This is a genomic window from Candidatus Palauibacter polyketidifaciens, from assembly GCF_947581785.1.
In the GTDB taxonomy this organism is placed as follows: Bacteria; Gemmatimonadota; Gemmatimonadetes; order Palauibacterales; family Palauibacteraceae; genus Palauibacter; species Palauibacter polyketidifaciens.
The window spans coordinates 57672-105264 of the sequence record NZ_CANPVO010000018.1; the positions used below are offsets into that span (position 1 = coordinate 57672).

At 69.1% G+C, this 47593-nt stretch carries 41 protein-coding genes and 1 tRNA gene (1 of these 42 running past the window's edge); 20 read left to right on the top strand and 22 right to left on the bottom strand.

Translation table 11 applies throughout. From position 1 onward, the window contains the following. Positions 1 to 80 carry the 3' portion of a phosphate signaling complex protein PhoU gene (gene phoU / locus RN729_RS05705; RefSeq protein ID WP_310782713.1) on the top strand. Its footprint begins 589 nt before the window's first position, so only the last 80 of its 669 coding nucleotides appear in the window; its start codon lies beyond the left edge, outside the window; the stop codon is at positions 78 to 80. Positions 81 to 118: 38 nt separating this feature from the next. On the opposite strand, the gene ppk1 is transcribed toward phoU, so the two are convergent. Together ppk1 and RN729_RS05715 are read right to left on the bottom strand one after the other, a co-directional pair. Next, on the bottom strand, positions 119 to 2518 hold the full coding sequence (gene ppk1 / locus RN729_RS05710) for a polyphosphate kinase 1 (protein ID WP_310782714.1): 2400 nt from the start codon (positions 2516 to 2518) through the stop codon (positions 119 to 121). A 118-nt stretch (positions 2519 to 2636) separates the two neighbouring features. Further along, positions 2637 to 4220, bottom strand: coding sequence for a Ppx/GppA phosphatase family protein (locus tag RN729_RS05715; RefSeq protein WP_310782715.1), 1584 nt, complete (start codon positions 4218 to 4220; stop codon positions 2637 to 2639). Positions 4221 to 4331: 111 nt separating this feature from the next. On the opposite strand from RN729_RS05715, the gene RN729_RS05720 reads away from it, so the two are divergent. Both RN729_RS05720 and RN729_RS05725 read left to right on the top strand, forming a co-directional pair. Continuing rightward, on the top strand, positions 4332 to 5642 hold the full coding sequence (locus RN729_RS05720) for an amidohydrolase family protein (protein WP_310782716.1): 1311 nt from the start codon (positions 4332 to 4334) through the stop codon (positions 5640 to 5642). Then, entirely contained in the window at positions 5639 to 7069 is a 1431-nt protein-coding gene (locus tag RN729_RS05725; protein WP_310782717.1) for a glycosyltransferase, read from the top strand. Before RN729_RS05720 ends, RN729_RS05725 begins: the two co-directional genes overlap by 4 nt. Here the strand turns inward: RN729_RS05725 and RN729_RS05730 are convergent. The 4 genes from RN729_RS05730 to RN729_RS05745 form a co-directional block, all read right to left on the bottom strand. Next, positions 6971 to 8341, bottom strand: a complete 1371-nt coding sequence (locus RN729_RS05730) for a glycosyltransferase 87 family protein (RefSeq protein WP_310782718.1) — start codon at positions 8339 to 8341, stop codon at positions 6971 to 6973. The two genes, RN729_RS05725 and RN729_RS05730, sit on opposite strands and share 99 nt — an antisense overlap. Beyond that, complete coding sequence (locus RN729_RS05735; protein WP_310782719.1) at positions 8338 to 8619, bottom strand: hypothetical protein; 282 nt, start codon at positions 8617 to 8619, stop codon at positions 8338 to 8340. Before RN729_RS05735 ends, RN729_RS05730 begins: the two co-directional genes overlap by 4 nt. Then, entirely contained in the window at positions 8620 to 8994 is a 375-nt protein-coding gene (locus RN729_RS05740) for a hypothetical protein (protein WP_310782720.1), read from the bottom strand. Between the two features lie 187 nt (positions 8995 to 9181). Continuing rightward, on the bottom strand, positions 9182 to 9370 hold the full coding sequence (locus RN729_RS05745) for a hypothetical protein (protein ID WP_310782721.1): 189 nt from the start codon (positions 9368 to 9370) through the stop codon (positions 9182 to 9184). A gap of 561 nt (positions 9371 to 9931) precedes the next feature. Between RN729_RS05745 and RN729_RS05750 the strand changes: the two genes are divergently transcribed. Beyond that, on the top strand, positions 9932 to 10735 hold the full coding sequence (locus RN729_RS05750) for an SDR family oxidoreductase (RefSeq protein ID WP_310782722.1): 804 nt from the start codon (positions 9932 to 9934) through the stop codon (positions 10733 to 10735). 53 nt (positions 10736 to 10788) lie between these two features. Further along, positions 10789 to 10959 carry a hypothetical protein gene (locus RN729_RS05755; RefSeq protein ID WP_310782723.1) on the top strand — a complete coding sequence of 57 codons (171 nt, stop codon included), beginning with the start codon at positions 10789 to 10791 and terminating at the stop codon, positions 10957 to 10959. A gap of 43 nt (positions 10960 to 11002) precedes the next feature. On the opposite strand, the gene RN729_RS05760 is transcribed toward RN729_RS05755, so the two are convergent. Beyond that, positions 11003 to 12484 (bottom strand): OmpA family protein, encoded by a 1482-nt coding sequence (locus tag RN729_RS05760; protein ID WP_310782724.1) that lies wholly within the window; start codon positions 12482 to 12484, stop codon positions 11003 to 11005. A 104-nt stretch (positions 12485 to 12588) separates the two neighbouring features. Here RN729_RS05760 and pruA point away from each other — a divergent pair, with 104 nt between their 5' ends. The 10 genes from pruA (at position 12589) to RN729_RS05810 (ending at position 23110) form a co-directional block, all read left to right on the top strand. After that, the gene (pruA, locus tag RN729_RS05765) at positions 12589 to 14235 is read left to right on the top strand and encodes an L-glutamate gamma-semialdehyde dehydrogenase (protein ID WP_310782725.1); all 1647 of its coding nucleotides are present in this window, start codon (positions 12589 to 12591) and stop codon (positions 14233 to 14235) included. Then, a complete protein-coding gene (locus RN729_RS05770) occupies positions 14232 to 15215 on the top strand; it encodes an META domain-containing protein (protein WP_310782726.1) in 984 nt (327 codons plus the stop codon). Before pruA ends, RN729_RS05770 begins: the two co-directional genes overlap by 4 nt. A gap of 58 nt (positions 15216 to 15273) precedes the next feature. Continuing rightward, positions 15274 to 16212 (top strand): Phenylacetic acid catabolic protein, encoded by a 939-nt coding sequence (locus RN729_RS05775; RefSeq protein WP_310782727.1) that lies wholly within the window; start codon positions 15274 to 15276, stop codon positions 16210 to 16212. Next, a complete protein-coding gene (locus RN729_RS05780) occupies positions 16209 to 16667 on the top strand; it encodes a metal-sulfur cluster assembly factor (protein WP_310782728.1) in 459 nt (152 codons plus the stop codon). Before RN729_RS05775 ends, RN729_RS05780 begins: the two co-directional genes overlap by 4 nt. Beyond that, the gene (locus RN729_RS05785) at positions 16664 to 16915 is read left to right on the top strand and encodes a hypothetical protein (protein WP_310782729.1); all 252 of its coding nucleotides are present in this window, start codon (positions 16664 to 16666) and stop codon (positions 16913 to 16915) included. Before RN729_RS05780 ends, RN729_RS05785 begins: the two co-directional genes overlap by 4 nt. 13 nt (positions 16916 to 16928) lie before the next feature. Further along, complete coding sequence (locus RN729_RS05790; RefSeq protein WP_310782730.1) at positions 16929 to 17753, top strand: Phenylacetic acid catabolic protein; 825 nt, start codon at positions 16929 to 16931, stop codon at positions 17751 to 17753. 4 nt (positions 17754 to 17757) lie between these two features. Then, positions 17758 to 17982, top strand: coding sequence for a hypothetical protein (locus RN729_RS05795; RefSeq protein WP_310782731.1), 225 nt, complete (start codon positions 17758 to 17760; stop codon positions 17980 to 17982). Between the two features lie 219 nt (positions 17983 to 18201). Beyond that, the gene (locus tag RN729_RS05800; protein ID WP_310782732.1) at positions 18202 to 18411 is read left to right on the top strand and encodes a hypothetical protein; all 210 of its coding nucleotides are present in this window, start codon (positions 18202 to 18204) and stop codon (positions 18409 to 18411) included. Between the two features lie 108 nt (positions 18412 to 18519). Next, on the top strand, positions 18520 to 20991 hold the full coding sequence (locus RN729_RS05805) for a glutamine--tRNA ligase/YqeY domain fusion protein (RefSeq protein WP_310782733.1): 2472 nt from the start codon (positions 18520 to 18522) through the stop codon (positions 20989 to 20991). After that, complete coding sequence (locus RN729_RS05810) at positions 20978 to 23110, top strand: TonB-dependent receptor (protein ID WP_310782734.1); 2133 nt, start codon at positions 20978 to 20980, stop codon at positions 23108 to 23110. Before RN729_RS05805 ends, RN729_RS05810 begins: the two co-directional genes overlap by 14 nt. A 66-nt stretch (positions 23111 to 23176) precedes the next feature. On the opposite strand, the gene RN729_RS05815 is transcribed toward RN729_RS05810, so the two are convergent. Further along, complete coding sequence (locus tag RN729_RS05815) at positions 23177 to 24955, bottom strand: proline--tRNA ligase (RefSeq protein ID WP_310782735.1); 1779 nt, start codon at positions 24953 to 24955, stop codon at positions 23177 to 23179. Positions 24956 to 25099: 144 nt separating this feature from the next. Here RN729_RS05815 and RN729_RS05820 point away from each other — a divergent pair, with 144 nt between their 5' ends. Further along, on the top strand, positions 25100 to 26569 hold the full coding sequence (locus tag RN729_RS05820) for a M28 family metallopeptidase (RefSeq protein ID WP_310782736.1): 1470 nt from the start codon (positions 25100 to 25102) through the stop codon (positions 26567 to 26569). A 30-nt stretch (positions 26570 to 26599) separates the two neighbouring features. Here RN729_RS05820 and RN729_RS05825 read toward each other — a convergent pair whose 3' ends face one another. From RN729_RS05825 to RN729_RS05870, 10 genes are all read right to left on the bottom strand, one after another. Beyond that, positions 26600 to 27271: a M50 family metallopeptidase gene (locus RN729_RS05825; protein WP_310782737.1), complete on the bottom strand. Its 672-nt coding sequence runs from the start codon at positions 27269 to 27271 to the stop codon at positions 26600 to 26602. Positions 27272 to 27323: 52 nt separating this feature from the next. Then, positions 27324 to 28391 carry a DUF402 domain-containing protein gene (locus RN729_RS05830; RefSeq protein WP_310782738.1) on the bottom strand — a complete coding sequence of 356 codons (1068 nt, stop codon included), beginning with the start codon at positions 28389 to 28391 and terminating at the stop codon, positions 27324 to 27326. Then, positions 28392 to 30569, bottom strand: a complete 2178-nt coding sequence (locus RN729_RS05835) for a 3-hydroxyacyl-CoA dehydrogenase NAD-binding domain-containing protein (protein WP_310782739.1) — start codon at positions 30567 to 30569, stop codon at positions 28392 to 28394. 80 nt (positions 30570 to 30649) lie between these two features. After that, entirely contained in the window at positions 30650 to 31411 is a 762-nt protein-coding gene (locus tag RN729_RS05840) for a hypothetical protein (protein WP_310782740.1), read from the bottom strand. A gap of 56 nt (positions 31412 to 31467) precedes the next feature. After that, on the bottom strand, positions 31468 to 32409 hold the full coding sequence (locus RN729_RS05845) for a M23 family metallopeptidase (protein WP_310782741.1): 942 nt from the start codon (positions 32407 to 32409) through the stop codon (positions 31468 to 31470). 194 nt (positions 32410 to 32603) lie between these two features. Then, complete coding sequence (gene metG, locus RN729_RS05850) at positions 32604 to 34127, bottom strand: methionine--tRNA ligase (protein ID WP_310782742.1); 1524 nt, start codon at positions 34125 to 34127, stop codon at positions 32604 to 32606. Positions 34128 to 34161: 34 nt separating this feature from the next. Continuing rightward, positions 34162 to 35226, bottom strand: a complete 1065-nt coding sequence (gene ricT / locus RN729_RS05855) for a regulatory iron-sulfur-containing complex subunit RicT (protein WP_310782743.1) — start codon at positions 35224 to 35226, stop codon at positions 34162 to 34164. Continuing rightward, complete coding sequence (locus RN729_RS05860; protein ID WP_310782744.1) at positions 35223 to 36170, bottom strand: acetyl-CoA carboxylase carboxyltransferase subunit alpha; 948 nt, start codon at positions 36168 to 36170, stop codon at positions 35223 to 35225. The genes ricT and RN729_RS05860 overlap by 4 nt, the downstream gene beginning before the upstream one ends. 110 nt (positions 36171 to 36280) lie before the next feature. Beyond that, positions 36281 to 39757 (bottom strand): DNA polymerase III subunit alpha, encoded by a 3477-nt coding sequence (dnaE, locus tag RN729_RS05865; RefSeq protein ID WP_310782745.1) that lies wholly within the window; start codon positions 39755 to 39757, stop codon positions 36281 to 36283. Positions 39758 to 39834: 77 nt separating this feature from the next. Continuing rightward, positions 39835 to 40866 carry a DUF4837 family protein gene (locus RN729_RS05870; protein ID WP_310782746.1) on the bottom strand — a complete coding sequence of 344 codons (1032 nt, stop codon included), beginning with the start codon at positions 40864 to 40866 and terminating at the stop codon, positions 39835 to 39837. 69 nt (positions 40867 to 40935) lie between these two features. On the opposite strand from RN729_RS05870, the gene RN729_RS05875 reads away from it, so the two are divergent. After that, positions 40936 to 42516 carry an alkaline phosphatase D family protein gene (locus tag RN729_RS05875; RefSeq protein ID WP_310782747.1) on the top strand — a complete coding sequence of 527 codons (1581 nt, stop codon included), beginning with the start codon at positions 40936 to 40938 and terminating at the stop codon, positions 42514 to 42516. Between the two features lie 86 nt (positions 42517 to 42602). Beyond that, positions 42603 to 42677, top strand: a tRNA-Ile gene (locus tag RN729_RS05880). Between the two features lie 275 nt (positions 42678 to 42952). Here RN729_RS05880 and RN729_RS05885 read toward each other — a convergent pair. Beyond that, positions 42953 to 44047, bottom strand: a complete 1095-nt coding sequence (locus RN729_RS05885) for a PIN domain-containing protein (protein ID WP_310782748.1) — start codon at positions 44045 to 44047, stop codon at positions 42953 to 42955. Positions 44048 to 44346: 299 nt separating this feature from the next. Then, on the bottom strand, positions 44347 to 44631 hold the full coding sequence (locus tag RN729_RS05890) for a MarR family transcriptional regulator (RefSeq protein ID WP_310782749.1): 285 nt from the start codon (positions 44629 to 44631) through the stop codon (positions 44347 to 44349). A gap of 135 nt (positions 44632 to 44766) precedes the next feature. Between RN729_RS05890 and RN729_RS05895 the strand changes: the two genes are divergently transcribed. Then, positions 44767 to 45132 carry a VOC family protein gene (locus RN729_RS05895; protein ID WP_310782750.1) on the top strand — a complete coding sequence of 122 codons (366 nt, stop codon included), beginning with the start codon at positions 44767 to 44769 and terminating at the stop codon, positions 45130 to 45132. A 13-nt stretch (positions 45133 to 45145) separates the two neighbouring features. Further along, positions 45146 to 45919 (top strand): SDR family NAD(P)-dependent oxidoreductase, encoded by a 774-nt coding sequence (locus tag RN729_RS05900; RefSeq protein ID WP_343218903.1) that lies wholly within the window; start codon positions 45146 to 45148, stop codon positions 45917 to 45919. Here the strand turns inward: RN729_RS05900 and RN729_RS05905 are convergent. After that, complete coding sequence (locus RN729_RS05905) at positions 45900 to 46331, bottom strand: hypothetical protein (protein WP_310782752.1); 432 nt, start codon at positions 46329 to 46331, stop codon at positions 45900 to 45902. The two genes, RN729_RS05900 and RN729_RS05905, sit on opposite strands and share 20 nt — an antisense overlap. A gap of 41 nt (positions 46332 to 46372) precedes the next feature. Continuing rightward, entirely contained in the window at positions 46373 to 47029 is a 657-nt protein-coding gene (locus tag RN729_RS05910; RefSeq protein ID WP_310782753.1) for a hypothetical protein, read from the bottom strand. Positions 47030 to 47593 lie beyond the last annotated feature (564 nt).

Consider the following 47593-nt stretch of genomic DNA (forward strand, 5'->3'; position numbering starts at 1 on the left):
CGAACATCGGGGAAGACGTCGTCTACATGGTCCAGGGAATCACGATCCGGCACCAGGAGGGCTCGCCGGACCCCGCTTAGCGGGCCGCGGGCGCCTCCCCGTCGCCGCCGTCCGCCCGTCAGTGCGAGGCGCTCCAGTGGTCGTCCACCTTGCGGCGGCGTTTCCGGACCGCCTTCAACATCCGGCTCTGGTAGTCGATGGGGCGCTCGCCCGGCTCCGGCTCGCACAGCACGTACTCTCCGGTCGGCCGCAGTTCCCAGGCTCGCTGATTGTCGCGAAGGGCGAAGCGCAGCGTCTTGCGAAGGCGCTTCCGGATCCGCTTGTCGCGGACGGGCAGCAGCACTTCGACGCGGTCGTCGAGGTTTCGGCGGCGCCAGTCCGCGCTCCCGATCCACACCTCGGGATCCCCGTCGTTTCCCCACCAGAAGATCCGGTCGTGCTCCAGGAACCGTCCGACGATGCTCCGCACGCGAATGTTCTCGCTGAAGCCGGGGATCCCGGGGCGGAGCCGGCACTGGCCGCGGACGATGAGGTCGACCTTCACCCCGGCGGCGGACGCCGCGTAGAGGGCGCGGATCATCTTCGGATCGTCGAGACCGTTCAGCTTCATGATCATGCGGCCCTGCCGGCCGGCCTCGACATGCGAGATCTCGCGCTCGATCCGGGCGGTGAGGGCCCGTCGCAGGTCGCGGGGGGCGACGACGAGTTCCTCGTACTGCTGGTCGGGGGCGTATCCGGTCAGGTAGTGGAACAGGTTCACCGCATCGCGCCCGATCTCCGGACGCGCCGTGAGGATCCCGATGTCCGCGTAGATCTGTGCCGTCTCGGAGTTGTAGTTGCCGGTGCCGATGTGGCAGTAGGTGCGGATCTCGTCCCCTTCCTCGCGGACGACGAGCGCGACCTTCGCGTGCGTCTTCAGCCCGACGAGCCCGTACGTGACGTTGACACCGGCCTCCTCCAGCACGGAAGCCCACTCCATGTTGTCGGCCTCGTCGAAGCGGGCCGTGACCTCCACGAGCACGGCGACCGCCTTGCCCGCCTCGGCCGCCCGCACCAGCGCAGCGATGATCCGCGAGTGCTCCGCCGTCCGGTAGAGTGTCTGCTTGATGGCCACGACCGCGGGGTCCGCGGCGGCCTCTTCGATGAACTGCTGCACCGTCGCGGTGAAGGACTCGTACGGGTGGTGCACCATGAGGTCGCCCGCCCGGATCACCGTGAAGATGTCGGGACGGTCCTCCGTCTCGCCTTCGCGGATCAGGCGGGGCGGGATCATCGCCTCCCAGGGTTCGTGGCGGTGCTCCCAGGGGCCCTCGGCGGCGATCTGCCAGAAGCCCGACATCTCGAGCAGTCCCGGGATCTCGTACAGGTCTTCCTCATCCAGCTTGAGTTGGCGAACGAGGAACTGTCGCACGTCGTCGGGCATGCCCGGCTCCACCTCCAGACGAACGACGCGCGCAAAGCGCCGCTCGCGGATCTCCTCCGAGATCATCTGCAGGAGGTCGTCCGCCACCTCTTCGTCCCGGGCCACGTCCGCGTTGCGGGTGACGCGGAAGAGGGAAGCGCTCTCGATCTTCATCCCGCGGAAGAGTTCGCCCGCGAAGTGCCGCACGACCTGCTCGACGGGGACCACGTGCCCGCTCTCCGGGAGTTCGACCCAGCGCAGCGCGGTGGGGATCTTCACCCGGGCGAAGTGGCGGGTCCGGCGTTCCGGGTGCTCGAGCATCAGGGCGAGCGAGAGGCTCATGTTGGAGAGGAAGGGGAACGGGTGTCCAGGATCGACGGCCAGGGGCGTTAGGACCGGGTAAATTCTATCCGCGAACACGCGACGCACCTGCTCGCGTTCCTCGTCGTTCAGGTCCTCGAAGTCGCGCACGGCGATGTCGAGTTCCGCCGCGAGGCGCGGCCGGAGGTCGTCCTCCCACACCTCGGCCAGCCGGGTACGCATGGTGCGGACGCCCTCCCGCACGAGGTCGAGTTGTTCGGCGGGCCCCAGGCCGTCCAGCGATGGCTTCACGACGCCCGCGCCGAGCACGCGCTTGAGGCCGCCGACCTGCTTCATCACGAATTCGTCGAGGTTGTTCTCCGTGATGGCGAGGAAACGGAGCCGCTCCAGCAGCGGGGTCCGCTCGTCCATGGCCTGGTAGAGCACGCGCCAGTTGAAATCCAGCCAGCTGAGTTCCGCGTTGAAGTAGAGCGACGGGTCGCTCGGCTTCGCGCCGTCGGGAACGGGGTTTGGCGCTACGGCCCTCGGGAGGACCGGGACGCCATTCACGCGGTGGCCGAACTCCGGACCCGGCGGACGGGGAGCGGAGTCGGTCTCGCGCTCCGGAGCCGGCGCGGTCTCGGCGGGCGGCGGCGCGGTCTCGGCCGGAGGCGGCGCCTCGCGCGTCGGGGCGGGGTTCACGGCCGCGGAGCGGGACGCCGCCGTCGGAGAAACTCCGCCCGGACTCCCGCCCGGACGGCGGCTCCCGTGGTGGACCCACGGGCGGCGCGAAATCTCGTTCGACTCCGATGACATGCGGCTCTCCCGGCCCCTCTCTCCTGGTCGCCTCGCCAGCCATTTGCGGACGCAGGGCCCGTAATATAAGCCCGGCGCCGCCTTTCCCGCTCGTTCCGGACGTCTCGGCGTGGATGCCTCAGTCGGAGGAGAGGTCGAACGTGACGTACGGTTCGAGGCCGAAGATGCGGGCGAAGAGCTTCCCCTTCTTGCGCAGCGCCCACTGCTCGAGGAGCAGGCGTCCCCTGCGCTCGAGACGCAGTTCGAGCCGGTGTTCGTGCACCCGCGCCTCGACGCTGTGCACGCGCTGGAGGTGCTCGCGGTCGAGGGAGTCCGCGATGCGGAGGAGGGCGGCGAGCCTCTCCACCCGCCGGCGATCCGGAGAGGTCAGATCGCGGTAGAGGTAGTGGCCGCGGCGCGGTTCGGCGCGCCGGTGGTAGCGCGCGACGAGGGCGACGAGAGGGAGTTCGTTCGGCGCGATCCCCGGTATCTCGCTGTGATGGATCAGGTAGAGCGAGTGCTTGTGGTGTTTCGCGTAGGAGATGTGCTGCCCGATGTCGTGCAGCATCGCTCCGGCGAGCAGGATCCGCCGGTCGCGCGGTTCGAGGCCGTGGACGTCGGCGAGCTGATCGAACAGGGAGACGGCCAGCGACGCGACGTGTCTTCCGTGATCCTCGTCGAAGAGGTACCTGCGCCCGAGCGTGAGCGCCCCCTCGTGGACGATCCGCTCCAGCCGCCCGAAACCGGCCCCGCTCGTCAGCTCATCGACGAGGTCGAAGAGCACTCCCTCCTTCACCCCGACCCCGGGGACGAGAATCTGCTCGGCTCCCGCGAGTTCGGCGACGCGGTCGTACACGATCGCGGCGGGGAGAATCACATCGGCCCGATCCTCCCGCAGACCCAGCCGTCCGATGCGCTGGCTGTAGGAGAGGTGGGAGAACTCCTCGATCGCCATGGCGAGTTCCGCCCGCGCGATGCGGCGCGTCCCGCGGGGTGCGCGGTGGCCCGCGAGGCGGGCGAGTTCCTCGATATTGCCGCCGGTGGCGATGAGCTGGACCGGCGTCCAGTGCTTGCTCGCGTGCGGAATGCGGAGGGTGGCCGCGTACTCCGCGAGCAGATTCGCGAAGTGCGCGGGGGCGTCGTCCGCCCCCTTGAGTTCCTCGAGCAGCCGAACCGATCCCATCCGGTGCGACTCGCTCCACATGATCCCGGACCGGTCCGCCAGCGAGACTTCCACGCTCCCGCCGCCGAGATCCACGAGCATCCACTTCAAATCGCCGAAGTCGATCCGCTGCTTCGCGGACATCCACACGAACCGCGCCTCATCCGTGCCGGAGATGAGGTCGAGCCGGATCCCCGCCTCCTCCTCGACGCGGCGGACGAGATCCGCGCCGTTGCGGCTCTCCCGAACCGCGCTCGTGGCCACGGCGCGCACATGCTCGATGCCCAGGCGGTCGATCTCCTCCCGGAAGCGCCGGAACCCCTCGACGGTCCGGTCGATGGCGGAAGGCGACAGTTCGCCGGTGAGGAAGGCCGAATGTCCCAGCCGGACCGGAACCCGCTCCGACGCGAGTTCGATGTAACGGTTCGGGTCGCTGAACTCGGCCGCGATGAAGCGGAACGCGTTCGACCCCACATCGATGGCGGCGACGCGCAGCGGGAACGGGAGCGGTTCCCGACTGTCGGCGGTCTCGCGTGGCAGGGGTGGCGTCGTATGCCGCATCCTCCAACGTACCCGAATCGGTGGCGGCGCGCCCCATCCCGGTCCGCTTCTACCGCCGCCCCCCGGCCGGAGGCATCTTGGTACATCACGATCAAGATGCCGGAGGTTCGAATGTCTTCCATCACTTCAGCGCCGGCCGCGTTCCGACGCTTCCGACCCGCTCGCTGCGCGGGCGTCCTGCTCGTCGGTCTGGCCGTCCCGGCGCCGTCGGCGGGCCAGAGCGAGACGATCGCCTTTACCGGCGCCTCGGTGATCGATCCGGGGACCTCCGGCGTCCTCTTGAACGCGACGGTCGTCGTGCGGGACGGGGTCATCGTCTCGGTGGAGGAAGGGGGCGGGGCACCCGCCGCGGCGCGGGCGATCGACCTCGGCGGCCGCTTCCTCGTGCCGGGCCTGATCGACGCGCACGTCCACATCGGGACGCTCGAGGCGGCCCGCCGGGCGCTGCGCTCCGGAGTCACGACGGCGCGCAGCATGGGGGCGGGATTCTTCGCCGATGTCGGCCTGCGGGAACTCTTCCGGCGCGGGGGCCTGGAGGGGCCGGAGATCCTCGCCGCGGGCTACCATGTGCGGCCCCGCCCGGCGGAGGGACTCTTCCTCGATGAGCCGGGGCTCGGCGATCTCCTCGGACGCGATGTGCGCGGCCCCGAGGCCATGGGACGCGTGGCGCGCGCGATGCTCGATCGCGGCGTGGATTTCGTCAAGGTCAACGCGACCGAACGCGCGGGCCTGCCGGAAACCGACCCCCGCAAGCCGTTCTTCACGGAGGCCGAGCTGTCGGCGCTCGTGGCCGAAGCGGAGGGGGGCGGCGTCCCGGTGGCCGCGCACGCGCACGGAGACCGCGGCGGCCGGGCCGCAGTCGCGGCGGGCGTGCGGAGCATCGAGCACGGGACGTACCTGCGCGACGAAACGCTCCGCCTCATGCGGGAGCGGGGCACCTACCTGGTGCCGACGATCGCCGTCGTATCGGATCTCACCGTCCCCGGCGGCGACTACGACGACCCGGTGCTCCAGGTCCGCGGACGACACATGCTGCCGCGGGTCCGGGAGACGGCGGCGGCCGCCCACGCGCTCGGCGTGCCGGTCGTCGCGGCCACCGACACGGGTTACGGGTCCGAGAGCGTCCTTCGGATGAGCCACGAACTCATCGAATTCGTCGGAATCGGAATGAGCGAGATCGAGGCGATCCGGGCCGCGACCACGGTCGCCGCGGAGTTGCTCGGAATCGGAGACCGGACGGGGCGGGTGGCCCCGGGTTTCGAGGCGGACCTCCTCGTCCTCGACCGGAACCCGCTCGACGACATCGGCCAGTACCAGGACGTCCTGTTCGTCATGAGCGACGGGACCATCGCCCTCGACCGGCTCGACTTCCGCGCCGATGCGGTCGGGGGCCGGCGCGTGCCGGACGCGGATTGGCAATGAGCGAGTTCGGACAACTGGGGTACCTGGCGCTCCTCGCCTTCCTCGCCCCCTTCGGGGCGCACCGGCTGCGTCTGCTGTGGCTGCGGGTGCGCCGGCCCGCCAGGGCGGAGGCACCCGCTTGGCCCGGCCGGCTCCCGGTCGTCACGGTACAGCTGCCGGTCTTCAACGAAGCGAACGTCGTCGAACGGCTCATCGACGCGGCCTGCCGCCTGCGCTATCCCGCAGACCGCCTCGAAATCCAGCTGCTCGACGACTCGGACGACGAGACGGTGGCGATCGCGGCGCGGCGGGTGCGCGAGTGGCGGGCGCGCGGGATCGACATCCGCCACGTGCGGCGGGGATCCCGCGAGGGGTTCAAGGCCGGCGCGCTCGCTCACGGCGTATCCCTCGCCCGCGGCGACTTCCTGCTCGTCCTGGACGCGGACTTCGTTCCGCCCCCGGAGCTGATTCGGAATCTGCTCCCTCCCTTCGCGGACCCCGGCGTGGGGGCCGTGCAGGCAGCCTGGGACCACCTGTCGCCCGACGCGAGCTGGCTGACGCGAGCTCAGGCGCTCTTCCTCGACGCGCACTTCGCGATCGAGCACGAAGCGCGATACCGGGCCGGCCTCTACTTCAACTTCAACGGTTCCGGCGGAATGTGGCGCAAGGCGTGCGTACAGGCGGCCGGAGGCTGGCAGAGCGACACCCTGACCGAGGACGTCGACCTCAGCTACCGCGCCCAGCTCGCGGGCTGGCGGTTCGTGTACCGGGACGACGTCCGGGTTCCCGCCGAGCTGCCCGCGAGTCTGCGCGCGGTGGAGATCCAGCAGAGCCGGTGGACGCAGGGCGGAATCCAGAGCGCGAAGAAGCTCCTGCCGCGGATCTGGCGCGCTCCCGTTCCGGCGGCGATCAAGTTCGAGGCGACCGCCCATCTCGCGGGACACGTCGTCCATCCGCTGACGCTCACGATGGCGGCGGCGCTTGCGGGGGCCGGGTGGGCGACGGCGACCGGCTTCGGTCTCCCCACCGCCGTTCACGTCGCCGCCGTGCTCCTCGCCACGGTCCCGTTCGTGCTCTTCTACGGCTCCGCCGGGTGGATCCGCGCGCGGGGACGGCTCGGACGCCGCATCGTCGAAGCCCTGCTCCTCGGGCTGGGGCTCGGCGTGCCCCTCACCTTCGCCGTGGCACGGGCCTGCCTGGGGACCCGGACCCCCTTCGCCCGCACGCCGAAACGCGGCTTCCACCCCGTCGTGGCGTATCGCGCCCGGCTCTCGGGCGCGCCGGCGCTTCTGCGCCTCGTGCTCGCCGCCGCGCTCGCCGGCGCCGTCGTGAACACGGCGCTCGCCGGATCACCCGCCGTCCTCCCCTTCACCGCGCTCTTCGCCGCGGGTTACGCGCTCACGACGCACGAGTCCCTGCGGAGACCTTCCCTGACGCCGGCCGCGTAAGCCGTCCCGGCCGCCCAGGCCGTCCCAGGCCAGGAGGGCCAGCGGCGGCCCGTGGATCAGCCAGACCAGCCACGCGGGTTCCGGCCACGCCCCCGTGGCGATGTAGGCGTCCCTCCCGGCATAGGCGAGGAACACGGTCCCGCTGAACAGGAGCCACCCGCGATTCACCGAGAGACAGGCGAAGGGGAGCACCCAGAGCAGGTACCAGGGGTGGAGGGTCGGAGAGAGGAGGAGGGCGGCTCCGATCGTCCACAGGAGGGCGCGCTCCAGCGGCCAGCGGCGGAGCGCGGCGCGCCACGCGATGGCGCCGACGATCGACGCGCCGATCCATTTCGCGAGATCCGGATGCCCCGGCAGCCGCTCGAGCACCGTGTAGAGGCCGCCGTTGAACGTCCAGATGTCCGCGTAGGTCCGCAGGCCGTCGAAGAGGGCCGGCCCCGCGCCGATGTAGGGCAGATAGAGCAGAAGGGGCACGAGGAAACCGGCGGCGAGCGCCCCGGCGCCGCGCAGCCGGAAGAGCGCCGGGAGCGCGGCGAGGGGGGCGAACTTCACCGCCCCGCCGAGCCCCAGGAGGGCTCCGGACCGCCACGCCGGGACCGCCGCGTTGCCGGCCAGCACGACGGCGCCCAGCATGGGCGCGACGCCGAGCGGATCCAGGTGCCCGCTCCACGCCACTTCGACGATGACGAGCGGCGACCAGAGCCAGAGCACGAGCGGGACCACGCTCCGGCCCGACGAAAGCCGGTCGATGAGCCGCGCCACGAGCAGATCGGCCGCGAGCCACCCCAGCTTGAAGATCCACCACGCGGGGCCGGCCGCGGCCAGGAGCGCGAACACGATCTGAGCCCCCGGCGGATAGATCGTGGGGACGTCCGCGTGATTGATGAGCGGCCACCATGCGGTTCGCAGCTCTTCGAGCGCGGATGCCGAGGGGGGATGCGCGTAGGGATTCACTCCGTTGGACTGAACCCAGCCGTCCCAGATGTAGCGGTAGATGTCCTCGGAAAGGGTCGGTGCCGCGGGGAAGACCCCCGCCCGAAGGGCGATCCCGGCGGTCCATGCGTGCCGGCGGATCGATGCCGCCCGGTGCGGTGCGGCAGCATAACCCACCGCTCCGAGATGGGCCGCGAACGCCACGACCCACAGCGGAATCGCCGGCCACGGCGTGCCGGACCCACCCCAGGCCATCGCCCAGAGCGCCGCCGCCTGGACGGCCACGAGGAGCCAGAGCCGGCCTGCGCCGGCGTCAGCGGGCGAACCCGCCGGGGTCACCGCCGAGCCGAACCGAACAGCTGTTGCAACATGGGCTCAGGAAGTTCGACGGCCCGCTCGATGACGAGCTCCACCGTTTCTTCCATGATCACCGGAGCCGTATCGTACTTCTCGTCGTCGAGCCTGAAGGAGAGCCAGCCGCGCACGAGGTCGTCGGCGACCGGTTCGGCGATGACCACGATCTGCCACCGGCGTTCTCCGTCGTCGAGACTGCCGATGGCCGTCTCCTGGCCTGCTTCATCCCACATCCGCAATTGGGGGCGTCCTTCTTCCGCCATTCAATCGGTCTCCGGGGCCTCCCCCTCCTCGGAACGCTGCCGCCACAGGCCCATCAGGTATTCGTCGTACTCTTCAGGGGCGGCTTCGTAATCGCGGCACCAGGTCTCGAAGTCGGGAAGCGGCACGCTCTCCCGCAGCCGCTTGGTCGCGAGCCGGACCATCGTCTGGAACCCCAGGCGCTCCTGGTCGAAGGCCTGCGCCCGGGCTTCCTCCTCCACGATCTCGTAGATGCGCTCTTCGGACAGGGAGAGGAATACTTCGGTGAGTTGAGCGGAGCAGTAGTCGGCGTATTTGGCTCGCAGTACGCCTTCGTCGGACTCCGATCCTTTCTCGGCATCCCGACGGGGCGCTGGACGCTCCGTATCGGAAGACACGGCTATACTCGGCTCGCATTCGCTGGCCAACCCCTCACCTCCCCGCTCACCAACTCCCTGCGCGATTTAGCCCCGGGGGGGACGGGCGTCAACGGCTGGCAGCCCGCGGGACGGGCCGACAAGACTTTGGCGGGGACCGCACTCCGCGACCGGGCCCGCGCTCGCGCGCGCTCGCCGGCCGCCTCTCTCAGCGGTGTCTCGGAGCGGGGGTTCTGAGTTCTTCGAAGATGATGCGGCGGGCCAGAACGTACTGTATGGCTCGCTCGAGGAACTCCGGATCTCGCTGGCGCACGGCCTCCACATCCGCAGCAAGCTCCTTCGGAAGATCCACGGCGACGTTGACGAGGCGACAGTCGGATGATGCCATCATGGTCAAGGACACACTCGCAAGAAATTCGAGGGTTTCGCGCTTTGTATCGGAACGGACCCCGGAGGTCCGTGGCTATCGGGGACCGTGCTTTTCCCGTCGCGCCATGAGGATAGGATCGACGCTCCCGCTCCTGCAAGCGGACGACCCATCCGCTCCCGGATCGGAGGGTTGTGTAATGAGCTCGTAACAGGCTGTTTTATCGTGTGTTACGTGACTGTTGAATGATCGTCCAAAACTCACGATCATGTGTGGATTGTGCCGCTGCTCCACTTCGTCGCCGCGCGGCTCCCGTGCCGTGTTTTTGCCCGTTACATGCGGAGATGAACGGGCTAGGACGGCGGTTCGGATCAACCGGCGTGCGCATGTTTTTTTTCAAAAAATATGGATTGCCGCCGATGCGCGGCGCGCCTGCCGGATGCTTCGCCGTTGGGGGTTTCGCGGGCGGTGCCGGCAGGGGCTCGACCGTGCGACCGGGGGGGCGGGCGGCTATGCTGTGCGCTCCAACTTCCGCGGGGTGACGGAGGCGGAAGGGATGGCCTTGAGACGCACGGAAACGGAGGGACGCGAGTGACGGATTCCGCGCCTGGCGCGTTGATTCTCGGCGCCTCGAGCGGCTTTGGCGAAGCGGCTGCGCTGGAGTTCGCCGAAGCGGGTTACGACATCTACGGCGTGCACCTGGACCGGCGCGCGGGACTCGCGCACGTGGGGGGGATCCGGGAGTCGATCGAAGCGCGCGGGCGGCGCGCGAGCTTCTTCAACGTGAACGCGGCCTCCGCGAAGAAGCGCGACAGGGTCCTGGACGAAATCGCCGAGAACGCGGCGCCGGGCTCCGTTCGCGTGCTGCTGCACTCCCTGGCCTTCGGAACGCTGCGCCCCTTCGTGCCCGGCGGCGCTCCCGGGATGAGTCCCGAGCAGATGAACATGACGCTCGACGTCATGGCCCATACGCTCGTCTACTGGACCCAGGGGCTGCTGGAGCGCGACCTGATGGGCGAGGGCGGCCGGATCTTCGCCATGACCTCCTCCGGCGGCGACCGCGTGATCCCCTCCTACGGGGCCGTCTCCGCGGCCAAGGCCGCGCTCGAATCGCACTGCCGCCAACTCGCGCTCGAACTCGCGACGAAGGGCATCACCGTCAACGCGATCCGGGCCGGCGTGACGGATACGCCCGCGCTCCGGAAGATCCCCGGCGCGGAGCACATGATCGCCGAAGCCGCGGCCCAGAACCCGCACGGCCGACTCGGAACCCCGGAGGACGTGGCGCGCTGCATGGTCGCGCTCGCCCGGCCGGAAACCGGGTGGATGACGGGGAACACGATCCGCGTGGACGGGGGCGAGGACTTCGTCGGCTCCCGGCCGCCCGGGGACTGAGGCGGGTGGACCCCCGGCGACTGGCCGGACCGGCGGCGGAGGTAGCCCGGGAGATGATCTCCGACGAGGTGGACTACTGGCGGCGCGAGGTCACCCGACCCTGGCGGACGGGACGGCCCGGGCGCTGGGCGGAGGTCGGCCGCTGGATCGGGACCGGCCTCGCGGTGGGCGCCGCGGTGTGGGGCGTGATCGCCGCGGTGCAGGCGGAGCGCCTCCGGGACTAGCAGCCCGTGGCGGCGGTCATGACGCCCCGCGCGGCGGCTCGCGTCAATTTCCGGGCAGGTTGATGACGATCTCGATCCGGCGGTTCCGCGCGCGCCCTTCCTCCGTCTCGTTGCTCGCGATCGGGCGTTCCTCGCCGAGGCCGGTCGCCTCGACCCGCGAGGATGGAATGGGCACCCGCGCGAGAATGTGCTCGCGCACGGCGATGGCCCGCCGCTGACTCAGCGCCTGGTTCCCGCGCGTCCCGCCCTGCGCGTCGGTGTGCCCCTCGATTCTCAGGCTCGCCCCGGGAAAGGTCGTGATGACGCGCTGAACCTTCGTGAGCAGGGGATACAGCGCCTCGTCGATCTCGGCCCGGGCGGGCTCGAAGGTGAGGCCGAAAAGCCGGAGGACGAGCCGGTCTCCGACGAGCAGGACTTCCCCTTCCGAAGGCGTGAAGAGGCCCTGGACCTCGCGCAGCCGCGCTTCCCGCTCGCGTACCGCGAGCAGTTCGTCCCGGGCACCCGTGAAGCGCTGCTCGAACTCGGCCAGGCGGTCCTCCAGCGAGGCCAGCCGGCCGTCGAGTTCCGAAGCCCGCGCCCGTTCGTCGGCCAACTCGGCGCCCAGCCGCTCGTTGTCCGCCCGGAGGCGGGAGACGGCCCCCGCGATGCGCGCGGTCGTCTCGCCGGCGTTGCTCCGCAGGGGTGCCACGTCCGCGGCTTCGGCAAGGCGGGACAGGTCCGCCTCATGCTCGTCGATGAGTCGTTCGACCGTCACATGGCGCCGGCGCACGCTGTCGAACAGGGCGGCAATGCGGTGCGCGCGGGTGAAGGCGGCGAACGCGGCTTCTCCGGCCCGCGCCGGCCCCTCCACCGGAGCGAGGCTCTCGATCTCCGCTTCCGCGCTCGCCAGGTGCGCCTCGCCCACCCCGAACGCGTTCGGGGACAACTCGCTCGCGCCCGCGTTCAGGGCGGCGGTTCGCGCCTGCATCGCCGCTCCCAGAAACTGGTCGCGCCGCGCCGCACGGGTCGCCCGCCGGTAGAGGGTCGTCGCGCGGCTCGCCCGCACGGCGACGTCCTCCATGTCTTCGCGTTCGAGGCGGCGGCCGGCCGTTTCCAGTTCGTCCTCGGCCCTCGCCCACCCCTGGGCCGCCCGCGTCTCGGCCTCGGAGGCGCGGGCTTCGTCCCGGGCGGCGAGCACCGTCATGAAGTGCGGCCGGCCCGCGACCGCGCTCCGCTCCGCCGCTTCGAGCCAGCGTCCGGCCTCGTCCAGCAACTCTTCGAACCGGCCGTCCTCCCGGCCACCTCTCAGGCGGCGCGACGCGTCCTCCAACCGGTCCGCGGCCTCCTCGAACGAAGAGGGCGCGAGGAGGTGGACCGCGCTCTCGCGCGCCTGGCCGAGCCGGGCTTCGAGGGCCTGCAGCGAAGCGGCGCCTTCCTGGCCGGCGGCGGGACCGGGACAGAGGAGGCAGGAGGCGACCGCGACGGCCGCGACGAGTCCTCCGAGCCGGACAAACGTCATGTCTTCCGTCATGTCTTCGGTAATCATCCATTCCACGATACGCAGGGCAGCGGGCACCTTTCAATCTCACTCCCGGGCCGCCAGATTGCGCCTCCCTTCGTGAATGAAATTCAGCCATGGGGAATCCCTTCATGAAACCACTCGTTGACGAGGTTCAGCAGGGCCCGATTCCGGCTCCCGCCAACGAACCTGTTTACGACTACGCCCCGGGCAGTCCGGAACGCGCCGCCCTCAAGGAAGAGCTGCTCCGCCAGCGGGGCGAGGTCGTCGACATCCCGCTGATCATCGGCGGACGCGAGGTGCGGACGTCGCGCACTTTCGACGTGACGATGCCGCACGACCACGGCCACGTGCTGGCCCGCTGCCACATCGCCGGGGCCGCCGAGGCGCAGGCCGCCATCGACGCCTCGCGCGCCGCCTGGACGGAGTGGTCGCACCGGGCCTGGGAAGACCGGGCCGCGATTCTCCTCCGCGCCGCGGAACTGCTCGCCGGTCCCTGGAGGATGAAGCTCAACGCGGCGACGATGCTCGGACAGAGCAAGACGGCGATCCAGGCCGAGATCGACTCCGCCTGCGAGATCGTCGATTTCTGGCGCTTCAACTCCTTCTTCGCGGGGCGCGTGCACGCGGAGCAGCCCATCTCCGGGCCGGGCGTGCGGAACCGCATGGACCACCGCCCGCTCGAAGGGTTCGTCTACGCCATCAGCCCGTTCAACTTCACGGCCATCGGCGCCAACCTGACGACATCTCCCGCGCTCATGGGGAACGTCGCGGTCTGGAAGCCCTCGACCACCGGCGTGCTCGGGTCCTACTACGTGATGAAGCTCCTCGAAGCCGCGGGGCTCCCGCCGGGCGTGATCAACTTCATCCCGGGCGTCGCCTCGGAGATCAGCGACATCCTCCTGTCGAGCCCGGAACTCGGCGGCATCCACTTCACCGGTTCGACCGGCACCTTCCAGCACCTCTGGAAGTCCGTCGCGCAGAACGTGGAGAACTATCGCGCCTATCCGAGACTCGTCGGCGAGACGGGAGGGAAGGACTTCATCCTCGCGCACGAGAGCGCGGACCCGCAGGCGCTCGCGGTCGCGATCGTGCAGGGCGCCTTCGAGTACCAGGGACAGAAGTGCTCCGCGACCTCCCGCGTGTACGTGCCCGATACGATGTGGGAGGACGTGCGGGACCGGGTCGTCGCGATGACCGGGGAACTCCGCATGGGCGACCCGGCGGACTTCCGGAACTTCCTCGGCGCCGTGATCGACCGGACGGCGTTCGACCGCATCAAGTCGTACATCGACTACGCCCGTGAATCCGGCGATGCGCGCATCCTCGCCGGCGGCGGCTGCGATGACAGCCGGGGCTACTTCATCGAACCCACCGTCGTCGAAGCGGACGATCCCGGGCACAAGCTGATGTGCGAGGAGATCTTCGGGCCGGTCGTGACCCTGCACTCGTACCAGGCCTCGGACTGGGAACCCACGCTGGCCCTGGTCGACAAGACGTCCCCGTACGCGCTCACCGGCGCGGTGTTCGCGCGCGATGAGGCCGCCGTCCAGAGCGCGGGCGCGGCGCTCCGGAACGCCGCGGGGAACTATTACATCAACGACAAGCCGTCCGGCGCCGTCGTCGGCCAGCAGCCCTTCGGCGGCGGTCGCGCGAGCGGCACGAACGACAAGGCCGGATCCGTGCTGAACCTCGTGCGCTGGGTCTCCCCCCGGACGATCAAGGAGACCTTCGACCCCCCCGTCGACTACCGGTATCCCTTCATGGAGGCGGAGTGAGGAGGGGTGTTTGGCTGCTGGTGGCCGCGGGCGCGGCGGCCGGGTGCGGCGACGAGCCCGAGGTCGACAGTCGGCAAGCGTTGGAAAACGCGACGTTCCTCACGCTGGACGGCGGCGAGATCACGCTCACGGCGGGAGCGACGACCGGTCCGGACAATGTGCGGTACGAACTCCTCCTCACGGCCGACGGCGACCTCGACTTCGATTCGGGCATCGACGCGGTCGCCGTACTCGCGGCGGATCACGGGCGGGAACGGTTCCTGACCCTGCATGCCGTGCTGAGGGACGGCGATGAGATGCGGGACGTGTCCGCGCGCCTCATTGGAGACCGGATCGAAGTCCACCGGGCGGAGGTTCTCGGCGGCATGATCCGGCTGAACGTCCGGGTTCGCCGGCCCGGCGATCCAGTCACGGTTCGCCCATCGGTCGACCGGACTCCGCACTTCGCGCTCACGAACCGGGGGCTGACCCCCGTCGCGCTCATCGACGTCGCCGTTGGGGAGGAGGCGCAGACGGGTGGCGCCGAAGCCGGGAACGGGACGCCCGCGGCCGCGCCCGCGCTGCACACCCACGAATGGGAGCTTGAGTCGTTCGACAGCGGGGACTGGAGCGCGAACCTCCGGGCGCTGCGTGAACCCGTGACGCTCAGATTCCGGGCGGAGCCGCGGGACGCCGCGGACGTCACCGGTGATTTGGCGGGATACGCCGGCTGCAACCGGATCTTCGGGAGTTTCCGCATGCACGAGGCGGAGGCTCTGCGATTCTACGGCGTTACGGTCATGCGCAGGCTCTGCCGGGAACGGCAGGCGGAGTTCGAGCAGCGCCTTCTCGAGGCGCTTCGTGCCGTGAGGGCGTTCCAGGTCGAGGACGACCGAATGACGCTCGCGTTCCACGGGGGCGCGATTCGTTTCCGGGCCGGACGGCCGCTGGCGTCGCGCGCGGGCGCGGCTCCGGCCCCGCCCGACGCGGGTTCAATGTAGATTCACGGTTCGCCCCTCCGGGAGGAGACCCGGTTCGGGCGGGGAGAGGCGCGACGGTATGGGACGTTTTACGGACGAGGAACTGCAGCGGAAAGTGCAGGAGGGGTTCATCGTCGAGTCCGAAGAGGACATGACGGAGACCTACAAGCGGGCGCTCATCACGCAGCTCACCGTCCAGGGCGACACGGAACTCATCAGCGCGCCGGCCTACTTCATGGCCGCCCGGGACGCTCCGTCCACGAACACGATGGTCTCGGCCACGGCAATCATTCAGGACGAACTGGGGCACGCGAACATCGCCTACCGCCTGCTCGAGGACCTCGGCGTCGACCGTCACTGGCTCCTCTACGAACGGGAACCCGCCCACTTCAAGCACCCCTACGGGTTCGACCAGCCGCTGATGAACTGGGCCGAACTCGTTTCGGCGAACGCGCTCTACGACCGGGCCGGGATCACGCTGCTGGGCGACGTGCACCGCAACACGAGCTACGGGCCGCTCAAGCGCGGCCTCGTCAAGGTGAGCCTCGAGGAGAACTTCCACCTGCGGCACGGCGAGGTCTGGATCCGCCGCTTCGCCGAGGCGGGGGGCGCCGCGAAGGAAGCGGTGCAGCGGACGCTCGACTGGATGTTCCCGATGGGCGTGGAGTGGTTCGGCATGCCCGACGACCGGAAGCACCACAACGCGCAGCTCGACTTCCGCCTCAAGGGGATGACGAACGACCAGCTCCGCCGGACCTGGCTCAAGGCCGTCGTGCCGCTGTGCGAGGAGCTGGGGTACGACCTTCCGGCGCAGTACGACCCCGGTACGGACGAGGTGGAGCTGACCTACGAGCTTCCCTGCCAGTACGACCCGGAGGCGCGACGCTGGCTCTTCAACGAGACGATCACCTGGAAGCAGGTGTTCCAGCGGTGGAAGGCACGCGGCCCGATGAACGAGCAGTACGTCGATTCGCTGCGGAGGAGCCGATTCGCGGTCGAACGGCTGCTCGCGGCATGAACGCCGACGGCCCGGCAGGCGGCGTGGCCCCGCGGCCCCTCCCGCGCTACGAGGAGGGCATGGATTTCGGCGCCGTCCTCCGGGAGACCCGGGGCGGACGGGAGCTGCCGCCCCCCCCCGCGTTCGCCGAACCCGCGGCGGATCTCGCGGAACGGGCGCACCGGGCGCTCTATGAAGTGGCGGACCCGGAGTTTCCGATTTCGATCGTCGACCTCGGACTCGTCCGCGGGGTCGAGGGGGACGAGGAAGCCGCGTCGGTCACCGTCCACCTCACCTTCACCGCCACGGCCTGCCCCTGCATGGATTTCATCCAATGGGACGTGCGGGAGCGCCTCCTGGAGCTGGACGGAATCCGGAAGGTCGAGATCGTGACGGAGTGGGATCCTCCGTGGACGACGGCGGCGATCTCCGCGCGCGGGCGGAAACTCCTGCGCTCCGTCGGAGTCGTCACGTGAGCGGCAACGGACGGGTGTACGAGGTGTTCGCGCGCAAGAAGAGGGCGGACCGCTTCGAGCATGTGGGCGCGGTGTCCGCCCCCAACGAACAACTCGCGCGCGTCTACGCGTGGCAGACGTACGACGAGGCGAAGTGGTTCGAGATGACGGTCGCGCCGCGCGATGCGTTCGCGGCGGTGAACCGGCAGCAGGATCCCTTCACGCTCGGCGGCCCGGCCGGTCGCGCGCCATCGGCGGACTCGCGGTGACGGCGGACTCGCGGTGACGGAGGGCGGCTTCCGTTCGGCGGAGGACCTTCCGGAGGGCGTGTCGGGGCACCTCGGCAACCTCATCCTCGCCCTCGCCGACAACAAGCGGCTGCTCGGCATCCGCTACTCGGACTGGCTTCTCGGCGCGCCCTCCGTCGAGGCCGGCATCGCCTGCTCCGCGATGGCGCAGGACGAGTGGGGCCACGCCCGCATCCTCTACGCGCTGCTGCGCGACTTCGGCCACGATCCGGCCGCGCTCGAACACGAACGCGCATCCGGCGAGTATCACAGTTCGGAACTGCTGGACCGGGACGTCGGATCGTGGGAGGAGTTCCTCGCCCTCAACTTCCTGTGGGACACCGCGCTCTCGGTCCAGTTCGAGATGCTCGCGGAGAGCCGCTACGAGCCGATCCACTACAAAGTGCGCAAGCTGCTCGAGGAAGAGCGGTTCCACTTCGATCACGGACAGGGGTGGACCTCGCGGCTGCTGAGCGCCGAGGGCGGGCGCGCGGCGCTGACCGGAGCGTTCGGCGCGGCCTGGAACGCGTGTCTCTGCTGGTTCGGCCCCGAGGACGACCCGCTCATCGCGACGCTCGCCGCGCATGGAATCGTACGGCGGGGTGCCGCCGGGGCGCGGGCGCGCTGGCTCGAACGGGTGGGCCCGCTCGCCGCGGAGACGGGTTTGGCCCGCGAGGCCGACGCGATCTGGGCCAGTACGCGCGAGCCGGTCTGGGAGGGCTACCTCGCAGGGCGTCGGCGCGCGGCGGAGGGGGGACCCGATGAAGACTCCCTCGCCCGGGTCCGGGGCGACCGCAACCGAGAACTCCTGATGGACTGACCCCGTGGCCGACGGCGCGAAGCGCGACAACACGAAGGGCGAGACCCCGCCACGGAAACCGCCGCTCGACGATCCCATCGAGTCGTCCGCCATGCCGTCCTCCGTCCCCTGCCCCTTCTGCGACTCGGACGATACCGACCCGTTCGCCACGTTCGGAGGACAGGCCTCGACGGCCCAGTACTACTGCAACGCCTGCCGGACGGTGTTCGAGGCGCTGAGGTGGCGCTGAACGGGTATCCCGCGGTCCCGGACGGCGGCCTCCTCGCCCGCCTCACGAGGCCGGCGTGATCGTCCGGCGTATCCGCGCACACCGAGCGGTCTGCCAACCATTCCACCGGCATGGGGGTCTTATAGGTCACAGAGACGCGGACCGGGAAACTTCCGCTCCGGTTTCCCGTACCAGAAGGGTACAGATCGCAGCCGCCGACATGGAGAAGGGATGGGACACATGGACAGACTGTCGAAGTGGGCGACGACGGGCTCTCTGGCCTGGCTGTTGATGGCGGTGGGGCTGATCCTGGGCACGCACAGCGGAGCCGTGCAGGGCACGCAGGCGACCGGGACGGTTGACGCGCCGGCGACGACGGGCGCATGTCCCGAGCTTCCCGACGCACCGACCGCCGCGACCGCCGCCCCCGATTTCGACGTGATTTCCTGACGAGACCCCGTCAGGCCACGCACGACGCCCGTCGGGCCGGGTCCCCCGCGGATCCGGCCCCTTTTTTTTCGCCCGTTCCGGTTCGCCGTCAATCTCGTAGTTTCCCCCATGCCGCAACGAGAGCGTCTCGATTTCATCCGTCAGATCGTCGCCGAGGATGTCCTGAGCGGGCGTCATGGGGGGCGCGTGCTCACGCGCTTTCCGCCCGAGCCCAACGGCTTCCTTCACGTGGGGCACGCCTCCGCCATCTGCCTCGACTTCGAGGTGGCGCGGGAGTACGGGGGCCGCACGACGCTGCGCATGGACGACACGAATCCGACGACGGAGGATCCGTCTTACGTGGAGGCGATCGCGCGGGACATCCGCTGGCTCGGGTTCGAGTGGGACGGCGAGATCCGCTACGCGTCGGACTACTTCGGGGCGCTCTACCGGATGGCGCTGCGGATGATCGAGGATGGCTTCGCCTACGTCGACAGCCTGTCCGAGGAGGAGATCCGCGCGCACCGCGGGTCCGTGCGCGAACCCAGCCGGCCCAGCCCGTTCCGGGATCGCTCGGCCGAGGAGAACCTGGACCTCTTCCGGCGCATGCGCGCGGGGGAGTTCGAGGATGGTGAACACGTGCTCCGCGCGCGGATCGACCTCGCCTCGTCGAACATGAAGCTGCGCGACCCCCTGATGTACCGCATCCGGCACGCGCACCACTACCGGACGGGCGACGAATGGCCGATATACCCCTTCTACGACTGGGCGCACGGCCAGTCCGACGCCATCGAGGGGATCACGCACTCCTTCTGCACGCTCGAGTTCCAGGACAATCGAGCGCTCTATGACTGGTTCATCGAGCATACGCGTCCCGCTTCCGCCCGCATCGACCGCGTGCCGGGAGCGGAGGGCGGCGGCGGAGAGGCGCTCGGCTCGTGGGATCCGCGGCCCCGCCAGTACGAGTTCGCGCGCCGCAATCTCGACTACACGATCGTGAGCAAGCGGAAACTCCTCCTCCTCGTGGAGGACGGACACGTCTCGGGCTGGGACGACCCGCGCATGCCCACGCTGGCCGGCTTCCGGCGCCGCGGGATCCCTCCCGATGCGATTCGGACCTTCTGCCGGCAGGTCGGGATCGGAAAAGCCGACAACCGGGTGGAGATCGCCACCCTTGAATGGGCGGTGCGCGAGGCGCTGAACCGGCGTGCGCCGCGCGTGCTCGCGGTGCTGCGCCCCCTCGAGGTCATGATCGACAACTACCCGGAAGGCGAGGTTGACTGGATCGAAGCCCCGTACTTTCCGCGCGGCGCCGCTGCCCCGCCGGAGGGGTGGCCGGAAGCGCGGAAGGTCCCGTTCACCCGCGTCCTCTACATCGAGCGGGACGACTTCGCCGAGGAGCCGACCCCTGGCTTTCGCCGGCTCGCCCCCGGACGCGAGGTGCGCCTGCGGCACGGCTATTTCATCACCTGCCGCCGCGTGGAGAAGGACGACGCCGGCCGGATCGTGCGCCTGCACTGCACGTACGACCCGGAGACGCGAAGCGGATCGGCGCCGGACGGGCGTCGGCCGGCGGGTACGATCCACTGGGTGTCCGCCACGGAGTCCGTGCCGATGGAGGTCCGCCTCTACGACCGCCTGTTCCGCGTCTCGAACCCGGCCGGAGACGCCGAAGGCCTGCGGGAGAGCCTGAACCCGGACTCGCTGCAGATCCTGACGGACGCGCGCGGCGAGCCGAGCCTGGCCGACGGTCCGCCCGAGACGGCCTGGCAGTTCGAGCGGCTGGGCTACTTCGTCCCGGACCGGGCCACGAGAGCCGCGGCCGCGGACGCAGACGGCGCGGATGGCGCGGGCGGCGACGCCCCGGCCGGCGGCCCGCTCGTCTTCAACCGGACGGTGACGCTCCGCGACGCCTGGAGCCGGCGCGCGAAGTCGGACGGAACCCGCGACGCCGACGCCACGGAGGCGCGGACCCCGGCGGAAGACGGGGCGACCGAGTCGGCGGTCCCCGGCATCGACTCGGCGCGGGAGGCCCGCGATGCGGCGAGGCGCGCCGACCCCGCGCTCCAGGCGGCCTTCGACCGCTTTCGGGATCCGCTGGGGCTGCCGGACGAACTTGCCGACCTGCTCAGTGGTTCCGCCGAATCGGTGCAGTATTATGAGCGGGCGATCCGCGGCGGCGCAGATCCGGCCGCCGTCGCGACCTGGCTCGTGCACGAGGTCCGCGGCGCCGGCGGCAGCGAAGGTGACGCGGGCGCACTCGATCCGGAGGCGCTGGCCGAGCTGGTGGAACTCGTCCTCGAACGCTCGATCTCGCGGGCGGTGGCGAAGTCGCTCCTGGCGCGACTCGTGGCGGAGGGCGGCAGCCCCCGGGAGATCGTCGGGCGCGAGGGGCTGGGCCGGATCGGCGATGCGGAGCAGATTCGCGAGGTCGTCGACGGTGTCGTGGCCGCTCATCCGGCCGAGGTGGCGCGCTATGCCGCCGGGCACACCGGCCTCGCCGGTTTTTTCGTGGGCCAGGTCATGCGCGCGACGCACGGGCGCGCGGACCCGGCCATCGTGAGGGAACTCCTCGAGGAGAGTCTCAATGACGCTACGTGAAGCGGTGCTTCGATCGCGCCGGTATGCCCGCGGCGGGTTTCTCGTACTCGCGCTTGGCGGGCTGACGCCGGCCACGGCGCTCGAAGCGCAGGACCCGGTGCCCGCGGACAGCGTGATCTCGCTCGGGGAGTTGATCGTCTCGGCGCTCCGCGCCCCGACGTCCGTGGGAGAGGTCCCCGTCAACGTGACGACCGTGACGCGCGAGGAGCTGCGTCTCTCCGCCGCGCAGACGCTCCAGGATGTCCTTCAGGAGGTGCCCGGACTCAACTTCCGCTTCCCCTTCCAGGCGGGCGTCGCGCACCCCTCATGGCAGGCCGTGACCCTGCGCGGGCTGGGGGGCACCGCGGCCAGCCGGACGCTCGTCCTGGTCGACGGCGTCCCGCTGAACGACCCGTACTTCGGCTGGGTGCGCTGGAGCCAGGTGCCGGTCGAAGTCATCGAGCGCATCGAGATCGTGCGCGGCGGGGCCACGGTCAGCTGGGGGAGTCAGAGCCTCGCGGGCGTCGTCCACGTGATCACCCGCTCGGGTGGCGGCGGCGGATTCTCCGCGAGCGCGCAGGGAGGGAGCCAGTCCACCTTCCGCGGCGACGCGATGGCGTCCTTCGGCGACGACCGCGCCGGCGGCTACGTGGCCGGCGAGCTCTTCAACAGCGACGGCTACATCCTGACCGAGCCCAGCCTGCGTGGCGCCGTGGACATCCCCTCCGCGTCGAGCCACGGGGCCCTCCGCGCGAAGGTCGAGTTCCAGGCCGGGGACCGCCTGCGCATCCACGCCCAGGGGAACTACTTCGACCAGGACAAGGACAACGCGACGCCCCTCCGGAACAACACGACGGAAGCGGGATTCGGGCAGGTCGGGGCCACGCTGACGACCGGCGAGACGTCTTCGCTCGCGTTCAACGCCTACATGCAGTCGCAGTCCTACGTGAACTCGTTCTCGGGGGTCGAGGCGGGCCGAAACAGCGAGGAGCCGTCCATCAGCCAGGACGTTCCCTCATCGGGCGTGGGCGCCAACCTGGTGTGGAGCGGGGAAGCCGGCACCATAGGCGTCGATTTCCTGCGCGCGACGGGGTCCGCGACGGAGCGGTACCTGTACCGGGACGGCGCCTTCGCGAGGCAGCGTGAGACCGGAGGCGATCAGACCCTGTTCGGCCTCTTCAGCCAGCTTCAGACTGATCTCGGCGACCGGTGGCGGTTATGGTCCGGTGGTCGGCTCGACGTGTGGCGCAACTCGTCCGGATCGCGGCACATCCTCAATACGGCGGACCGCAGCGTGCTCACGGATGATGCGTTCGAAGACCGCAGCGGGACGCAGTTCAGCCTGAATACCGGCATCCTGTACGATGCTTCCGAACAGGTCGCGCTGCGGGCGAGCGTCTACACCGGCCTGCGCGTCCCGACGCTGAACGAACTTTACAAGCCGTTCCGCGCAGCCGGGAACGTCGTCAACGAGTCGAACGAGGCGCTGAATCCGGAAAAGGTCACGGGCCTCGAGATCGGCGTGGACTTTCAGCCCGATCCCGCCGTGCTGGTCCGGCTGACCGGTTTCCACTCGTCCGTGCGCAACGCGATCACCGACGTGACGATCCAGGAAGCCGAGACGTCCGGCGTCATCCAGCCGTGCGGCTTCGTGGCGGCCGGTGGCGTGTGCCGGCGACGCGACAATGTGGGAACGCTGCGCAGCGTCGGCCTCGAGACGGAGATCGAACTGCGGCCATCCGCTGTCTGGCTGCTGGCGGTGAACCACCAGTACAACCCGACCGAGGTCACCGACGCGCCGGGCCGCCCGGACCTGATCGGCAACGAGGTGCAGGGGAGCCCGACCCACCGCGCCATGCTGCGCGTCGGGCATATCGACCCGTCGACGCTGGAGGTGGTCGCGACGGCCCGGTACCTGGGCGCCCGGTTCGACAACGACCTCAACACGGGGGAGATCGCGGGCTCATTCCTCCTGGATGTCCGGTTTCGCCGTCAGCTGACGAGCCGGCTGAGCGCGTTCGCGAGCGTGCAGAACCTCTTCGACGCGATCGCGGAGATGTCCCACGACGCGAACGGGTTCATTCGCGTGGGCGCGCCGCGCACGCTGATCGGCGGTCTGCGGGTGCGGTTCGGCGGCTGAACGAGGCGCGACAGCCGGCTACGGCCCGGGCCGGCCGCGTGCGCCGCTTCGGGTACGGCCGGCGGCTCAGTCGTCGAGCGTGAGCTGCGCCGTGAGCGCGTCGATCTCCCGGCGGAGTTCGGCCACGAGGTCGTCCAGCGGGACGATCCGGCTCTCGCGGACGCCGCGGTGGCTGAGTTCCGCGCCCCCCGCCTCCAGCGAGCGTTCGCCGATGACGAGGCGCAGCGGGAGGCCGCGCAGGTCGGCGTCGTTGAACTTCACGCCGGCGCGGAGTTCCCGCCGGTCGTCGTAGATCACCTCGATCCCGGCGGCGCACAGCTCCTCGAACACCCGGTCCGCCGTCTCCCACGTCGCCTCCTCCCGCGCGAGCACGACGAGCGAGACGTGATACGGAGCGACGGAGATCGGCAGCTTGAGGCCGTAGTCGTCCCGGTGTTCCTCGGCCACGCAGGCCAGGAGGCGCCCGGTCCCGATCCCGTACGAGCCCATCCAGATCGGGCGCTCGACCCCCTCCTCATCCGCGTACATCGCCCCCAGCCCCTCGGAGTAGCGGGTGCCGAGCTGGAAGATGTTCCCCACCTCCACGCCGCGCGCCATGCGCAGCCCTTCGCCACAGCGCCCGCACGGCGCGCCCTCGAAGGCGAGCGCGACGGGGCCGACGACCGTGGGCTCGTAGTCCCGGCCGCAGCAGACGTTGCGGAGGTGATAGTCCGTCTCGTTCGCTCCGAGCACCAGGTTCGGGGATTCCGTCACCCAGCGGTCGACGACGAAGATCGCGGCCCCTGGCTCCACCCCCACCGGCGAGGCGAATCCGGGCACCATCCCGGCCGCGGCGATCTCCTCCTCGTGCGCCGGGCGAAGCTCGAGCGCGCCCGTGAGATTCTGGACCTGGATCGGGTTCGCCTCGAGGTCGCCGCGCACGATCGCCGCGATCAGCTTCTCTTCGCGCGCCCCCTCCTCCCCGGCGAAGCTGCCCATGTAGAAGACCATCTTCCCGGTCTCCGGGGCAGAGACCCCGAGCAGTCCCGTGACCTCCTCGATCGTGGACGTGCCGGGCGTGTGGACGCGCTCGACCGGCGACATCCCGCCCTCCCGGGGCTCGAGCGCGAACTCGGCGACCTCGCGGTTCGCCGCGTAGCCGCAGGCGTCGCAGAGCGCGAGGCTGTCTTCGCCGATCGGCGTCACGTACATGAACTCGTGCGCGATCTTGCCGCCCATCATGCCCGTGTCGCTCCGCACGGCCGTGAGCGGCAGCGCGCAGCGGCGTCCGATGCGCTCGTACGCCTCGTAGTGCCGGTCGTACTGCTCCGCGAGCCCCTCCGGATCCCGGTCGAGCGAATAGGAGTCCTTCATGATGAACTCGCGCACGCGAATCAGCCCGCCGCGGGAACGGAGTTCGTCCCGGAACTTGGTCTGCATGTGATAGACCATGGCCGGGAGCTGCCGGTAGGACTGGATCTCCGACGCCGCGTGGAAGGCCACGACTTCCTCGTGCGTCATCGCCAGCAGCAGGTCCCGCTCGCGGCGGTCGACGAACCGGGCCATCGTCGCATCGATGTCGTACCAGCGGCCCGTCGCCTGCCACAGCTCCGCCGGATGCACGACGGGCATCGACAGCTCCTGTCCGTCGATCCGGTCCATCTCCTCGCGCAGGATCTGCTCGATCTTCCGCAGCGACCGCCACGCGAGAGGCAGGTAGGAGAAGATGCCCGCCGCGAGCTGGCGGACGTAGCCGGCCCTCAGGAGGAGGCTGTGGGACTCGATCTCCGTTTCCCCCGGCGCCTGGCGCAGGGTCATGCCGAAGAGGTTCGAGACTCGCTGTCCTGTACGTTCGGTTCGATTCACGGGTCGACCGCTTAAGGGGGGTGACGAATGGCCGTCGGACGGCGCGGCGAGAGACACGCGACGCTAACCGGCCCGCTGTCCGCAGGCCAGCATCGCGATAAGATACCGGCCCGGCAGCGATGCGACTTCATCCCGGAGTAACCCGTGTTCCGAAGGTTCCGAAGGCCCGTACCCCATGTGATATCCCTCGCGACCGCCGTCCTCGCCTCGGCGTTGACGATTCCGGTCGCCGCCCGTCCGCTTCACGGCCAGGAGCCGCCGGAGACGGGCGAGTCGAGGGAGCCGAAGGCGGAACTCTCGGCGCTGCACGACATCGTGGCGGCGGTTTCGGTCTCGCGGGTGGAGGCGGACATCCGGCGGCTCGCGGGCTTCGGCACCCGTCACACGCTGTCGGACACGCTGTCCGACACCCGCGGGATCGGAGCCGCCCGGCGCTGGATCAAGGCCGAGTTCGACGCGATTTCCGCGACGTGCGGCGGGTGCCTGGAGGTCTCGTACCAGACGTCCCTCGTCATGGGCGCGGCGCGCATCCCCGACACGACGGCCGTCGTCAACGTGCTCGCGATCCAGCGCGGGACGACGGACCCGGGCCGCTACGTCGTGATGTCGGGGGATATCGACTCGCGCGCCACGGGCGCGCTGGATGGCGTCACCGACGCGCCCGGCGCGAACGACAACGCGTCCGGGATGGCCGGCGTCCTGGAGGCCGCCCGCGTCCTCACGCAGTACGAGTTCAACGGGTCCATCATCTACGCGGGGCTCTCCGGCGAGGAGCAGGGGCTGTTCGGCGGGCGGCACATGGCCCGGGTCGCGCTCGACGAGGGCTGGCGCCTCGAGGCGGTGCTGAACAACGACATGATCGGCAACATCCAGGGCCAGAACGGCGTCTCGGATAACACGATCGCGCGCATCTTCGCCGAGGGCACGCGCGCGGACGAAACCGAGCAGGTCGCCGCGCGGCGGCGCGTCACCGGGGGCGAGGTGGACTCGCCGTCGCGGAATCTCGCCCGTTTCGTCGACCGCCTCGTGGACGGCTACGTCCCGAATCTGGACATGATGATGGTGTACCGGCTGGACCGGTTCGGACGCGGCGGGCACCACCGGCCGTTCAACGACGTCGGCTTCCCCGCCGTGCGGATCATGGAGGCGAACGAGGACTACCGGCGCCAGCACCAGGACATCCGCGTGGAGGATGGCGTCGAATACGGCGACGTCATCGATGAGGTCGAGTTCGATTTCGCCGCGAAGCTGACGGCGGTGAACGCGATCTCGCTCGCCGCCATGGCCTGGGCTCCCGCGCCGCCGCGGAACGTGGCGATCCAGGGCGCCGTCCGGCCGTCCACGACGCTGCGGTGGGATCCCGTCCCCTCCGACCACGCCCCGAACCTCGCGGGCTACCGCATCTACTGGCGGCTCACCGATGCGCCGCAGTGGCAGTGGAGCGTCTTCGCGGGCGACGTGACCGAGCACACGCTCGAGAACATCGTCATCGACAACTACCTCTTCGGCGTGGCCAGCGTGTCCGAGGACGGCTACGAGAGTCCCGTCGTCTTCCCGTGGCCCATCGGCGCCTACGAGCCGCTGGAGTGGATCGCGCGCGACCGCGGCAACTAGCCACGGGCCGCACGGCCGGGGCTCGGACTGCTAGGCGCGGCGCCAGGCCCAGCGGAAGAGGACGAAGCAGAACAGCAGCGCGACGGCGATCCACAGCCCGCCCCACACGAGCGTGGGGATGCCGGTGAGTTCGGCCAGCATCCGGGCGTCAGACCGCAGCTCCGGACGGTCGAGGATGTCGCTCTTGATGTCCAACACCGCGTAGAGGCAACTCGTGAGGCCGAGCGCGGTGAGGAGGACGCGGTTCACGCCGGCGCCCGCCCGCCACGCCACCGCGAGGAGCGCCGCGGAGAAGGCGACCCCGAACGCGAAGGCGAAGGACTCCTGCGTGTAGAGCAGCGTCGCGCCTCCCACGACCAGGGCGAGGGCCGCTGAAAACCACGAACTGAGCGCCGGGAAGCGTTCCGCGCCCCAGATCATCAGCCCGCCCCACAGCAGACTTCCGAGATACCCCGCGGACAGGCTGAGGAACGGATTCCCGCCGGGGCACCGGCACAGTCCCCCCTCGAGCGGCGTCACCTCGATGGCGAGGATCCGCCCCCCCGTCGCCAGCGTCGCGAGCCCGTGGCTGATCTCGTGCAGCAGGACCACGAAGAGTTTCACGGGATACACGAAGGGCGTGTCCCAGAGGAGCCACACGGCCGCAAAGAGGCCGACGAACGCGGCCAGGAAACGAACCCGTCGCTTCGATTGATCGTTCATGCGTTCCTCATACGGGATGCACCCGGCGCCTGTGTCGGTCGGCCGCGGGTCGTCACGTTACGATCAGGAGGACGAGCGCGACGAGCGTCATGGCGACGCCCGCGAGCGCGAATACCGGCACTTCCCGGTCGAACCGCCACCGGCAGACGGCGAAGACCAGCGAAAAGAGACCCAGCGTCGCGTACACCGGGAGAAGGGCTCCCGCCCACTCCGCGCGATCGCTGAGCGCGAGCACGGCGAGCCCCGCGGCGAGCGTCGCGATGAAGAGGGAGCGCTCGTCGGTCAGGGGCGGCTGCGGCCAGCGGGTCGCGGGCAGCCAGCCCCCGAGGGCGAGCGGCGCCAGGATGAGCGCCTCGCCCAGCATGGTCAGCCGCCAGGCGTCCTGCGCCGGACCCGCGGTCAGGAACGCGTCGGTGAAGGCGGCGAAGCCGGCGGAGGTCGCGGAAACCGCCGCCATCAGGTAGAGGCCGTACGCGATGATGCGGCCCGAGATCCGCGCGGCGTGGAAGGTTCCAGGCGCGTCGCGCCGCAGACGGAGCGCCGGGACGGACTCCGCGGGGCTTCTTCCGACGCCTCCGGGCAGCCAGCGGGGGCGTCCGCGGCGCCTCGACCGGGCGAGCAGCCTCGCGCCGACCGCGCGCACCTCGCCGGCCTCCTCGGCCGACAGCTCGCCGCGGGCGACGGCGGCGTCCAGTTCATCCTCGTCCAGCAACACGCCGTCTCCTCCCTCGGGCAGCCACACGTCGAGGTAGAGGTCCTCGATGATCCAGGGCGGGGACTCCAGGCGCGGAGGCCGGATCAGGTTGATGTAGTAACCCTGGAAGGTGCCGCGGCCGTGGTAGAAGGCGCCGATCTCGAAGGGCTGCCCCGGTCGAAGGAACCAGATGAGGAGGGAGCCCGGCCGCAGGGTCGTGGCCTCGTCGACCCTCACCGGCGTGAAGCGCGCATCGAGAATCTGAAGCGTGATCTTCCACCTCGGGCCGTCCGAGAGCAGTTCCTGGCGAAAGCGCTGCACATCGCCGCCGCGGCGAATCTCCACGTCGACGCGGGGCGCCTCTTCCGGGATCCGGCGCGCGGCCCGCAGCGCGCGGCGCCGTGCCCCCAGGAGGTCGAAGCCCACCTACATGTCCGGCCGAGACCCCGGGTCACGCCACAAGGCGTCGGACGTGAACGATCCATCCGTGTCGGCGAGCCTTTCGAGTCCGGGCGCCGGAGCGAAGCGGTCCCCGTGCCGCTCCCGCAGTTCGAGAAGACGGTCGCGCACCATGTGCACGCCGCGGGACTCCGCCCACGCGAGCGGTCCGCCGCGGAACGGCGGGAATCCGGTGCCCATCACCATCGCGAGGTCGACGTCTCCCGGCCCCGCCACGACGCCTTCCTCCAGCGCGTACATGGCTTCGTTCACGGAAATCAGCAGGCAGCGATCGATGATCTCGTCGGGTTTCACGCCGCCGCCCCCGGAGCCGAAGGCGCGGCCCACCTCCCGGTCCACGCGCTCCTCTCGATCCGCATAGTTGTAGAAGCCGCGACCGTTCTTCTTCCCGAGCCGGCCGAGCCCCGCGAGCATGTCCAGCGCGGCGGAGGGGCGCATGCGGTCGCCGTACGCCCGGGTCATCTCCTTCGCGACGTGCGCCGCGACGTCGAAGCCGACTTCATCGAGCAGTCTGCACGGCCCCATCGGCAGCCCGAACTCCTTCAGCGTCCGGTCGATGCGGGCCACGTCCGCGCCATCGTCCAGCAGGAACCCGACTTCGTTCAGGTACGGCGCGAGGAGCCGGTTGACGAGGAACCCGGGCCGGTCCGCGACGAGCACGGGCGTCTTCCCGAGCCGCCGCGCGAGCTTGAACACCGTGGCGAGCGCCGCGTCCGAGGAAGACTCCCCGCGGATGATCTCCACGAGGGGCATGCGGTGCACCGGATTGAAGAAGTGCAGGCCGACGACCCGGTCCGGCCGGGCGGCGGCCTCGCTCAGCTTCGTCACCGACAGCGAGGACGTGTTCGTCGCGAAAACCGCGTGCGGGGGGAGCTCCGGCTCCACGTCCCGCAGCACCTGCTGCTTTACCGGAAGCCGTTCGACGACGGCTTCGATGACGACATCGACATCGCCGAACCGCCCGTAGTCGAGCGTGCCGTGGATGAGCGCGAACTTCAGCCCCACCTCCTCCGGCGCGATGATGCCGCGCTTGCCCGCCTTCCGGAGGAGTTCGCTCGCGTACCGCAGTCCGAGATCGAGCGCCTCCCGGTCGATGTCCTTGAGGATGACCGGGACGTCCCGCGCGGCGGCGAGTTCGGCGATCCCGCCGCCCATGACGCCGGCCCCCAGGACGGCGACCTTCTTGATCTCCCGCTGCTGTGCCGCGATCTCCGGGGCGAACGTCCGGTTCGCGGCGCGGCCTCCCCGGAACAGCCGGACGAGGTTCCGGCAGACATTCGTCGTCGCGACTTCCCCCAGACCCCTCGCCTCGACCGCGAGAGCCTCGTCGATCGGCAGGTCCAGCGTCTCCTCGATGACGTCGATCGCCTTCAGCGCCGCGGGGTACCGCGTCCCCGAGGCGGTGCGCACACGCTTGCGGGCGCCCCGAAACAGGAAGCGGCGACCCAGGCGCGTGTGCTCCAGGAATCGGTCCCGCGCCGTCTCGTGCGGGAGTTCGCGCTCCACCCGCCCGAGCACGGCGTCCATGGCCACCTGCCCGACGGAATGCTGGAAGCTCGCGTCGTCGAAGAGCTGGTCGACGAGACCGTATCGATACGCGTTCGAGGCCGAGAGGCTTCTCCCCGTGAGGATCATCGAGAGCGCCCGCTGGATCCCGATGAGGCGGGGCAGCCGCACCGAGCCGCCGAACCCGGGAATCAGCCCGAGCTTGATTTCGGGCAGGCCGATCGTCGTGGCGGGATTGTCCGAAGCGAGTCGCCAGTCGCACGCGAGCGCGAGTTCCGTACCGCCGCCCAGACAGGTGCCCCGGATCGCGGCGATCTTCGGGATCCCGAGCCGTCCCAGCCGGCTGAAGATCCGCTGTCCCATGGCGCTCTTCCGGCGACCGTCCTCCTCGTCCTCGATTTCGGCGATCTCGTTGACATCGGCGCCGGCGATGAACGTGTCGGGCTTTGCGCTCCAGATCACGAGCGCGATGGGGTGTCCGGTGGCGATCCGCGATTCGAGTTCGGTGAGATAGTGGTCCAGGCGCTGCATCACCTGGAGGTCGAGGAGGTTCACCTGGGAGTCGGGCGCGTCGAAGATCAGCCAGGCGACCTTGTCCGCGTCGATCTCGAGCCTGAGCGGCGTCGGCTTGTCGGCCATGCCTCCCCCAGCCTACCCGGCCGCCAGGGGCCCGCGGGGCTGCGCGCGGCGCGAAGGCCGCTCGTGTCTATTTCCGGGTGCTAGCAGCGCTGACGCACACCCTGTCGCAGTTCGGCGTTGCCCGGCTCCAGCCGCAGCGTGTCCGACGTGGCCTCGTCGATCATCACGTTCCAGTAGAGTTCGCCGGCCGCGGTGTTCACCCGCGCGTGGACCCACCAGGGCCCGCCGGACGCCGACGCCGCCGCGACGCCATCGGCGTCCGTGGTGTCCGCCATCACTTCTCTTCCAAGCGCCATGAGGAGGTCGTCCTCGATGTCGCCGTACCCGGCGAACGCCGCTTCCTCCCAGGAGTCGATGACGATGCAGATCGAGTCGACGCGCTGCTGGGTGGACTGCTGCATCTCGTTGAACTCGTCGAACGCCGCCTGTCGCTGGCGGTTCAGGGCCCCTTCGCGATCCTCGAGATCGCCGAACCGGTCGAACAGCTCCCGGTACTCCCGGCTGCGGTCGTCGAGGTTGTCGAGCCGCGTGGTGATCGACCGCATGGAATCACGGACGTTGTTCCAACTCGACTCCGCCGTGCTCCACCGGTCCCGCAGCTCCTGTTCCGTCAGGGACGCCTGCTCGAGGTCCGCCGGGATCTCCGGCTCCGGCGTCGCGGCCTGTGCGATGATGGTCGCGAACAGGGAGTCGCGGTCGAATGGAAGGAACTGAACTTCCAGGTCGTCCACCACTTCGGACGCGGCTTCGTCGGCCGTCACCTGCACGGTGATTCTGCTGCCGCAGGCGGCCAGCAACGGGAGGATCGCCAGAAGCGGGATAGCCACACGCAACTTCGACATCAATCGAACTCCAGTTGGGGTGTCCGGATAAGTGGGCGGAATCTACGAGGCTCCTGCTAGGGGCGGTAGCTGTCAAGGAAATAGCCGACCGGGTTCACCGGGCGGCCGTTGACCCAGACCTCGTAGTGGAGATTGGGACCCGTGGCCGTCCCGGAGACGCCGACCTCCCCGAGCATATCGCCACGCCGGACCTGTTCGCCGACGCGAACCGCGATGCGGCCGAGGTGGGCGTAGCGGCTCTCATAGCCATCGCCGTGATCGATTTCGACGATGCGGCCGTACCCGCTCTTCGAGCCGGCGAAAGTGACCCGCCCCGCCCCCGCCGCGACCACGGGACTTCCGAAATCGGCCGAAATGTCGACCGCGGTATGCGGACGCCGGAGCCCGAGCAGCGGATGCAGCCGGTTGTGGCTGAAGCCCGACGAGAGGAAGGAACCCTCCGCCATGACCGGCCAGATCGAGGGTATGCGCTGGTACCGCTCGCGCTGCGTTCCGAGGGAATCCGCCGCCTCGGTGAGACTGCTTCGAAGCAGGTCCGCGCGTCGCAGCAACTGATCGATGTCGACCGCGACATCGCCGGCTTCCCGCGCCAGGTCCGGGGCGATCTCGAAGAACTCGTCGTTCGTCGGATCGACGCCGCCGGGACCGCCGACGCCGACCGAGTAGACCTCGGGGTCGAGCAGCGGAAGGCCGGCGACGAGCCGGAATCTCTGTTCCCGCACGGAGAGGTCGTCGAGCGCCCGGCTGAGCTGTCCGCTGCGGCGCTCCATCGCCTGCAGGCTGCTGATCAGCTCCCGATTCTCGGCCCGATAGCGCGCAAGCTGCTCCGCCGCATCCTGCCGCCCCAGCACGCTGGCGACGAAGGCGGATGCCATCATCAGGAGCACGGCGGCCGCGATTCCGGCAGCTTTCGCGCGGCGTTTCTCCACGCGGTAGCTGCGTGCGCGCCCTCCACTCCCGGGCAGTATCTGTATCGTCCAGTACGAAGGCGTTTTCAAGTTTTTCAACCGTAAGGAGGAGCTTCCGGCGGGTCGCCGCGCCACGGCAACGACCCGTCTGCAGCCACAACATCGACCGCTAAAGTTAGCCGCGGACGGCAACCAGTGTCAACGTTTTACCCACCAGGGACGGGAGCGTTCCGGCGGAAGCGTTCGCGGCGGAAGCGGGCCTCGGGAGGCGGGCGGGCGGGCGATCAGGGGCGCGGGAAGAGCACGCCGCCCGGACGCACCGTCCGGAGCCCGGCCACGGACGGCTCGAGACGCGCGAAGGCCGGCGGCGATCCGTCGCCTCCCAGCGTCCCCCAGAGTTCGGCGGCCTTCCGCGGGGTGAAGGGGGCGAGCATCGCGGCGACCGCGCCGAGCGCCGCGATGAGCTGCGACAGCACCCCGTCGAGCGCGTCCGCGTCCGCGCCCTCCTCGCGCTCCGCCTTCGCGAGCGCCCACGGTTTCGTCTCGTCCACGAACCCGTTCGCAGCGCGCACGACGTCGAACGCCGCCGCCAGCCCCTTGTGCAGCAGGTAGCCCTCCATCGCCGCGCGGTACTCCGCGAGGGCGACCGCCGCCCTGTCCGCGAGTTCTCCGCCCCGCGCCGGGGGCACAGCCCCTCCGCGGTACCTGGAGACCATCGAGACCACGCGGTTCAGGAGGTTGCCGAGGTCGTTCGCGAGATCCGTCGTGTAGCGGCGGTCGAACTGCTCGATGAAGGCTTCCGTCGAGGGGTAGTCGCGGTCGCCGTCCCAGGGCACCTCCCGCAGCAGGAAGTACCGCAGCGCGTCCGGCCCGTGCCGTTCGATGAGTTCGACGAGGCCCAGTTCCGTTCCCGCCGACTTCGAGAGCTTGGCCCCGCCGATCTTGATGAAGCCGTGCCCCCACACGCTCTTCGCCGGCTCCACGCCCGCCGCGAGCAGCATCGCCGGCCAGTACACGCAGTGGAAGCGCGTGATGTCCTTGCCGATGATGTGGAGGTCCGCGGGCCAGAACTTCCCGAACGTCTCGCCGTCCGGATAGCCGATCGCCGTGATGTAGTTCGACAGCGCGTCGAACCACACGTAGACCGTATGCCCCTCATCCCCCGGAAAAGGGACGCCCCAGCGAATCCTGGAGCGGGAGGCGGAGATGTCGTCGAGTCCGGATTCCAGCAGCCGCGTGATCTCGTTGCGCCGCGTACGGGGCCGCACGGAGTCCGGATCGTTCCGCAGGCGTTCGAGGAGGGTGTCCCGGTAGTCGGAGAGCTTGAAGAACCAGTTCTCCTCCTCCGTCCACTCGATCTCGCGCCCGGGGTGGAGCGGGCAGCGCCCGTCCTCGAGTTCCTCGTCCTTCTTGAAGGCTTCGCACCCGGCGCAGTAGTGGCCCTCGTACTTCGCGCGGCGGAAGTCCCCGTTCTCGGCGATCCGCTCCATGAGCGCGGTCACGCCGCGGTGGTGGCGCGGTTCCGAGGTCCGGATGAAGTCGTCGTTCGACAGGCCCAGGCGGCGCCAGACGTCCAGGAACGCCTCGGCGATCCGGTCGACCCATTCCGCGGGGGCCGATCCCTGCTTCTCCGCCTCCTGCTGGACCTTCTGCCCGTGCTCGTCCATCCCGATGAGGAAATGGACGTCGTCCCCGCAGGCGCGCCGGTACCGGGCGACCACGTCGGCGCCGATCTTCTCGATCGCGTGTCCCAGGTGCGGGTCGCCGTTCGAGTAGTCGATCGCCGTCGTGAGATAGAATCGAGACACTGGCAGTCCGTGGCGGGGTTTCGTCGGGGGCTGCTTAGCGGCGGTCCAGCTCGGCGCGCCGCGCCTCGCGCCTCTCGTCCTTCAGCTGGGCGAGCGGAATCGTGCGGATCTCTCCATCCCCCGCCTGCAGCGACACCGTCTCCTCGAACAGATCCCACGACTTCACGTCCTCGCGGCCCTTCGCGGTCCGGATCGTCCGGCCCACGGGCGGGAAGCGCTTCTTCGCCTGCGCGTACACGGCGTGCTCGTAGCGGAGGCAGTTCATGAGACGGCCGCAGGCGCCCGAAATCTGGCTCGGGTTGAGGGAGAGGCCCTGGTCCTTCGCGAGCTGCAGCGTGACGGGTTCGATGGAAGTGAGCCACGAGCGGCAGCAGAGTTCGCGGCGGCAGCGGCCGAGCCCCCCGAGACGGCGTGCCTCGTCGCGGACGCCGATCTGCCGGAGGTCGATCCGGGTGCGGAAGGAGCGGGCCATGTCCCGCACGAGGGCGCGGAAGTCGACCCGCTTCTCCGCGGTGAAGTAGACCGTGAGCTTGTTGCGGTCCCACTGCCACTCCGCCTCGCTCACCTTCATCCGCAGCCGGTGCTTCATCGCGAGTTCGCGGGTGCGCCGGCGCACCTCGAGTTCCTGGTCGCGCAACTGCTGCAGCCGCAGGACGTCGGCCGGCGCGGCGCGGCGGATCACGCGGCGGGACGGCGGCGGGACGGCGCGTTCGCCCACGCTGTCGCAGCCCCCCTCACAGGCCAGGTCCCTGGCGGAGGCCGCGCGCTTCACCCACCCGATGTCCTGCCCGCGGTCGGCTTCCACGACGACGTACTCCCGCTCGGCCAGCGGGGGGACGCCGCTGAAGGCGAAGAAGTCGGAGCGAAGGCCCTTGAACTGGACCTCGAGGATCTGGCTCCGTCCGCCCGTCGCGGGACCCTGCGACGCGACGGGATCCGGCGTCGCCGCGGGGCTCGGGGGCGCGGCGGGACTCGGGGGCGCCACGGGGTCGGGCCCGGGCCGACGCCCGGGGGGGGCGCCGTTGCCGGGCTCGCCGCCGGGGCGCGCGGGACGGGGGGGGCGCGGCCGCACGGGGCGCGGCCGCCGGCCCTCGCTCACCTCTCCTCCCAGGCGCCGATGGCGTAGTACTTGTCCCGCCGTGCTTCGACGAGGTCGCCCGGCTCCAGCTTCGCGAGCTCCCGCAGGTGGCGCCGGATCGCGGCGCCCATCGCTTCGACCGCCGCCTCCCGATCCGTGTGCGCCCCTCCCCGGGGCTCCGGGATGACGTGATCCACGACGCCCAGATCCTGCAGGTCGCGGGCGGTAAGCTTGAGCGCCTCCGCCGCCTTGTCGGAGTGCTCGCGGCTCCGCCACAGGATCGCGGCGCACCCCTCGGGCGAGATCACGGAATAGATCGCGTTCTCCATCATCAGGACGCGGTCCGCCACGCCGATCCCAAGGGCGCCGCCCGAGCCTCCTTCGCCGATGACGCAGCTCACGATGGGGACGCGCAGGCCCGCCATCACGGCGAGGTTGCGGGCGATCGCCTCCGCCTGGCCCCGCTCCTCCGCGCCGATGCCGGGATACGCCCCCTGCGTGTCGATGAAGGTGATGACGGGGCGGCCGAACTTCTCGGCCAGCCGCAGCAGGCGCTTCGCCTTGCGGTATCCCTCCGGGTGGGGAGAACCGAAGTTGCGGCGCAGGTTCTCCTTCATCTCCCGGCCCTTCTGGTGCCCGATGACCATGATGGAGCGGCCGTCGAGCTTGAGCCAGCCGCCGACGATCGCCGGGTCGTCGCGGAAGACCCGGTCGCCTCTCAGTTCGAAGAAGTCCGTGCCGATGCCCTGGATGTAGTCGAGCGAGAAGGGGCGGTCCTGGTTGCGGGCGAGCTTTACGCGGTCGAAACGCGAGAGCCGGGCCATGGCCTCATCGTGCGCAGCGGCGAGCTGGGCTTCCAGCGGCCCCAGCTCGGCGCTCACGTCGATCCCGCTCTCCTTGGCCTTGTTCCGAAGCTCCTCCACATGGCTGCGGAGCTCGGCCAAGCCCTCGTGTTCTATCGACATACGCGATCATCTCTCGGTCCCGGAGCCGACATCCCCACATCGGCTGCCCGCACAAAATGGGCCCGCCGACGGTGATCCGGCCAGCGGGGGGCCGGAGAGGCGCCGAACCGTCAGCGACTCCGGACCAGTCTCACGCCGCTTCCGCCGAGCAGTCCTCGCAGCTCTTCGACGAGGGTCGGCGTCGGGTCCACGCGCAGCGTTCGCGACGCGAAGCGCGGGGGTCGCGCCTCGTCTTCCGGCTCCGCGGGCCCGGCTTCGAGGTAGAGCGGGCCGCGACCCGGCGACGCCTCCAGCAGCTCCCGGGCCCGCGTGAAGGCGCCGGGCTCCGGCTGTTCGTCCTCGCGGAGTTCGATCAGGATCCCCACCTGTCCCTCGTCGCGCACATCCGCCAGCGGACGCACGGAGTCGAGGAAGACGGGCGGATCGTCGTCATCCCGCGAGTTGCCCGACACCGTGCCCGCGATCAGGACCGGGCGGTCGTCCGTGAGGAGGTCGCGGTTCTTCTGCCAGACGTCGCCGAACACGAGCGTGGTCGCCGTCCCGTGAAAATCCTCGATCGTGAGGCGCGCCCACTCCCGGCCGTCCTTGCGCGCGGTGCGGACCGAGGTCTCGGTGACGACGCAGGGGACCTCCACCTTCCGGTCGCGGCGCTCGCGCAGGTTCGTCGTCTTCGCCTCCAGCGAGTACAGCTCGACGAGATCCCGGTAGCGCTCGAGCGGGTGTCCGGAGATGTAGAACCCGAGGCGTTCCTTCTCCTCGCGCAGGCGGTCGCGCTCGCTCCACGCGGACACGATCGGGAGTTCGATTTCCGGCCGGGTCTCCGCCGCCTCGCCCCCGAACAGGCTCGTCTGTCCGCTCTCCGCCTCCTGCCGGCGGAGCTGCGCCTCGTTGAGCATGACCTCGAGGCCGGCGGAGAGGGCCGCGCGGTCGCCGAGGTCGTCGAGCGCCCCGGCGCCGATCAGCGCCTGGATCACGCGCGAGTTGTTGAGCCGCAGGTCGATCCGCTCGAGGAAGTCGATGAAGCTCTCGAACGGCGCCTCCTCCCGGGCCGCCTGAATCGACCGGATCGCGGAGTGTCCCACGCCCTTGATCGCGCCGAGCCCGAAGCGGATCGCCGACCGCCCCGGATCCTCCGGATCGTCGACGACCGTGAAGCGGTACCCCGACTCCTTCACCGAGGGGGGGAGCACCCGGATTCCGAGCGGCCGGGCCGCCCCGATGTACGACACGACCGCATCCGTGCTCCCGATTTCGGACGAGAGGAGGCCGGCCATGAATTCGGCCGGATAGTGCGCCTTCAGCCACGCGGTGCGGTAGGAGAGGAGCGCGTACGCGACGCTGTGCGCCTTGTTGAAGCCGTAGCGGCCGAAGGTGCGGATGAGCTTGGCGATCTCGACCGCCTTCGGCTTCTTCACCCCGCGCTCGACCGCGCGCGTGACGAACTCGCCGAGGACCTTGTCCGTGAGTTCGGCGTCCTTCTTCCCCACCGCCTTCCGGAGCACGTCCGCTTCGGCGAGCGAGAACCCCGCGAGCAGGTTGGCCGCCCGCATCACCTGCTCCTGGTAGGTGATGACCCCGTACGTCGGCTCGAGGACCTCCTTCAAGTCGGGGTGCGGGTACTCGACCGCCTCGCCGCGCTTGCGGCGGATGTAGACGTCCGTCATCCCGGAGTCGAGCGGACCCGGGCGGATGAGCGCGTTGACGGCGACGAGGTCGTCGAACCGGTCGCAGCGCATCGCGCGCAGCTTGTCCGTCGCGAGGCTGGACTCGAACTGGAAGACGCCGCTCGTGCGGCCGGCCGCGAGCATCTCGTACACGGCGGGGTCCTCGAGGCCGATCTCCTCCCAGTCCACGCGGATCCCGTGCCGTTCCGCCACGTTCCGCGCGGCGTCGTCGATCACGGTGAGCGTGCGCAGGCCCAGGAAGTCCATCTTGAGCATGCCCGCCTTCTCGAGCGCGTTCATGTCGAACTGCGTGATCACCGCGCCGCTCTTCGAGTCCGAGCAGATCGGCACGTAGTCGTCGAGCGGTCCCGGCGCGATGACGACGCCCGCCGCGTGCACGGAGCTGTGGCGCGCGAGTCCCTCGATGCGTTCCGCGTAGTCGAGGAGCTTCTTCACCTGGGCGTCCTCGCGGTCGCTCTCGGCGAGTTCCCCCACCTTCTTCCGCGCCTGCGCCACCGTGAGCGAGTACCCCGGCGACGAGGGCACGAGCTTCGCGAGGCGATCCGTGTCCGAGGGCGAGAAGCCGAGCACCCGGCCCACGTCCCGGATCACGGCGCGCGCCTTCATCGTCCCGAAGGTGATGATCTGCCCGACCGAGGCCTGTCCGTACTTCTCGCGCACGTAATCGATGACCTCGCCGCGGCGCTCGTAGCAGAAGTCGATGTCGATGTCCGGCATCGAGACGCGTTCCGGATTCAGGAAGCGCTCGAAGAGGAGGTCGAACTCGAGCGGATCCACGTCGGTGATGCCGAGCGCGTAGCAGATGATCGACCCCGCGGCCGACCCGCGGCCGGGCCCGACCGGGATGTCGCGTTCGCGCGCCGCGACGATGAAATCCCAGACGATGAGCAGGTATCCCGCGTACCCCGTGTTCTCGATGACCCCGAGTTCGTAGTCGAGGCGCTCGCTCACCGCCTCGGGCAGGGGATCGCCGTACCGGGCCTTCGCCCCCTCCGTCGCCTCGTGGCGCAGCATCTCCATGGGTTCGGGGAAGCGGTCCGGGAGCGGGAAGTCGGGCAGCTGGTACTGCTTCTCGAACTCGACGTTGCAGCGGTCCGCGATCTTCACCGTCTCGGCGAGCAGGCCGGGCAGGTCCGGGAAGAGTTCCGCCATTTCGTCGGCGGTCTTGAAGTAGCTCTCCTCCCCGTGGAAGCGGAGCCGGTCGGGGTCGTCCTTGTCCTTGCCCGTCCCGATGCAGAGGAGCGTGTCGTGCGCGTCCGCGTCCTCGCGCCGCATGTAGTGCGCGTCGTTCGTCACGACGAGCGGGAGTCCGAGTTCGTCGGAGAGCTGGATGATCCCCCGGTTCACGATGTCCTGCTTCGGAATCCCGTGGTTCTGGAGTTCGAGCCAGTACCGGTCCTTGAACACCCGCGCGTGCCACTCCGCCGCCCGCTTCGCGTCGTCGTACCGCTCGTGCATCAGGTAGCGCGGGACCTCGCCGGCGAGGCAGGCGGAGAGGCAGATGATCCCCTCCGCATACTTCTCAAGCATCTCGCGGTCCACGCGGGGGCGGCGGTAGAAGCCCTCCGTGTACCCGATGGACGAGAGCTTCACGAGGTTCGAGTACCCGCGGGCGTTCTCCGCGAGCAGGAGGAGGTGGGCGTTGAGGGCCGGGGCGCCCTCTTCCCGCCTGCGGGCCCGGCGGTCGCCGTACGCGACGTAGACCTCGCAGCCGAGGATCGGCTTGATTCCCTTCGCGCGCGCCTTCTCCTGGAACTCCCACGCGCCGTGCATGTTGCCGTGGTCCGTGAGGGCGATGGCGGGCATGCCGAGTTCGATCGCGCGGTCGATGAGGTCGTCGATCCGGTTCGCGCCGTCGAGGAGCGAGTACTCGCTATGTGTGTGTAGATGAACGAACGGCATCCAGGCGACCCTGTCCGGCCAGGCGTGTCAGGTTTGGCTGCTTCGGCTGCCTTGGCGGCCGCGGCAGCCGCGTTCGGCTAGGCGCCGGGGTCGACGCAGCGGAACGACCCCAGTATTTCCTGCAACTGCAGCATGTACTCGTACTTGGGCCGGTTCGGCGAATAGAGCCACGCATCGACGAAGTACGTGCGCGCCGGACAGTCGACCAGCCAGACGATGAACGGGCCCGCCGCAGGAAACCCGCCCGACTCATCCTGCCACACCCCGGTCACTTCCAGCGCCGGACGGCCCTCCCACATGAAGCTGACCACGCTCGAATTCGAGTCGTCGATGCGCTGTGGGACGTTGTAATGCGTGCCGTCGATCTCCGCCCGCCACTCCAGTGCCAACTCCCTCGTCAGCGAGTCCGCGTTCGGGCGCCAGGCGACGAGGACCGAGCGGATGAGTTCGCTCGGGTCCGGGTTGTCGTTGCGCAGGATGACGAGGCTGTCGCCCCCGCCGAGATCCCGCGCGATCCGGTCGTAGACCTCCGGGACGAGCATCGAGAAGCCGAACCGCCGCCCCAGATCCGTCACGAGCGCGGTGTCGCCGGCCGTCGCGAACATCCGCCGCAGCACGAGTTCGCGGTAGTTCGTGTCCACCGCGTTCAGGACCGACGGCAGGGCCGTCACCCACGACTCGGCTTCGCGGCCGGACCGCAGCAGGACCGCCGTCACGGTCTGGGCCAGTGCCCATACGTTGGAGGCCTGAAAGACGCGGCCCGGCTCGAGCGCGGAGAGATCCTGGCCCGCCTCGGCCGCCACCTCGAGCATGAGAGGATCGTCCGCCGTCCCGAACACGATCAGGTTACGGAACATCTTCAGTTGTCCGACGTTTTCGTGGCCCGGGTCGACGAAGCTCACCTCGTACTGCTTCTCGTCGCGGCTCGTGAAGATCGTGGGTTCGAGGACCTGCCGGGTCTCCTCCTCCACTTGCAGCGAGAGCGAGTCGGGAGCGAGGATGATGAGGCTGTTCGCCTCGCCGAAGGCCGTCTGCTTGCTGCAGGCGGAGAGGACCGGGAGCGCGGCCGCGAGGAGCGCCGTCAGGGCGCCGAGAGGACGGATTTTCATGCGAGTGAAGCTAGACCGGACGGCTGGCGGCGGCAATCGAAGAGAACCCCTCGAGGGACGGTTTTCGCCGTGACGTCGCGCCGCGATTTCCTCGCCGCGTGGACCCGCTCCGCGGCGTTCTGCGCGCTCGCCCCGCTGCCCCTCGCGCAGTTCGGCCCCGGAGCCTCCGTGCGCGGCCGCGAACTCGGCCCGCGCGCCGCCCGCCCGGTGTCGGCGGACCAGTTCCCGTTCGAACTCGGCGTGGCCTCCGGCGAGCCCGCCGCCGACGGCGTCGTCCTCTGGACCCGCCTCCTCGCCCTGCCCGGCGACCCCGCCACCGCCTTCCCCGTCCGGTGGGAAGTCGCCTCGGACGAGGGATTCCGGAGCGTCGTCCGCAGCGGAGAAGCCGCCGCTCTCTCCGAACTCGGCCACTCCGTCCACGTGGAGGTCGACGGCCTCGACCCCGAACGCGACTACTGGTACCGGTTCCACGCCGCCGGCGCCACGAGCCCCGCCGGCCGCACCCGCACCGCCCCCGCCCCCGGCGGGCTGCCCGACCGCTTCGATTTCGTCTTCGTCTCCTGCCAGCACTACGAGCGCGGCTGGTACACCGGCTTCCGCCACATGGCCGCCGAATCCCCCGCCCTCGTCGTACACCTCGGCGACTACATCTACGAGAGCGGCCCCGGCGACCCGGACAACGCGGACCTCGTGCGCCTCCACGACACCGAGGAACCGCGCACGCTCGACGGCTACCGCGCGCGGTACGCCCTATATAAAAGGGATCCCGACCTCCAGGCCGCCCACGCCGCCGCCCCCTGGGTCTTCACCCCCGACGACCACGAGGTCGACAACGACTGGGCCGGCGAGCACCACACCGAGGAGATGAGCCGGGAGGCGTTCCTCGCGCGCCGCGCCGCCGCCTTCCAGGCGATGTACGAGCACTTCCCCCTCCGACGGACGTCGCTCCCCACCGGCCCCGACGCGCAGCTGTACCGCCGCCTCGACTTCGGCTCGCTGATGCGGCTGCACGTCCTCGACACGCGCCAGTACCGCACCCTCCAGCCCTGCGGAGGCCGCCGCCAACCCCCCTGCCCCGAACAACACGCCGAGTCCGCGACCATCCTCGGAGCCTCGCAGTCGGACTGGCTCCTCAACGGCCTGGATCAATCCGGCGCTCGCTACAACGTCCTCGCGAACCAGGTCTTCATGGCCCGCCTCCTCGAGGGCACCGAGACCCTCACCCTCCCCATGGACAAATGGGACGGCTACCCCGCCGACCGCGCCCGCCTCATGACCTTCCTCCACGAGCGCCGCCCCTCGAACCCCGTCGTCCTGACCGGCGACCTCCACACCAACTGGGTCAACGACCTCAAACTCGACTTCGACCGCGCGGATTCTCCGGTCGTCGGAACCGAATTCGCCGGAACGTCCATCTCCTCCAGCGGAGACGGCGTCGACACCGGCCCCCAGGGCGAAAACGCCATGAGCCACAACCCCCACATCAAGTTCTTCAACGCCCAGCGCGGCTACGTCCGCTGCCGCCTGACGCCGCAGCACTTGCGAACCGACTTCCGCGTCATGCCCTACGTCACCCGCCCCAACGCCCCGATCGCCACCCGCGCCAGCTACGTCGTCGAAGACGGAATCCCCGGCGCCCAGGAAACTTGAACCCACCGCGCCGCGCCCATAGGATGGAGTCCGCCCGGCGCCCGGCCCTCCGTCAGCACGGAACGGTCGCGCGCCGGTCTTCTTCGGGGCCCGTAGCTCAGCCTGGTTAGAGCGCACGCCTGATAAGCGTGAGGTCGGTGGTTCAACTCCACCCGGGCCCATGACTCCCGCCTCGGTATCCCAGCCTTAGCCTTGGCTCCGAATCTGGAGCGACCTCACGGACGGCCAAGTCGCCCAAGTAGTTCAACCGAGCGCCCCCACAGGGCGCGAGCTCGGTGAAGCATCGGCCCCGCAGGGGACGCTGCTTCACCAAATCTACCCGGGCCCACGCTCCCCGGTTATGAAGCCCCGGTCGTTTTCCCTCCGACGGGACGGGGAGCGACCTCGCGACCCATGAGCCGACGGTGTGCAGCCGTGTCAGCAGGTTCAAGCTCGGTCAGTGGTAGTAATAGGCATCCTCGAAGTCGTCCGTAACGACCAGGTCCTCAGCTCCGAACTGCGCCGATGAGAGCGTAATGTCCTGGTCGTCCCGCTCGAGTTGCACGAAGATCCTAGCAGTGATGCTGTCCCGGATCTCCGCGACGCCGTATTCCTCAGCAACATAGTACCCGTCACTGGAGTATGATACGTCTTGATATTCAACTTCTGCGGAGACGAACAATCTGACGTGCGCAAGACAGGAGACCCGATCCTCATCAACACGCAAGACCGTGACATCTTCGATTTCTTCGATTTCTTCGATTTCCAGGCCGAGGACGTCGCCTTCATATCTCTCGCCATCGTAACGGCCGCCGACGCTGTCGATATGCTCCGATAGCGCCTCTTGTAGGTCGTCCAGGAGTGGCGGTTCGTCGAACGTGGCCGCGATAGTCGCAGCGATATCGTGATCTTGAGCCGCTGTAACGAGAGGAAACAGGTTATCGAGACTCTTGATCGCAACGAGATGGTCAAGATCCTTCGCAGCACGCTGTACCGCCTTGTCCCTGGAGACGACATAGATACTCTCGTCGGCATCGGCACACCATTCTTGGAGTGCGAGAAGAGCGCTGGCGTCCGGAAATTCCTTGCTGTTCTTCTCGTCGAAGGGAGCCTGACCACTAAAATACCGGTCAAGCACTGGTCCAATCTGGAGGTCGGCAGCGCTATGCTCACGCGCGTTCCATTCGTGACGCAGTTTCCGTTCAAAATCCCGAAAGGCCTTGCTGGGTTCGGCCGGTTCGCTCAGCGGATCGGGGACCGGGAGGCGATGAGGGGCGTGGAAATAGCGGTTGTTCCAACGGGTCAGGTCACGGACGACCTTATTGTGATCCTTAACCAGCTGGCTCTCCATGGTTCGGATCTGTCTACCGACTTCGCGCAGGGTCACGTCCGTGGTGTGCAACACGAAGACCTCGTCAGCTAGGTAACCGCCTAGCACTGTCATAATCTCCGTGTTGAGGTCGTGGCGATTGGAGCGAAAGACTTCCGTATCGAGGAAGATGTGCCGAGTTGCAGGGCCGACCGACTGCTTATCGTTATCTGTGTCTGTCACTTGTATCCTTCACTGTTGGCCATTCGGCGACGATAGGTGCTCCACTTCCCGGTCACGTCCTACCGCATCGAGGAGGGCATGAACGAAGGGACAAGAGCAGAAGCGACCGGGTGAACCGGCCTCGATTTGCTGGACACGTCAAGCTACCGTCCAAAGATGGATCAGAAAACTGTGATCGGTCGACGACGGAGTGAATGAACGCTACGATCTGGTTGGCCGCTCGGGGGTCGGCATCCCTCGCATGCTATCCATGCACCCCGTAGTGCGCGGTCGAGCGACGCCGCGCGAGCCAGGACCCTTCAGCGCGAGCTCTGCCAGGGCCGCTTCACGGCGTAGCGGCCGACGGAAGTGATGCTGTCCCGCTCGATGTCAACGAGCCCGCGGCGTTGCAGCGTGGCCAACGCGGCTTGGACCGCCCGCTTGGACAGGCCTGTCCCCTCCGCGATCTGCGTCAGGCTCAGCTCAGCCGCTTCATCGGCCGTCTGCCGATACAGATAAAGGTAGGTCAGATAAGCACTGGGGTGCCGATCGTGCCCGACCAGATCGGGCAGAAGAACATCGATGACGTGGGGGTCGATTTCCATCGATCAAAGCTGGCCGCGTGAGAGGCATGTGGCAACCGTTGCACTAGCAGACCGTTCACGCCTTGACCCCGCCAGACCGGCTGGCTTTGACTACGGCCACCCGCGAGGACTTTTTTCAAGCCATGGAGGGCCGCAATGATCCGACGAATCAAGTTCACTTCAATCCCCGTCCACGACCAGGACGCCGCACTCGATTTCTACACAAGCAAGCTGGGCTTCCGCGTGATGACGGATCAGCCACTCGGTGAGCAGCGCTGGATCGAGCTGCGCATCCCGGGAGCGGACACCCGCGTGGTACTGTACACCCCTCCCGGCCAGGAAGATCGCGTCGGAACGCCATCGAATGTGGTCTTTGCGAGCGACGACGTGCGGGCCACGTTTCGCCAGCTGGCGGAGCGAGGTGTGAAGTTCATCGCCGAGCCGGAAGAGCAACCGTGGGGCACTTTCGCGACGTTCAGCGATCCGGACGGCAACCAGTTCGTCCTTTCATCCAGGCACTGAGAGGGTGACAGCTCTGAACGGAGTCTGCGCGCTGGTGACAGGGGCAAGCCGCGGCGTGGGGCGCGGCATCGCGCAAGGTCTGTACCGCGCGGGTGCAACGGTTTACGCAAGCGGCAGGTCCATCGAAACCGCCGACCTTGACGACGCGATCGTCCGCGTAGCCTGTGATCATTCCGATGACCAGAGCGTCGACCGCCTGTTCGAACGGATCGTGACCGAGCAGGGACGGCTCGACGTACTCGTCAACAACGCCTGGGGCGGTTACGAGAACATGGTCGAGGACGGCCGGTTCACCTGGTCGGCGCCGTTCTGGGACCAGCCGCTATGGCGTTGGGCGGCGATGATGGATGTCGGCGTACGGGCCGCATTCGTTGCCAGCCAGCATGCCGCACGGCTGATGATGCCGTGTCGGCGCGGTCTCATCGTGAACGTCTCGCAGTGGGCAGCGCAGAAGTACCACGGTAACGTGATCTACGGCGTCTCGAAGGCCGCCACGGACAAGCTCACGGCCGATATGGCCGTCGAGCTGCGCGACCATGATGTTGCCGTCGTATCCCTGTACCCTGGCCTCGTGCGAACGGAAGCAGTGCTTGCGGCCGGGGTCTTCGACCTCAGCAACTCGGAGAGCCCCGAGTTCATAGGCCGGGCCGTGGCCGCTCTGGCTGGCGATCAGGACGTCTGCCGGTGGACCGGACAGGTGCTCGTGGCGGCCGCGCTCGCCGAACACTACGGCTTTGCGGACATCGATGGGCGGTCGCCCCGGCCGCTCACGCTGACCGATGTCTGACGTTCGGGCTCTTCCCGCGCAGAGCACGATCGAAGTTCGTGGTAATGGGCCGAGTCTTCCCCTCTCGATTCTGGCCGAGCGTGAGCAATGCGTCGTGTGTGGTGGTGGTGGCATCTGGGATCCGCGCGGTGAGAATGGTTGCCACCTGCCTACGGACGGCTTCACGGCCACCGACATGGTTCTCTTCGAGAAGGCGGATGGCCGTATCGTACTGCTTGTCGGAGATCGCGCGTTGCTGGAGATCGTTCGGCGTTACATTCAGGGCTTCGAATAACTGACTGACCAATTTGCGAAAGCCTGGAAGATCCGCGCCTTCGGACACTCCGGCGCCAGCAAAGAATACGACACGTCCCTCCTCATGCTGCCGAAGCAGGGAGTCCGGAACATCGGGGCCATTCGCCAGGAATTGCATGTCGTGGTCCTAACCCGACGCTTGAGGTGGCGTCGCGGAGGTCAGCACCCCCGCCAAGTCCGCACAGCTCGCCGGTAGAGCTTCGCGAAGCTCGTTGAAGCGAGGATCTTCGATATCGGGAGAGAGCATGGCGCCGTGCGCGTGGTTCGAAGCATTTGGCCCTGGCTTGCGTGAAGGCCAGGAACAAGGAGATGGACGGCCAGATTCACGTCAGACCCCTTCTCCTCCATCGTATGGACTTCGGTCACGACGGCATCCGGGTGGGGCCGGGTGCGTTTTCGCCTCCTCTTCTTCCCCTTGGCGGGTTGGTGATACGTGCCGACCGGTAGCGTCTGTGTAGGCCCCGAAACCGAGTGATCGCCGGCGGGCATGGTGACAGGGTTGGGAGTGCGGATCCGCCGTCCCGCGACCGGAAGGTTGCTTAAGGGACGCCAAATCGTCTTGGAGAAAAAAGTCCCCCAAATAACTTCGACCTCGGGCAGGGTGGCGAGGGCGTTCACGTAGGCCTGCTGCCGAGCTGGTGCGCCGGCGTCTTGAATCCCGGACACGCGGGCGGTGAAGTACTTCAGTTTGCTGACGGAGTAGCCGCCAGGCAGCAATTGGTAGGCGAGCTTGACGGGGTCGAGCCACTTGAACGCCGTGTCCTTGAGGGCACCGTAGTACAGGTTGAACCCGTCGACGTAGACTCGAGTCCTCAAGGGCAACTCCAAAAAAGCAAGGGCCACTCCAAAGGAGCAGCCCTTGAGCCGACAGCACGCTGCCGGCGGGTATCTGACCGAACGTTACCACGCCTTAGTCATACGTGCAAACCCGCCAGCCGGGCTAACGAAGGAGTCTAGGCGGCCGATCATCATCCGGCTTGGGTCGCGAGGCCTTGGCAGGTGCTGCGAAAGCGGCGATGCGTGGTTCCCGAGGGGACCCTGTGGGACGATCTCGACCGCCTGCGGGGGAGGCCCGGGTTGAGGCCCAAGGGGCAACAGAGGCGAATCGGGCGGCGCGGTGGCGAGCGTCGAGCCGCCATCGTCCCCGAGCGAACACGCTCGGTCGAAAGACCGCCGCGGCGAGCAGAGACACGACCGCTTGACCGGGTGCTGGTCCGTCCAAATGCTGGCCATTTGATGCCGTTGTTCCGGCCATTTGAGCACGGCAGATCCAGACATCGTCCATCGAAAAAAATGGCAGATCGTGCAGTCCGAATTGAACTTAAACGATTTCTTGCCGGGATTCACGCCATCTGGGAGACACCTGATAAGCGTGAGGTC

Coding starts and splice junctions, on each gene's coding strand:
- ppk1 (WP_310782714.1), bottom strand. CDS start 2,518: ATGTCATCGGAGTCGAACGAGATTTCGCGCCGCCCGTGGGTCCACCAC.
- RN729_RS05715 (WP_310782715.1), bottom strand. CDS start 4,220: ATGCGGCATACGACGCCACCCCTGCCACGCGAGACCGCCGACAGTCGG.
- RN729_RS05720 (WP_310782716.1), top strand. CDS start 4,332: ATGTCTTCCATCACTTCAGCGCCGGCCGCGTTCCGACGCTTCCGACCC.
- RN729_RS05725 (WP_310782717.1), top strand. CDS start 5,639: ATGAGCGAGTTCGGACAACTGGGGTACCTGGCGCTCCTCGCCTTCCTC.
- RN729_RS05735 (WP_310782719.1), bottom strand. CDS start 8,619: ATGGCGGAAGAAGGACGCCCCCAATTGCGGATGTGGGATGAAGCAGGC.
- RN729_RS05755 (WP_310782723.1), top strand. CDS start 10,789: ATGATCTCCGACGAGGTGGACTACTGGCGGCGCGAGGTCACCCGACCC.
- RN729_RS05760 (WP_310782724.1), bottom strand. CDS start 12,484: ATGATTACCGAAGACATGACGGAAGACATGACGTTTGTCCGGCTCGGA.
- pruA (WP_310782725.1), top strand. CDS start 12,589: ATGAAACCACTCGTTGACGAGGTTCAGCAGGGCCCGATTCCGGCTCCC.
- RN729_RS05775 (WP_310782727.1), top strand. CDS start 15,274: ATGGGACGTTTTACGGACGAGGAACTGCAGCGGAAAGTGCAGGAGGGG.
- RN729_RS05780 (WP_310782728.1), top strand. CDS start 16,209: ATGAACGCCGACGGCCCGGCAGGCGGCGTGGCCCCGCGGCCCCTCCCG.
- RN729_RS05800 (WP_310782732.1), top strand. CDS start 18,202: ATGGACAGACTGTCGAAGTGGGCGACGACGGGCTCTCTGGCCTGGCTG.
- RN729_RS05805 (WP_310782733.1), top strand. CDS start 18,520: ATGCCGCAACGAGAGCGTCTCGATTTCATCCGTCAGATCGTCGCCGAG.
- RN729_RS05810 (WP_310782734.1), top strand. CDS start 20,978: ATGACGCTACGTGAAGCGGTGCTTCGATCGCGCCGGTATGCCCGCGGC.
- RN729_RS05825 (WP_310782737.1), bottom strand. CDS start 27,271: ATGAACGATCAATCGAAGCGACGGGTTCGTTTCCTGGCCGCGTTCGTC.
- RN729_RS05835 (WP_310782739.1), bottom strand. CDS start 30,569: ATGGCCGACAAGCCGACGCCGCTCAGGCTCGAGATCGACGCGGACAAG.
- RN729_RS05840 (WP_310782740.1), bottom strand. CDS start 31,411: ATGTCGAAGTTGCGTGTGGCTATCCCGCTTCTGGCGATCCTCCCGTTG.
- RN729_RS05860 (WP_310782744.1), bottom strand. CDS start 36,170: ATGTCGATAGAACACGAGGGCTTGGCCGAGCTCCGCAGCCATGTGGAG.
- dnaE (WP_310782745.1), bottom strand. CDS start 39,757: ATGCCGTTCGTTCATCTACACACACATAGCGAGTACTCGCTCCTCGAC.
- RN729_RS05870 (WP_310782746.1), bottom strand. CDS start 40,866: ATGAAAATCCGTCCTCTCGGCGCCCTGACGGCGCTCCTCGCGGCCGCG.
- RN729_RS05890 (WP_310782749.1), bottom strand. CDS start 44,631: ATGGAAATCGACCCCCACGTCATCGATGTTCTTCTGCCCGATCTGGTC.
- RN729_RS05895 (WP_310782750.1), top strand. CDS start 44,767: ATGATCCGACGAATCAAGTTCACTTCAATCCCCGTCCACGACCAGGAC.
- RN729_RS05905 (WP_310782752.1), bottom strand. CDS start 46,331: ATGCAATTCCTGGCGAATGGCCCCGATGTTCCGGACTCCCTGCTTCGG.